Origin of the sequence: Streptomyces sp. NPDC059850, assembly GCF_042731515.1 — a bacterium.
Lineage (GTDB): Bacteria > Actinomycetota > Actinomycetes > Streptomycetales > Streptomycetaceae > Streptomyces.
Genome location: NZ_JBHWJI010000061.1, coordinates 1 through 53,138, shown reverse-complemented (window position 1 = coordinate 53,138; position 53,138 = coordinate 1). Strand labels below are relative to the sequence as shown.

The window sequence follows — 53,138 nt, the reverse complement described above, 5'->3', positions numbered from 1 at the left end:
CGGCTCCGTGGCATCGCGTCCATAGTTGTGAGCTGAAGCGTTATGAGTAGGTGCGCCGGTAGTCGTCACGTCCTGCGCTCTCCCCTCACGCCCGACCGACTCGTCCCCGAGGAACTCCACACCTTCAAGGATGCGGCATCGCGCGCGGAACCGGTACAAGCCGCCGCCACAGTCGCTGCCACGGCCGCCGCCGCGCACGCTTTCGCCCCGTCCGCCACCCGGCGGACGGGGACCGTAGCGCCCCCGCTGCGCAGCATGTGATGTTCGGATCGCCGATACGGACCCGGCCCGCTTAGCGGACCAGGCCCCAGCGGAATCCGAGGGCCACCGCATGGGCCCGGTCGGACGCGCCGAGCTTCTTGAACAGCCGCCGGGCGTGGGTCTTGACCGTGTCCTCGGAGAGGAACAGCTCACGGCCGATCTCCGCGTTGGACCGGCCGTGGCTCATGCCCTCCAGCACCTGGATCTCGCGCGCGGTGAGCGTGGGCGCGGCGCCCATCTCGGCGGAGCGCAGCCGGCGCGGGGCCAGCCGCCAGGTCGGGTCGGCGAGGGCCTGCGTCACGGTCGCGCGCAGCTCGGCGCGCGAGGCGTCCTTGTGCAGATAACCGCGGGCCCCGGCGGCCACGGCCAGCGCGACCCCGTCGAGGTCCTCGGCGACCGTGAGCATGATGATCCGGGCGCCGGGGTCGGCGGAGAGCAGCCGCCGCACGGTCTCGACTCCGCCGAGGCCGGGCATGCGCACGTCCATCAGAATCAGATCCGAGCGGTCGGCGCCCCACCGGCGGAGGACTTCCTCGCCGTTGGCCGCCGTCGTGACCCGCTCGACGCCGGGCACCGTCGCCACCGCGCGGCGCAGCGCTTCTCGGGCGAGCGGGGAGTCGTCGCAGACGAGGACGGATGTCATGGCCGCCCTCCGCAGCTGATGCGCGTCACCTTGAGCCTCCAGGCTGGTACATATCGTCACCTGAGCGATTGACAGCCCCGGATATGTGTCCGAGAGCTTTACCCATCAACCGCCTCCGCACTCTCAACGACGGTCACCCGAAAGAGTTACGGGGTTCGGCGGCCACCTTCGACACTCTACGTGAGCCCTCGGACACGGAGGCGCTTCCCCGCGCAGGTCGCGCCCTGTCACGCCTCCCCCAAAGGTCATCCCCTTCGGTGGCATTTGGCGACCTTGCTTCCAATTTGCCGGTCTGTGTGGCTAGATTCGCAATGAGTCATATTTACATCTACTTACACAGTAGGTGTACGACCCGGGACACAGCGTCCGCAGCCGATCGCTTCGAGGAGACAAGGCAATGGCAGATTTCTCCCGTCTTCCCGGTCCGAACGCCGATCTGTGGGACTGGCAGCTCCTGGCCGCGTGCCGTGGTGTCGACAGCTCGCTCTTCTTCCACCCGGAAGGGGAGCGCGGTGCCGCCCGCAGCGCGCGCGAGATGTCGGCGAAAGAGGTGTGCATGCGCTGCCCGGTACGGGCGCAGTGCGCGGCGCACGCCCTGGCCGTACGGGAGCCGTACGGGGTGTGGGGCGGGCTGACCGAGGACGAGCGCGAGGAACTGATGGGGCGGGCCCGTCATCGCACGGTCGCCTCCTCGGGAGCCCCGGGGTCCTGACCGGGCTTCCCGCTCCGCACCTCACTGCAGAAACGTTCCGCCATATTCATAACCGCCGACCTGCCCCGACGATCGGCGGGCTTTCGCGCGTCAGCGCCGCGTAGACACGCGTCAGCGCCGCGCCGCCAGCTCCAGCCGGTCCAGGGTCGCCGCCACCGCCGGTACCCGCGCCAGATCCGGCAGCGTCAGCGCCACCACCTCGCGCAGCACCGCGGGCTTGACCCGCAGGGTCGCCGTCCCCTTGGCCCGTACGGACTCCAGCGCCAGCTCCGGCAGCACCGCGACCCCGAGCCCGGCGCCCACCAGCCCGACCACCGCCGGGTAGTCGTCCGTCGCGAAGTCGATGCGCGGGGTGAAGCCCTCGGCCTCGCACACCTCGACCAGATGACGACGGCACCGAGGGCAGCCCGCGATCCACGGCTCCTCGGCCAGCTCCCCGACCCCCACCGTCCCGGCCCCGGCCAGCCGGTGATCCCGCGGGACCATGACCACCAGCCGGTCCCGCAGCAGCGGCCGCACCACCAGGTCGTCCCACCCGGCCGCCGGGTCCGCGTCCGGCGCGGCCTGCGGATACCGGAAGGCGAGCGCGATCTCGCAGTCGCCCCCGCGCAGCATCTCCACCGAACGCGGCGGCTCGGCCTCCACCAGGGAGACCCGGGTCCCCGGGTGGGCGGCGCGCATCCCGGCGAGCGCGGTCGGCACCAGCGTCGAACTGCCGCTGGGGAACGACACCAGCCGCACCCGCCCGGCCCGCAGCCCGGCGAGCGCCGCGACCTCCTCCTCCGCCGCGGTCAGCCCGGCCAGGATGCCCGCCGCGTGCCGCACCAGCGCCTCGCCCGCCTCGGTCAGCCGCATCTCCCGCCCGGTACGGACCAGCAGCGGCGTCCCCGTGGACTGCTCCAGGGCCTTCATCTGCTGGCTGACGGCGGGCTGGGTGCAGCCCAGCTCGCGGGCGGCGGCGGAGAAGGAGCCGGTGGTGGCCACCGCGCGCAGCACCCTCAGATGACGAGCCTCGATCATGCCCCCGAGCATAAGGGGCACTTGGGTGCGGACCGGAATATCGCGCCAGGGCTTTGACGGCGCCCCGGCCGGGGCGGGCCGCCCGGGGGCCCGGTGCCCGGGCGCGGAGTGATCTCCCTGCCGATAACGTGCGCGTATGACGACTGCATTGATTACCGGGACCACCGCGGGCATCGGCTCCGCCTTCGCGAGCCGACTCGCGGCGGACGGGCACAACCTGGTGCTGGTGTCCCGTGACGAGAAGCGGCTGCGGGACCAGGCCGCCGACCTCCACGACCGGCACGGGGTCGAGGCGGAGGTGCTGCGCGCCGACCTGTCCGAGGACGCCGGTATCGCCGCGGTCGAGGAGCGCTTGGGGGACCGTACGCATCCGGTCGATCTGCTCGTCAACAACGCCGGGTTCGGCAACAACGGCCGCTACCTGGAAGCGCCGCTCACCGATGAGCTGCGGATGCTGAAGCTGCACTGCGAGGCGGTACTGCGGCTGACCAGCGCCGCCGCCAAGACGATGCGGGCGCGGGGGCGCGGCGGGGTGATCAACGTCGCCTCGGTGGCGGCCTTCTTCCCGCGCGGGACGTACGGGGCGAGCAAGGCGTGGGTCGTGCAGTTCACGCAGGGCGCGGCGAAGGACCTGGCGCGGTCGGGGGTGCGGCTGATGGCGCTGTGCCCGGGACTGGTGCGGACGGAGTTCCACTCCCGGGCCGGGATCAAGCCGGAGAAGGTGCCGGACTGGATGTGGCTGGACGCGGACCGGCTGGTCGCGGCGGCCCTGAAGGACTTCGCGCGGGGGAAGACGCTGTCGATTCCGGACCCGCGGTACAAGGCGATGACGGGGCTGGCGAAGCTGGTGCCGAGGGCGGCGGTGGCGGGCGTCTCCTCGAAGGTGGGCCGGACCCCGGTCAAGGGATGACGGATCCCGGTCAGGGGATGAACGTCCGGGCGAGCGGCCCGCCGCCCGGACGACGCGAGCGCGCCGGGCGCGCCACCGCGCGGAACCGCCGGGCACGAGCGCGCAGGTCCGGGGCGCGACCCCGCGAAGTGCCGGGGCACCCGACCGCGAAACCGCCGGGCACGAACACGCGAGACGGCGGAGCGCGCCGCCGCCGGGCGCGCGAGGCCGGGGCGCGCTACCCGGGGCGCATCACCACGAGGCGCGCCACCGCGCGAAAGCTGCGGACCGCGCCACCGCGCGAGACCGGGAGCCCACTACCGCGCGACGCCGTGGGCCCCACTACCGCGCGAAGGCGCGGCCACCCCACACGGGGTGGCCGCGCCTTCGCGTGCGCTGAGCGCTAGCCGCGGGTCGCGTCAGTGCGCGTGGCCGTGGCCGTGGCCACCGGCCTCGGCCTCTTCCTCGGCGGGCTTCTCGACCACCAGGGTCTCGGTGGTGAGCAGCAGCGAGGCGATGGAGGCGGCGTTCTCCAGCGCGGAGCGGGTGACCTTGACCGGGTCGATGACGCCGGCCTTCACCAGGTCGCCGTACTCCTCGGTCGCGGCGTTGTAGCCGTGGCCCTTCTCCAGCTCGGAGACCTTCGAGGTGATGACGTAGCCCTCGAGGCCCGCGTTCTCGGCGATCCAGCGCAGCGGCTCGACGACGGCGCGGCGGACGACGGCGACACCGGTGGCCTCGTCGCCCTCCTTGCCCAGGCTGCCTTCCAGCACCTTGGCGGCGTGGACCAGAGCGGAGCCACCACCGGAGACGATGCCCTCCTCGACCGCGGCGCGGGTCGCGGAGATGGCGTCCTCCAGACGGTGCTTCTTCTCCTTCAGCTCGACCTCGGTGGCCGCGCCGACGCGGATCACGCACACGCCACCGGCCAGCTTCGCGAGGCGCTCCTGCAGCTTCTCGCGGTCCCAGTCGGAGTCCGTGGACTCGATCTCGGCCTTGATCTGGTTGATGCGACCGGCCACGTCGTCGCTGTTGCCGCCGCCGTCGACGATGGTGGTGTCGTCCTTGGTGACGGTCACGCGGCGGGCGGTGCCCAGCACGTCCAGACCGGCCTGGTCGAGCTTGAGGCCGACCTCCTCGGCGATGACGGTGGCGCCGGTGAGGGTCGCGATGTCGCCGAGCATGGCCTTGCGGCGGTCACCGAAGCCGGGGGCCTTCACGGCGACGGCGTTGAAGGTGCCGCGGATCTTGTTGACGACGAGGGTGGAGAGGGCCTCGCCCTCGACGTCCTCGGCGATGATCAGCAGCGGCTTGCTGGCGCCGGCCTGGATGACCTTCTCCAGCAGCGGCAGCAGGTCCTGGATGGAGCCGATCTTGCCCTGGTGGATCAGGATGTACGGGTCGTCGAGGACGGCCTCCATACGCTCCTGGTCGGTCACCATGTACGGCGAGAGGTAGCCCTTGTCGAAGGACATGCCCTCGGTGAAGTCCAGCTCCAGGCCGAAGGTGTTGGACTCCTCGACGGTGATGACACCGTCCTTGCCGACCTTGTCCATCGCCTCGGCGATCAGCTCGCCGACCTGCTTGTCCTGGGCGGACAGACCGGCGACGGCGGCGATGTCGGACTTGGAGTCGATCGGGCTGGCGGTGGCCAGCAGGTCCTCGGAGATGGCCTTGACGGCGGCGTCGATGCCCTTCTTCAGGGCGGCCGGGGAGGCACCGGCGGCCACATTGCGCAGGCCCTCGCGGACCAGCGCCTGGGCCAGCACGGTGGCGGTGGTGGTGCCGTCACCCGCGATGTCGTTGGTCTTGGTCGCCACCTCCTTGACGAGCTGGGCGCCAAGGTTCTCGTACGGGTCCTCGACCTCGACCTCGCGGGCGATCGTGACACCGTCGTTGGTGATGGTCGGAGCACCGAACTTCTTGTCGATGACGACGTTGCGGCCGCGGGGGCCGATCGTCACCTTGACGGTGTCCGCAAGCTTGTTGACGCCGCGCTCAAGGGCGCGACGGGCGTCCTCGTCGAACTTCAGGATCTTCGCCATGGTTGCGTATGTCCTCTCATTGCGATCCTCGGCCGCCGTACGGAGGCAGCCGCCGTCGCGTCAAAAAAACGAACCGCGCCCCGACCCCGGGTATCTGTGACACGGGCACCGGGGCGCGGCTCATAGGCAAACTTCGGTGATTACTTCTCGACGATCGCGAGGACGTCGCGAGCCGAGAGGACGAGGTACTCCTCGCCGCTGTACTTCACCTCGGTGCCGCCGTACTTGCTGTAGAGCACGACGTCGCCGACGGAGACGTCGAGCGGAAGCCGCTTGCCGTCCTCGAAACGGCCCGGGCCGACGGCCAGGACGACGCCCTCCTGGGGCTTCTCCTTGGCGGTGTCCGGGATGACCAGGCCGGAGGCCGTGGTCTGCTCGGCCTCGACGGCCTGGACCACGATGCGGTCCTCAAGCGGCTTGATGGCAACCTTGGAGCTGGCGGTCGTCACGATCCGACCTCCCCCTTCGGAGATCTCACGGGGTTAACTGTCTGAGGTGGCGACCAGGTGGATCCGTCGTCGCGGGTGCCGGACCTGCCCGTCGCTGTGTTTGGCACTCAGCGGTGCCGAGTGCCAGCCCTGACATTATGACGCGGTTAGCACTCCGTCAACCAGAGTGCCAAGCGCGGTGGCGGCGGACCGCCCGGGCGGCCCCCTGGACGCCCGCTCTCAGACGTAGTCCTCCAGCCGCGCCACGGTGAACCCCTGCGCCTGGATCTCCCGCAGCAGCGCGGTGATCATGTCGGTCATGGTGTGCCCGCCGAGCTGCTCAGGGCCGCGGAAGTGCGCGAGGACGATGTCCCCCGGCTGGAGCCCTTCGCCGGACCGGTAGACCAGCCCCTGGGCCTCCATCTCGGCGCGCCACAGCACCACGGGACCCAGCCCGCAGTCCGCCGCCGCGCGCAGGGTGGTCTCGTCGTACTCCCCATACGGCGGGCGGAAGAGGCGCGGCAGGACGCCGAGCCGGTGTCTGAGCTTCTCCTGCTGGCCGCAGATCTCCGCGACCTGGGTGCCGTAGTCCTGACCGGCCAGGCTGGGGTGGGTGAGGGTGTGGTTGCCGACGCCGCCGCCGAGCCGGTGCAGCTCGCCGAAGTAGTCGTAGCGGCCGTCGACGGCCTCGTCCGTCAGGAACTCGGTGAACGGCACCCTCAGGTCCCGTACTTGGTCGATGAAGCGCGGGTCCTTCTCCAGTCCGTCGTCGATCGTCAGGAAAACCACCCGATCGGTGGTCGCCACCCGGCGGATGACCGGCGGCAGCCCCGGCGGCTGCTCCTCGTCCGGCACCAGGGGCGGTTTGACGGCGGGCGGGCGCGGCGGCGGGTCCAGCGGCCGGTCGAGCCCCCAGCGGTGGTACGCGCCCGGGGCGATCCCCGGCGCCGGGCGCGGCGAGGCCGGGACCGAGCCGGGCGGCGGCGGTGACGGCGGAGGCGGCGCGTCGTCGGCGGCGGGGTGCGAGGGCGCGCGCACCGGAGCGGACGCGCCCTGGAGCGCGGCCTCGGGGGGCGCGGACACGGCGGGCGACCCGGCTGCGGAGCGCGGAGCGGCCGCGCCCGACGGCTGCCGCGAACCGGCCATCTCCTCACCCGCCCCGGCCGGTGGCGCGGGAGCGGCGAGAGGGCCGCAGCCGACGAGCAGGGCCGCCGTGGCGGCGAGAACCAGACACCTGGACAGACCAGCGTTGATCATCATCACAAAAGCGATCTTCATCTCTTCAGTGCACGAATGCCCCACACGCGCGTGCGGATGCGCTCCCCGGAGCGGGGAGAATGGGCCATGTGGACGTTGACGCCTTCGACTCACTGCTCGGCGACGAGGGGCAGGCGCTGCTCTCCGCGCTCCGGGACTACGACCCGGCGCGGGAGCTGGCCACCGCGACCCGGCTGCGCCGCGACCATCCGGCCGCCCTGGTCTCGGCGGCCCTGACCCAGGCGCAGCTGCGGCAGCGGGCGGTCGCCAAGTTCGGGGCCGAGGACGCCCACCGCATGTACTTCACGCCCGACGGCGTCGAGCAGGCGACCCGTACCTCCGTCGCCGACCACCGGGCCGACCGGCTGGCCGGATTCGGCGTGCGCGACGTGGCCGATCTGTGCTGCGGCATCGGCGGCGACGCGATCGCGATGGCGCGGGCCGGGCTCGCCGTGCTGGCCGTCGACCGCGATCCGCTGACCTGTGCGGTCGCCCGCGCCAACGCCGACGCGCTGGGCCTGTCGCGGCTGATCGAGGTGCGCTGCGCCGATGTCACCGAGGTCGACACCTCGTCATATGACGCGGTGTTCGTGGACCCCGCCCGGCGCGGCGGCCGGGGCCGGGTGTTCGACCCCGAGGCGTACTCCCCGCCGCTGTCCTGGGCCATCGAGGCCGCCCGTACGACTCCGCGCGCCGCCCTCAAGATCGCGCCCGGGGTGCCGCACGAGGCGGTGCCGGAGGACGCGGAGGCCGAGTGGATCTCGGACCAGGGGAACGTGAAGGAGGCCGTGCTGTGGTTCGGCACCGCGCGCCCCGGCATGCGCCGCGCCACGCTGCTGCCCTCCGGCCACTCCCTGCTCGGCTCCCAGCTCCCGGACCCCGAGCCGGGCCCGGTCGGCCGCTGGCTGTACGAACCGGACGGCGCCGTCATCCGCGCCCACCTGGTGGCGGACGTCGCGGCCCGGATCGGCGGCCGTCTCATCGACCCGACGATCGCCTACATCACCACGGACGAGCTGCGCCCGACGCCGTACGCCACCGCGTACGAGATCACCGATGTGCTGCCGTTCAACCTGAAGAAGCTCAGGGCGCTGCTGCGGGAGCGCGGGGTCGGCGTCGCGACGATCAAGAAGCGCGGCTCGGCCGTCGAGCCGGAGCAGCTGCGCAAGAAGCTGCGGCTGGAGGGCGGCAACGCCTGCACGATCCTCCTCACCCGCTCGGCGGGCGCCCCCACGATGCTCCTGGGGCACCCGGCGCCGTAGCGCTTCAGCTCTTCTCCTCCGCGTGGAGTTCGAACCAGACGCCCTTCGCGTACACCCCCGACGGATCCGCATCCGCCGTCCCCCAGGCGTCGGCGAGGGCGGCGACCAGGCCGAGCCCGCGCCCGTGGAGGCGGTCGCCCTCGGGGAGGCGCGCGGCGGTGGGGAGTTGGGCGGAGGCGTCGTAGACGAGGACGCGGTAGCGGGGCGGCTCGATCACCACACGCAGGGTCAGGGAGTCGCCCTCGGCGTGCAGAAAGGCGTTGGTGGCCAGCTCGGAGGTGCACAGCGTCGCCACGTCGACCAGGTCCTCCTGCCCCACGGCGCCCAGCACGACGGCGACGAAGTCCCGGCAGACCTTGGCGGAGGTGGCGTGCCGGTTGTTCTGGAGCGTGTAGACGTACGGGTCCTGGGAGGGAGCGGGCGGGCGACGTGGTGGCCGGTCGTCGGACTCGTAGTCGGACTCCATGGGTCAACTCCCTGCGAACGGGCCTATATCGCGCGTACCGTTACAGCGATCAACGCGCAGTAGCGGCGACGCCACCCAAGGTAGGGCAGCGGTGCAAACAACTACTACGGTCCCGTTGAATTTCGCCGACAATTACTCCTTGAGGGTTACGGAGGGCCATGCCACCCAGAAGCGTCCCGACCGCGCGTCAAGTCCGGCTCGGAACAGAACTGAGGAGGATGCGCGAGGGCGCCGGGCTCAGCATCCAGGAGGCCGCCGACCGGCTGGGCATCAACCGCACCCACATCACCAACCTGGAGCTGGCCCGCTTCGGCGTGAGCGAGGAGCGGGTGCGGACCCTCGCCGCGATCTACACCTGCCCCGACCACGGTTACGTCGACGCGCTCGTCTCCATGACCCGCGAGCGTAAGGGCGGTTGGTGGGAGGAGTACCGGGGCCATATCGCCACCGGCGGTCTCGACCTCGCCGAGTTGGAGTACTACGCGACCAGCCTGCGCGTGGTCGAGCTGATGTTTCTGCCGGGCCTGCTGCAGACCGAGGAATACGCGCGGGCCGTGCTCGACGAGGCGGTTCCTGCCTGGTCACCGCCCGAGCTGAGGCGCAGGCTGTCCCATCGCATGAAGCGCCGGGACATCCTCGACCGGGACGATCCTCCGCCGTGCACCTTCATCATCCACGAGGCCTGTCTGCGCCTGCGGTTCGGCGGACCGCAGCTCATGCGCCGACAGCTGGACAGCCTGCTGGAGGCCTCGACACGGGAGAATGTCACCGTGCGGGTCATTCCCTTCGAGGCGGGCGGGTTCCCGGTCTCCGGCGTATCGATGACCTACGCCTCGGGCCCGGTGCCACAGCTGGACACGGTGCAGCTCGACGCCGCGCACGGCCCCATGTTCCTGGACGCCGAGACCCAGCTGACCAATCACCGGGCGGTGCTGGCCCGGACGATGAAAGTGACCCTCCCCCAGAAGGAGTCACGTGACATGATCCACGGCATGGCCCAATATCTCTGAAGGCAAGGAAATGTCTGAGATCAACTGGCAGAAGTCCTCCTACTCCACGCAAGGGGACGGCAACTCCTGCATAGAGCTGGCGACCATAGGCCCTGACGCCATAGCGCTCCGCGAAAGCGACGATCCCGGCACCGTGATGACCACCACCCCGGCGAAGCTGCGGCCCCTCCTCCACGCCATCAAGGCGGGCGAGTTCGACCACCTTGCGGGGTAGCCCCTCCGTACCCGCTCCGGTCATGGCACGATCATCCCGCTGAGGGGCCGGACCGGAGGGTGGCAGGGATGGAACATGAGTGACGAGAAGCGGCTGGTATCGGATCAGGAGCTGTCCGATCTCCTTCAGGATCTGGAGGAGATGCTGCGTTACCTGGAGGAGACGGTCGCAGGTCTCGACCAGTTGGCGAAGACCCTCGGCAACGACTTCAAAGGCCCCGCGGCGACCGCGCACAAGAAGCTCCAGCGGGACGCCTACCGGGACGCGGTGCGCGTCCGGCAGATGCTGCTGCACGTCGAGGACGCGACGAAGCGGCGCGGCGAGAGCCTGGGCGAGCGGTATCTGGAGCTGCTGCACCGCTTCCAGTCGCTCCAGCGGTCGTCCGACGCCTCCGACTGATCAGCCCTCAGCGTCGTCGGGGCTGAGTTCGCGGTTGACGAGACGGTAGTAGCCGATCGCCTTGACCAGGCCCAGACCGCCCGCCACCGCGAAGACGACGGCGATCCCCATCGCCACCCCGAACGTCTCCGCGCCGAGGTCCGACATGGCCGTGGACGCCCCCAGCACCAGCCCGAGGCAGCACAGCACCAGCGACGGCAGCAGCCACAGCAGCGCGCTGCCCGACACCCGCCAGTGCGGCAGCGTCTGCGGATCGCGCCCCAGCTCCGCCCAGTCCCGCAGCCGCGCGCCGACGAACACGTCCCGCCGGATCCCCGAGACCAGGCCCAGGCTGGACGGGACGGTGGCGCCCAGCGCCAGCCCGAGGAAGATCACGCCGAGGATGTGCTCGACGATCTGCCCGGTCACCAGGAACTGGAACCCCGACACCGCCAGCGTCCACCCCAGCGCGAACACCAGCGTCAGCAACCACAGCAGCAACGCCCGGTGCGGCGCCATGTACCACCGCGCCAGCGTCCCCATGGCCCGCGCCCGGTCGGCCAGCAATCCGGCCCGGTCGGGCCACGGCCGCAGATCCGGGGCGGGCGGGGGCGGGGGCAACGCGTCGGGCGGGGTCATGGAAGGCAGTCTCTCAGCTCCGGCGGAGCCGTGAACTTCATTCCTCCCCGGCTGGCAGGAACCGCGCTCCCGCCACCACGATCCCGCCGAGGGTCACGCCCTCCAGTACTTCGCCACCGCCTGCGCGTACGCCACCCGGTGGTCGATCCCGCCGCCCCGGACCCGGAACCGGCCGCGCGCGGACTCGGTCATGGCCGCCCGGCCGAAGCGCACGCCCCGCCGCTTCCACGCCGTCCGCAGCGGAGCGTCGAGGGAGTCCGCGGGCATGTCGGACAGCGCCAGGACGACGAAGTACACCAGGACGAGCGGCAGCAGCACCAGGCACAGCAGCAGCGACGGCACCGTCCCCTCCCGCCCGTGCAGCACCGTCCCGTCGGGCAGGTGGATCTCGTTGAGGGGCCGCCACTGCTTCTTGCGCGGCGGCAGGCGCAGTTCGGCCAGCGGCTCGTGGTCGGGGGTGAGCACGGCGAGGCGCCGCTCGCCGTTCCGTACGACCACGGCGAGCGGCGCGGCCCCGGCGGGGTCGGCGGCGAGGGTGAAGCGCGGCTCGCACCCCTCGGGAAGGGGGAAGCCGTCGGGGACGCCACGGCGCACATGGAGGGGCGCGGAGCCCCGGGGGCGCAGTTCGTAGCGCTGGGAGTCGGAGGCGCGGGTGAAGGTGAGCGTCATTGGCGGGTGTCCCGTGTCGTGTCCCGGCTGGTCGCGCTACCCGACCGACTCGAAGCGCCACCGGTGGACGGCCCGGCGCACCAGGTCCGGGCCCGGCTCGGGGAGTTCGGGGAGGGCCGGGGTGTCGTACGTGCCATCCCACCACGTGATCACGAGGACCCGGTCCTCGGGGGCGCGGAAGGTCTCGCGGCGCAGCGGTGCCGGGTCGAGGGGCTGGTCGGCGGTCCAGGCGAGCAGGTCCTCGCCCCGCCCCTCGACCGCGCGGGCTTCCCACATCAGGGCGACGGTCATCTGATCTCCTCCATGGATACTCGGTTCTTCAGGACTCCGTTGGGAGGCCACTCACGTGAAGCGGGCGTATCGGTACCGCTTCTATCCGACCGATGCGCAGGCGGCTGAGCTGTCGCACCTTCGGATGCGTTCGTAAGGTCTACAACATGGCGCTCGCCGCTCGTACCGAGGCATGGACACTGCGGCAGGAACACGTGAACTACAACGCCACCTCGGCGATGCTGACCGCGTGGAAGAAGACCGAGGAACTGGCCTTCCTCAACGACGTGTCCTGTGTGCCACTCCAGCAGTGCCTGAGGCACTTGCAGGGCGCGTTCACCAACTTCTTCGCCAAGCGGGCCCGGTACCCGCGCTTCAAGTCGAAGAAGAAGTCCGGGAAGTCCGCCGAGTACACCTCCAGCGCCTTCCGCTTCCAGGCGGGGAAGCTGACGCTGGCGAAGATGGCCCAACCGCTGGAGGTCGTATGGTCGCGGCCGCTTCCTGAGGGTGCGAGACCGTCCACGGTCACGGTCACGGTCACGGTCAGCCAGGATGGTGCGGGGCGCTGGTTTGTGTCCCTGCTGGTCGAGGACCCGTCCGTAAAGCCCCTGCCGGCTACGAGTGCGGCCATCGGCGTGGACGTCGGGCTTGATCACCTGCTGACCTTCTCCACCGGAGAGAAGATCGCCAACCCCCGGCACGAGCACAAGGACCGTGCCCGCCTGGCGAAAGCCCAGCGGAAACTGTCCCGCAAGGCCAGGGGAAATGGCACCAACCGGGCCAAGACCCGGCGCAAGGTTGCCCGCATCCACGCCCGCATCCGGGACCGGCGGCGTGACTACCTGCACCAGGTGACGACTCGGCTCGTTCGTGAAAACCAAACGATCGTGATCGAGGACCTGACCGTTCGGAACATGCTGAAGAACGGCACGCTCGCCCGCGCCATCTCCGATGCCGCGTGGTCTCAGTTCCGGAGCCTGCTGGAATACAAGGCCCAGTGGTACGGCCGTGAGGTGATCGTGGTCGACCGCTGGTTCCCCTCCTCCAAGCTGTGCTCGAACTGCGGTGCCTTGCGGGAGAAGCTGCCGCTGAACGTGCGCACCTGGACGTGCGACAACTGTGGTGTCACCCATGACCGCGATGTGAACGCGGGGAAGAATCTTCTGGCCGCCGGGCTGGCGGTGTCGGCCTGTGGAGCCGGCGTAAGACCTCAACGGAGTATTCCGGGCGGGCAGTCGGCGACGAAGCAGGAAGCCCTACAGCGCGAGCCGTAGGAATCCCCCTCATTCACGAAGGGGAGGAAGTCAAGCGTAGAGGTTCTTCCGGCTCAGCTCGTGGACGTGGTCGTGGTGGTGCGCGGGCGCCGGGACGTGGGGGTCCGTCACCGGGAGGGAGGAGTCGGCCGACAGGTCCCAGGCCGAGGCGGACCGGCCGCGCGCGACCATCTCCGCGCCGAGGGCGGCGACCATCGCGCCGTTGTCCGTGCACAGCTTGGGGCGCGGCACGCGCAGCGTGATGCCCGCGTCCTCGCAGCGGCGCTCGGCCATGGCCCGCAGCCGGGAGTTGGCGGCGACGCCGCCGCCGATCATCAGGTGGTCGACGCCCTCGTCCTTGCAGGCGCGGACGGCCTTACGGGTCAGCACGTCGGCCACCGCCTCCTGGAAGGAGGCGGAGACGTCGGCGACCGGGACCTCCTCGCCCGCCGACCGCTTGGCCTCGATCCAGCGGGCGACCGCCGTCTTGAGGCCGGAGAAGGAGAAGTCGTACGCGGCGTCGCGCGGCCCGGTCAGCCCGCGCGGGAAGGCGATCGCGTCGGGATCGCCGTCGCGGGCGATGCGGTCGATGACGGGGCCGCCGGGGAAGCCGAGGTTCAGCACCCGGGCGATCTTGTCGAACGCCTCGCCCGCCGCGTCGTCGATGGTCGAGCCCAGCGGCCGTACGTCCGTGGTGATGTCGGGCGCGAGCAGCAGCGACGAGTGGCCGCCGCTGACCAGCAGCGCCATGGTCGGCTCGGGCAGCGCGCCGTGTTCGAGCTGGTCGACGCAGATGTGGGAGGCGAGGTGGTTGACGCCGTACAGCGGCTTGCCGAGGGCGTACGCGTACGCCTTGGCGGCCGAGACGCCGACGAGCAGGGCGCCCGCGAGGCCGGGACCGGCGGTGACGGCGATGCCGTCGAGGTCGGAGGCGGCGATTCCGGCGTCCTTCAGGGCGCGCTGGATGGTCGGGACCATCGCCTCCAGGTGGGCGCGGCTGGCGACCTCGGGGACGACGCCGCCGAAGCGGGCGTGTTCGTCGACGCTGGAGGCGATCGCGTCCGCGAGCAGGGTGTGGCCTCGGACGATCCCGACGCCGGTCTCGTCGCAGGAGGTCTCGATGCCGAGGACGAGCGGTTCGTCAGCCATGGGTCTTCGTTCCTTGTACGGATGTTCCTGGATCGGATGAGGGGGTGGCGACGGTGGTCGCCGGGCCGGTCAGCCGCATGACCAGGGCGTCGACGTTGCCGGGCTGGTAGTAGCCCTTGCGGATGCCGATGGGCTCGAAGCCGAAGCGCTCGTAGAGGCGCTGGGCGCGGGCGTTGTCGACGCGCACTTCGAGGAGCACCTCACGGCATTCGAAGGCGGTGGCGGCGTTCAGCAGATCGGTGAGGAGGCGGGCGCCGAGGCCGGTGCCCCAGTGGTCGCGGGCGGTGGCGATGGTCTGGACGTCGCCGGTGCGGTCGAAGACGGCCAGCCCGGCGTAGCCGACTATGCGGCCATCGGTCTCGGCGACCGTGTAGTGGCGGGTGGCGGCGCCGCCGCGGGCGTGCGCCAGCTCGGACCAGAACATCCCCTGCGACCAGGCGTCCTCGGGGAACAGGTCCTCTTCGAGCGTCAGCACCCGGTCGATGTCCCACCAGCGCATCTCGCGCAGCGCGACGCCTTCGTGAGCCGTGTCCGTCACTGGGGGGTGACCACCTTGTAGTTGGCGGGCACCTTGGCGTCGGGGCGGCGCAGATAGAGCGGCCGGTCGGGCAGCAGTTCCTCGCCGCGCGCCAGCTTCTCGGCGGCGAGCGAGGCCAGCGCGCCCGCCGACTGGTGCTCGGGCATGCCGCCGGGGACGTGCGCGAAGGCGTCCGGGTAGAGCAGCGCGCCCGCGCCGACGGCCGGGAGCCCGGCGAGCCCGGAGCGCTCGGCGAGGTCGGCGGGGTGGTCGACGGCGGGCTCGGTGACCCGGGTGCGCGGGTCGTCGTACCGCGCCCAGTACACCTCCTTGCGGCGGGCGTCGGTGGCCACCACGAAGGGGCCGGTGAGCCCGGCCGCCCCGGCGGCGTACGCGATCCCGTCCAGCGTGCACAGCCCGTGCACGGGCACGTCCAGCGCGGCCCCGAAGGTGGCCGCCGTGACCAGCCCGACCCGCAGCCCGGTGTACGGGCCCGGGCCGACGCCGACGACGATGTCGGTCACGGCCGCCAGCTTCACGCCCGCCGTCTCCAGGGTCCGGTGGACGGCGGGCAGCAGCAGTTCGCCGTGGCGCCGGGCGTCGACCTCGGCGGTCTCGGCGAGGACTTCGGCGCCGTCGTGGAGAGCGACGGTGACGGCGGGGGTGGCGGTATCAAGCGCGAGCAACAGCACGAGGACTAGCCTACGGCGCTCCGGGAGGCGGTCGCGGTGGACCGGTTGCCGTCGTCCACCGGTGCTACCGTCGGAGGAAGTGCGTACGGGCGGTAAGCACGTACTGACCACAGGAGAGGGTGGCCACCGTGCCAAGGAGCAGCACCGGGCCCGCCGTGGCCGTTCTGACCGCCGCCGCGCTGGGCGTCGTCGGCTTCCTCGGCTTCCAGGCCAAGGCCACCGCCCCCGACCACCGCACCCAGGAGCGCGGCAGCTCGCACGCGAACGACTCCAAGGGCAAGACGAAGGACAAGGCCGAGGAGCAGTCCACCGCGCTGCCCACGGGCTCCGGCACGGGCGTGCGCGTCGTCTACTCCCTGGGCAAGAGCCGGGTGTGGCTGGTCGGCGCCGACGGCAAGGCCTCCCGCACCTTCGCGGTGGGCGCCAGCTCGGCGAGCCCCGCCCCGGGTTCGTACCAGGTCACCTCCCGCAACCCGAGCGGTGTCGGCTCGGACGGGGTCCAGGTGGAGAACATCGTGGTGTTTCACCAGGACGAGGGAGTGACGTTCGGTTTCAGTGCGGCCATGGACGGGGGCATGCCCGACCCGCAGGCCAAGAAGAAGACGGGTGCGGTGCGGGAGTCCCGGGCGGACGGCGCCGCGCTGTGGGAGTTCGCGCAGCCGGGCACGAAGGTCGTCGTGCTCGCGTGATCGCTGCTCGCCTGATCGCTTAAAAGCCTCCGTGGGCTACGCCGCGTCGCGCTCCGGCTCGTCCGTGGCGCGCCGGTGCGCCTCCGTCTCGGCGGGGACCTCGGCCGGTGGTGGCGTGGAGACGGCGTTCGCCGCCGCACAAGCCGCCAGCAGATCCCTCATCGACGGTGTCCGGCCATCGCGCCGGGGGTCGTCCAGGGCTGTGGGCTCTTGGGCCGACATGGATGCCTCCTGAGGGTCCTGGGGGGCAGGAGGTTAGGTACGCCTAACCGCGCTTCCCCTACCATGTGACCACGCCCGATGCCCAGAGCGCAACATCATGCCGACGGCCTGTCGGAAACGTTTCCCGAATCTCCTCGAAGGCCTATCCCGCCAGCGACGCCAGGTCCTCGTCCGCCCAGCGCGGCCCCACGCCGGTCACGGCGACACCCCGGACGTCGCTCTCCACGGCGTCCGCCCCGACCGTCCGCTCGATGACCACGTGCAGCCGGTCCTCGGACAGCTCCTCGACCTTGCCCTCGCCCCACTCCACCGCGATCACCGAATCCGGCAGCGAGACGTCCAGGTCCAGGTCCTCCATCTCGTCCAGGCCGCCGCCCAGCCGGTAGGCGTCGACGTGGACCAGCGGCGGGCCGTCGGACAGAGAGGGGTGGACGCGGGCGATCACGAAGGTCGGGGAGGTGACCGCGCCCCGTACGCCCAGGCCCTCGCCCAGGCCCCGGGTCAGCGTGGTCTTGCCCGCGCCCAGCTCCCCGGTGAGGAGCACCAGGTCGCCGGGGCGCAGCAGTTTGGCGAGCCGGCGGCCCAGGTCCCGCATCTGCTCGGGCGAGGTGACGGTCATGCGCGTGCCTACGTCCATACCGGCGATGGTACGGGCCCCGGGAACGCGGCCCGTGCCGCCTCAGCCCCTGGCCGAACGGCGGCTCGCGCCGTCCCCCGGGACGCCCCCGGCGCCGCCCACCACCTGGGTCAGCAGCTCGGCCAGATGACCGTTGACCACCTCGGGGTGCTCCAGGATCACCAGATGGCCGCCGTCCTCGACGACGACCAGCTCCGCGCCGGGCAGCAGCTCCGCGATGGCCTCGCTGTGTTCCATCGGCGTGATCAGGTCCTTGTCCCCGGCCAGCACCAGCACCGGCACCCCGTCGAAGGACGGCAGCGCCTCCGCCTTGTCGTGGGCGATGAACGCCGGGTAGAACTCGGCGACCACATCGATCGGCGTCGCCTCGATCAGCCGCTCCGCGAACCGGGCCACCCCCGGGTCCACGTCCTTCGTCCCGAACGAATAGCGCTTGATCAGCCCCGCGAAGAGGTCCGCGGTCGCCCGGCGGCCCCGCTCCACCAGCTCCACCTGCCAGCCGAGCGCCTTGAGCAGCCCCGGCAGCACCCGCCGCACCGCGTTCATCCCGACCACCGGGAGGCCGAAGCTGACCTCGCCGAGCCGCCCCGCCGAGGTGCCGACGAAGGCCGCGCCGATCACCCGGTCCCGGATCAGCTCGGGGTACTGGGCGGCCAGCGCCATCATCGTCATACCGCCCATGGAGTGGCCGACCAGCACCAGCGGCCCCTCGGGCGCGGCCGCGTCGATCACGGCCTTCAGATCGCGGCCGAGCTGGTCGATGTCGACCGGGGTGCCCTTCGTCTGGGAGCAGCCGCGCTGGGAGCGGCCGTGGCAGCGCTGGTCCCAGTAGACGGTGCGCACCACATCGCGCAGCGCGGCCCGCTGGAAGTGCCAGGAGTCCTGGGCGAGGCAGTAGCCGTGGCTGAAGACCACGGTCACGGGAGCTACGGGCGCCCGGCGCGCGAACCGGCGCTTGCGGCGCGGCGGCGCGACCGGTTCACGTATCTCCTCGACCTCGTAGTACAGCTCCGTGCCGTCATCCGCGACCGCCCGGCCGGGGGTGCCGCGCAAGGTGCCGTACGGGCCCTCCGCGTCCAGCGCGAGGCGCGCCTTGCGCCGTACGCCGCGGCCGACCGTCAGCCGCTCCAGGGCGACGCCCATGGCCGCGCCCGCCGCGACCACGCCGATCGCCGCTCCCGCGAACCCGGCGCCCCGGCGCCAGCCCACGGCCGTGGCCCCCGCCGCGACCTTCGCCGCCGTATCCACCGTGCTGTCCTCGCCCATGGTCAGATCCCTGTGCCCCCGAGGTCACCTACATAAACGCGGGGAACCCGGGCGCTGATCCGGGTGACGATCTCATACGCGATCGACCCCACGGCCCGCGCCCAGTCCTCCGCGGTCGGCTCCCCGCGGTCGCCGGGGCCGAACAGCACCGCCTCGTCCCCCGGCTCCGCGCTGTCGCCGCCGAGGTCGACCACGAACTGATCCATGGCCACGGTGCCCGCGATGGTCCGCCACTTCCCCGCGACCAGCACCGGCCCTGTGCCCGAGGCGTGCCGCGGAATCCCGTCACCGTAGCCGAGCGGCACCAGCGCGAGGGTGGTCTCCCCCGGGGTGACGTAGCGGTGCCCGTACGAGACGCCATGGCCGCCCGGCACCCGCTTCACCGCGGCGAGCGAAGCCTTCAGCGTCATCACCGGGCGCAGCCCGAAGTCGGCGGGCACGCCCAGCTCCGGGCTCGGCGAGATCCCGTACAGGGCGATTCCGGTCCGTACCAGGTCGAAATGCGACTCGGGGAGGGTCAGGGTCGCCGGGGAGTTCGCCAGATGGCGCACCTCCGGGCGCAGCCCCGCCCGCTCCGCCTGGTCCAGCATCTCGCGGAAGACGGTCAGCTGGGCGGCGATCGACGGGTGGCCCGGCTCGTCCGCGCACGCGAAGTGCGACCACAGCCCGGTCACCCGGATCACGCCCTCCGCCTCCGCGGCCCGGGCCTCGGCGATCAGGTCGGGCCAGTCGGCGGGCGGGCAGCCGTTGCGGCCGAGCCCGGTGTCGGCCTTGAGCTGGACGCGCGCCACGCGCCCGCAGGCGCGCGCCGCCGCGACGGCCTCGCGCAGCGCCCACGCCCCGCTGGCCGACACGTCGATGTCCGCCTCGATCGCCTGCCGCCACGGCCCGCCGGGCGTCCACAGCCAGCACATCAGGCGGCCCTGGTCGCCCGCCGCGCGCAGTGCGAGGGCCTCCTCGGGCGTGGCCGTGCCCAGCCAGCCCGCGCCCGCCGCACGGGCGGCGCGCGCGCACGGGACCGCGCCGTGGCCGTAGCCGTCGGATTTGACCACGGCCATCAGCTCGGCGGTGGGCGCCGCTTCGCGCAGTGCCCTCACGTTGTCCCGCAAAGCGGTCAGATCGACCACGGCGCGGGCGCGCATCGGTGTCTCGTCCATCTCCGTCAGTGTCTCAGGGTCCGTGTCCCAAACCGATCCACGGACCGGAATGTGTGCTTCCAAGCCAGGAGTGCCCTCCGTTCGGGAGACTATGGCCATGAGGATCGCCTACAGCGTCGAGACCGTGCGGGCCGCTGAACAGGACCTGATGGCGCGGCTGCCCGAAGGAACACTCATGCGGCGCGCCGCGGCCGGGCTCGCCGCCGCCTGCGCCGACCTGCTGCACCGCGTCTACGGGGCCCGTGTCGCCCTGCTGACCGGCAGCGGCGACAACGGCGGCGACGCGCTCTACGCCGGTGCCCGGCTCGCCCGGCGCGGCGCCGGGGTCACCGCCGTGCTGCTCGCCCCCGACCGCGCCCACCCCGGGGCCTTGCGCGCCCTGCGCGCGGCGGGCGGCCGCGTGGTGGCCGCCGCCTCCGGCGAACGCGCTCTCGCCCAGGCCGATCTCGTCCTCGACGGCATCGTCGGGATCGGCGGCAAGGGCGGCCTGCGAGAGGAAGCCGAGCGGCTGCTCGCGCACGTCCGCTGCCCGATCGTCGCCGTCGACCTCCCCAGCGGCGTCGACGCCGACACGGGCGAGGTGCGGGGGGCCGCGGTGCGCGCCGACGCCACCGTCACCTTCGGTACGTACAAGCCGGGACTGCTCATCGACCCCGCCCACGAGCACGCGGGCGCCCTCCGCCTGGTCGACATCGGCCTCGCCCCGTACCTCCCGGCCGCCCCGGACGCGGAAGCCCTCCAGCACGACGACGTGGCCGCCCTCCTCCCCCGCCCCACCGCCGAGAGCGACAAGTACCGGCGCGGCGTCGTCGGCGTCGTCGCGGGCTCCGCCCGCTACCCGGGCGCCGCGGTCCTCGCCGTCGCGGGCGCCCTGCGGGGCGGCGCCGGTGCCGTACGGTACGTCGGCCCGGGCGCCGACACCGTCATCGCGCGCTTCCCCGAAACCCTCGTCCACACCGGTCCCCCGGCCAAGGCGGGCCGCGTCCAGTCCTGGGTCGTCGGCCCCGGCCTCGGCGACGGCGCCGCCGCCCGGCACTCCCTGGACGACGTCCTCGGCTCCGACATCCCCGTCCTCGTCGACGCCGACGGCCTCCACCTCCTCCCCTCCGGCGGCCTCCACGGCCGCACCACCGCCACCGTCCTCACCCCGCACGCGGGCGAGGCGGCCGCGCTGCTCGGGGTGAGCCGCGTGGAGGTCGAGTCCGGGCGGCTGGCCGCCGTACGGGCGCTGGCCGACAAGTACGGCGCCACCGTGCTGCTCAAGGGCTCCACCACCCTGATCGCCTCCCCCGGCCACCCGGTGCGCGTCAACCCCACCGGCACCGGCTGGCTCGCCACCGCGGGCAGCGGCGACGTCCTCTCCGGCCTCACCGGCTCCCTCCTCGCCACCGGCCTGTCCGCCCGCGACGCCGCCTCGGTCGGCGCCTACCTCCACGGCCTGGCCGCCCGCCGCACCACGGCCCCCGCGGGCGCGCCGATCGCGGCGTACGACGTGGCGGCGGCGGTCCCGGACGCGTGGCGGGACGTGCTGGGGTGAGGGGTGGGTGGGTGCCGGGTGCGGGGCCTCCGGGGCAGGGGCCTGGACGCGTATATTTTTGGCGCCACCACCGAAGAACGTGGAGTGGGCCGGGAGTAGGCGCCACAAATACACGTCGTCGTCCAGCCCCCCACCCCTGCGACCCCACCCCCTCCCGCCGGTGACCCAGCCCCCCCCGTTGTGGGCAATCGTTCCGCCGGGGGCACCTCCCAGCGGTAGCTGGGGGAGGAACGGGTGGGCACAACCCACCCACCGGCCCGCACCCGGCAACGAAACCCCCGCCCAGCCCGGGGCCCGGGGTGTCCCCGGTTTCGGGAAGGGGCGGGGTGGGGGAGAGCCCCCGCGCAGCGGCTACCAGCCGGTGGCTCCGCGGGGCGGGACGGGTGGGCACAACCCGGCCACCGGGCCGCACCCGGCCGCGAAACCCGACCGGGGCAGGCAGCGGCTCCCGTGCGGGGACGGGCGTCAGCTGACGTCTTTCTCGATCGCCTCGAAGATGTCCGCGTCCGTCTCCCGCTGCCAGTCGGGGAGATCGGGCCAGTCGGCGACGTAACCGGGCTTGGGGTCCTCGAAGTGCCGGTACATCTGCGCGGTCCAGCACGTCGCGACGAACCGCCCCTTCTGCTCCCGCGTAAGCCGCCCCGCGTGCCCCTCGCTCACCTCAAGAAACTGCCGCACCTGCTGGTACACCGCCCCGGCCGCCGCCCGCTCCCACTCCGGCGTCTCCTCCCAGGGCGTCACATAGCCCGCCTTGGGCTCCCCGGGAAAGTGCCGCCGCACCCCCGCGATCCACGCCTCCCGAAACACCCGCGCACCCTCGGCCTGCGACATCCCTGCCCCTTTCGTCAGTTGGCGTTCAGTGCCTTGATATCGGCGTCCACCTCGGCGACGCGCACATCGCGGGCGAGGGGGCCGAAGCCCGCACGCAGGTCCTGGAGCCTACGCGCGACATAACCGGAGGAAGATTCCCGCGCCAGGTGAAGCGCCTCGCGGGCGTAAACGACGATCTGCTCCGGATCCTTGCGCTTGGCGCCGATGGAGGCCATATTCGCGAGCACGGCTCCACGGCGCCGGAGGGCCTGGCCCTTCGCCAAGGCGCCCTGTCCTAGGGCACTCTGCAACGCCTGCTCGGCAAGGTCGAGCCGACCGAGCTGCACATACCGAGCACCCCGCTCCTCTACGAGCCGGGAGCCATCGAAACGAAGCCAACCCCTGTTTTGCGCCGGTTCTGTCACGTACACGACCTTCTCGGCCTGCTCCAAAGCGTGTTCGCACGCGGACAGATCTCCAAGTCCCGCGAACGCCTCGGCTTGTACGGCAGCGACCCAATGTCGGGTCGGCAGGGCACTGTCCCCTCGTCGGGCAACGCGCTCAGCGACCGACAGGATGTCAACTGCCTCCCGGTATCGATGCTCGTACACGTCGACGTAGGCATGCCGGACGAGTGCGCAAGCCCAGAGATCGAACGCCCCCGCCTCTTTGCTGGCGGACGCGGCGAGCGTGTACGAAGCCGCTGCGTCGGTATACCGGTTGCCGTCGAAAGCCAGCTCGCCCGCAAGCTGGAAGAGGTCCGCCGCAGCGCCGCACAAGGCCTGCCCCTCCTTGTCCGAGCGCCCGTTCAGCGCCTTGGCGAGGTCAGCGAGCTGGTCGGAGACGATGGGATAGACGGCCCCTTTGGCTCGCGCGAGCTGATACACCTGCCACAAGTGGCCGTTCATGCGGATGAAGTCGCCGGAACCTCGACGGTGCACCCCTTCAGCGAGGGCCTCCGACTCCTCGACCGGCAGACCGGCCAATGCCCCGGCAACAGCAAGTGCGCGTAGGAACTCGCGTCGAATCATGTCGTCGGTATCCCCCGAGCCGTGGTGGTCGACTGAAGACGACACTACGGGCTCCTGGAGCGTGGCTCGGGGTTTGGTAACCAAGGCGTCCAGTTCGGCAAGGCCGAGTTGCAGCGCCGCTGCGTACTGTGGGCGTAACTGGACCTGGATCTCCGTTTTCCCGCTCTCCCAACGGCTGATCGATGTGCGGTCGACACCGACGACGTGAGCAAGCCCCTCCTGGCTGTACCCCAGCGCTTTCCGCCGCTCAGCTAACCCCATGGGGCTCCCCTTCCCCGCTCTGCGGACCGCCACTCGACGTGTGCACATCCTGCACGCTTCTGCGTCACATCTGCCGCATGGATGCCGTGGAGCGCACCCGCTCGGAGCGGTTCCCTTGACGTTGTCAGCATCAAGAACCGGCGCGAGCCATCACAGGGTGCGGCCGTGATGGCGATTCGCCAGCTACCGGCCAGACGACAGAGCCGCCGGGCTGGCGGTCCACCGCCCCGGAAGAAAGACCCCGTCCATGACCATGACGAGACCCAACGCCCTCGGCGCCCCCGGCTACAGCGAAAGGATGCCGTGCGAGCCGGAGTCCGCGAGCCGCGCTCGCCGACTCGTCCGCGCAGCCCTGAACACCTGGGATCTCGGCCACCTGATCGGTGACGGGACGTTGATCATCTCCGAACTGGTCGGCAACGCCGTCCGCCACAGTGGGTCCCGCCGCCTACATGTCAGCGTCCGACTGTCCGGTCCGGATCGCGTACGCCTCGCAGTCACCGACAAAAGCCCGCATCCACCCATCTTTCAGAGCCCGGACGGCGACGACGAGTCCGGTCGTGGGCTGATGCTGGTCGATGCGAAGGCGGACCGTTGGGGCACTGAACACCACACCTCGGGAAAGATCGTCTGGGCCGAGCTCCACGCCAAGGGCAGCTCCTGATGCCCCCGCTCATCGCCCGGCCGACCGTCGTTCCGTTCGTCACCGCGTGGAGCGGCGAACACCTCGGCCCCGAATCCGACCTGACCGTCCTGCTCACGCCCGAGCCGAGGCTCGGCTACACGGCGCCCCGCGAGACGGATCGCGACACCGCAGGAGCCCTCTGGGCCCGGATGATCCACTCACCGGGTACAGGCAGGCCGATCTACGACAGCATGCACGTCGCTCGGCAGCGGATCTGCATGTACTCCATGAAGTGCCAGATCTGCGGCCAGCCAGCGAGCCGCGACAAGGACGGCTGGCTGTTCATCAACTGGCGCCGACCATGGGACCCGCCGACCTGGCCGGAGGGCTTTCTGACGGAGCAGCCGCCCTTGTGCGCGCCTCACGCCCGCATGTCCGTCGAGCAGTGCCCCCACCTCGCCAGAGGGGACTACGCGGTCCTCAGGGTCCGGACACCACGCCTGTGGGGCATCTCCGGGACCAACTACCAGCTCACGGTGGGTGGATGGCGTGCACGGGAATCGAACGTCATGGTCCCGTACGGCCACATCGGCCTCACCGCCGTCCTCGCTTCCCGGATGATCCGCGAGCTGCGCAACGTGACGGTCATCGACCTACCGAAATGAACCGCCTGAAGAGGAAGGACACGATTGTGACGACCATCGTTGCTGCCACCTCCGCCACGGACACCAAGTTCCTGTGGCTGGACCTGACCCGGAAGTGCCAGCTCTCCTGCACCCCGTGCTTCAACGCCTCAGGGCCGGACGGAACCCACGGCACGATGACGCGCGAGAATTGGTTACGTGTTCTCGCCCAGGCCGCCGCCTGCGGCGTGCGCCGCGTCCAGCTCATCGGCGGCGAGCCGACCCTGCACCCGGACAGCCTGGCCGTGGCCGAGCGCGCGCTGTCCCTGGGCCTGCGCGTCGAGGTCTACAGCAACCTGGTGCACGTAGCGGACGACTGGTGGGCACTCCTCCAGCGCGAGGGCGCTTCCCTGGCAACGTCGTACTACTCGGACCAGGCGGATGAACACAACGCGGTGACCGGCCACCCCAGCCACGCCCGCACCCTGGCGAACATCAAGAAGGCATTAGGACTCGGCGTTCCACTTCGTGTGGGGATCGTCACGACCACCGCGACACAGCGGGTCCCAGAGGCTCAGCGGGAGCTGGAAGTGCTCGGTGTGAAGCGCATCAGCATCGATCACGTGCGCCCCTTCGGGCGGGGAGCACACGGGCAGGCTCCGGACATCTCAGGGCTGTGCGGCCGGTGCGGCAGCGGCCGGGCTGCCGTCGGACCGGACGGGAGCGTGTCCCCTTGCGTATTCTCTGCCGGTTGGATGGGCGTCGGGAACGTCCGGAGCACGCCCCTGGCCACTATCCTCGGCAGCCCCGCCATGGCCGAAGTCCGCGCATCCATTCACAGCGCGGTCGCGAAGGGCGGGGACGAAGACGAGGATGGGTGCGACCCCGTGGGGGACGGAGAGTGCTCCCCCGGGTATCCGAGCAGTTCGTGCGGCCCGAGGAACTGATGGACAACGACTTGCCAGATACCGAAGCGCTGTGGGCGCTGGTACGCCCACACACCGGCGAACAGCACGGCGTGGAGCCCACTTCGCACGGGAACGGCTCTGACGTCACAGCCATGGTCACCTGCGAGAACGGGCCCGTCTTCGTCAAAGCTTGCCGCAACCGGCCGGGAGGCCGCCGCGCTTCCATCCTCCGCGAACGGCTCGTCAACCCAACCCTGCGCACCATCTCGCCGAGGCTCATGTGGCATGCCCAGGATGACGAATGGATCGCGCTCGGATTCGAGTCCGTCGAAGGGCGCTCGTCGGACTTCACACCGGGTTCTGCGGACCTTCCCCGGATCGTCGGCGCCCTGAACCGGATCAAGGATCTCCCCCTGCCCGCCGAGGCGTACGACTGGCGCGAGACCCGCTGGAACCGCTTCGCCAGCGAGAAGGACGCCGAACTCTTCGAAGGCGACGCGCTTCTCTTCACCGACGTCAACCCCCACAACTTCATGATCGGGGACGAACGGCTCTGGATCGTGGACTGGTCCTGGCCGACCCGGGGCGCCGGGTTCATCGACCCCGCATGCCTCGTCGTGCAACTCATCGCGGCCGGGCACACCGCCGAGTCCGCCGAGGAGTGGGCGGCCGGGTGCGAGGCATGGGCGAACGCGGACCCCTCCGCGATCGACGCCTTCGCCGCTGCCACCCTCCGCATGAACCGGTCGCGTGCCGACCGCTACCCAGAGGCGGCCTGGCTCGAAGCAATGGCCGCAGCCGCGCGGGCGTGGGCCGCCCATCGGGGTGGGGTGGCCGAGGTGCCGGGCCAGGTGATGGCATAAGCCTTGCCTGGACATCCAAGGCAAACCGGACGAGAGGGATGGGGTCTTGACCATCGAATCAGTGGTCGTACGGCAGCGCGTCGAGGATCTGGACGCGGCCGTGCCGTTCTACGAGAAGCTCACCGGAAGCAACGCGTCCCGTTTCTCCTTCGCCGGGGTGGCGGCCACGCTGGGGGTGGCGAACCTCGACGCTGTGGTGGAGGAAGCGGTGGCGGGAGATGCCGAGGTGGCGGCTCCGAGCGCACCGACCCCCAACGGTCACCGGGCTGTACTGCGGCACCCCCACGGCGGGGTGTACGAGTACGTCGGCCCCTGAGCTTTCAGGCGGCATCGGTAGGGTCGCGGGGTTCAGTCGGGGCTCCCGTCCTCGTCGGAGTCGGGAAGTCGTTCGCCTCTGCTCTCCGCCACCCGCAGCACGTCGCGCAGCGCCTCGCACAGCCGCTCCGAGAGGAAGCGGAGTTCTTGCGCATCCGCCTTGTGCTCGTCCAGTAGTGAGCGGGCATGGCCGAGGAGTTGCGTACCCATGGACAGTTGCAGGGCCTCGACCTGGTCAGCCCGCCGGTTGAGGGGACTGTGGTCGTTGTCCGACGACAGATAACAGGGCCTGCCCTCCGGGTCGGACCAGGGCAGCAGGCGTAGGCCGGTCAATGTCAGCTCCCATTGGCTGGGGTCTCGCGCGTACTCCACCAGTGCAGCGCTTCTTTGGGAGGCGAAGGTCGCTTACGGCCGGACGTTTGGGCGGACGTTTCGCTACGCTGAGTAGACAGTCATGTGCGTGGGGAGACGTTGATGGCGGACGGTGGCGGTGGCGTGCTCGCGGGGTTGCGCAGGGGCGCGGGATATACCCAGGTGACGTTCGTCGCAGAATTCGCCCGCGAGGCCGCCCGGTTGTGCATCGATGCCTCGGTGAGCGTCCGCCAGCTCCGGCGGTGGGAGAGCGAGTCGCCTCCGCCGTTACCGCACCCGGGTCAACAGGCCGTGCTTGAGGCGATGTTCGGCCTCCCGCTCGCCGATATGGGATTCGTTGTTCCCTCGCACCGGCGCACGTTCGCCGGAGGGATCGGCGACGATGAAGAGGTGAGACGTCGAGCATTCGTCACCGGGCCCGGGGCGATCGCCGCAGCGGCGATCCTCCCGAACCGGCATGGCCCCCGAATCGGTGCCAGTGATGTGGCGGCGTTCCGCGCGGGGCTGGTCGACCTCTACGCGGTCGATCACCGATCCGGCGGAATTCCCGCGAAGGCGCGGGCCCAGCAGCTTGAACAGCGCATTACGCGCGCCCTGAGCGGCAGCGTCTACACGAGCAGAGTCGGTCGTGACCTTCAAACGATGGTCTGCGAAATCGCCTGTCACCGGGCATGGTTCGGATACGACGGTGGACCGCCGGAAGAAGCCCGTGCTGCCTGCATGGAAGCTATGATGGCGGCGCAGCTCATCGACGATCCGCTGTTGCAGGTGCGGGCGCTCAACACGCTCTCCCTGCTCTCCGTCGACGCGGGCCGCATGTGGGAGGCGGCGTCGGCCATCGAGGGCGCTTACCGCCTCGCGCATCAGGCGGGCGCGGGGCCCACGGTGCACCTGGTGATCTCGCTCCGCGAGGCCAGCGCGGCGGGGCAGGCGGGCGATCTGCCCGGAGCACGTCGCGCGTTGAGCCGCGCCATGTCCTACCAGGGACGCACGGACACCGATCCGGACGTACCGAGGTGGGCGCGGTTCGCCGGTCCCGTTGAGGTGGACTATGCGACGGCGGCCTACCACGCCACGGAGGGTCAGCCCGCGCGAGCCGTGCCTTTCCTGCGCTCAGCGGTCGCCGGGCTCGGCGGTGGTTACACCCGTAACACCGCTTGGTACCGTGCCCGTCTCGCGCAGACACTGCTCCATGCCAGCGAGGTCGAGGAAGCGTGCCACGAGATGACGGGCGTACTCGATGCCTGCGGTGGTGTGTCTTCGGCAAGGCTGCGGAGCCGTCTACGGGACTTCGGACGTTCTGCCGTACGCGTCGACGCCCCTGCTGCGCGTGACGTGGTCGAGCGCATTCGTGAGGCGACGCGAGAGGGTGACCGCTGATGATCACTGTTGAGCGAATGGACGGCGCGGCGGCGGCGCGGGCCGAGGAGGCCTTCACCCTGGTCTACGCCGAAGCGTTCGCCGAGCCGCCGTACGACAAGACCTCAGGCTCGGTCGAGTCGAACTTCCGGCGGTTCCGTTCGCAGGTCCGTAAGGCCACCTTTCGGGGAGCCCTCGCCCGCACGGGCGACGGTGAGCCGGTCGGCATCGCGTACGGCTATCCGCTGAGCCCCCAGACCGGCTGGTGGGACCGGCTCATCGTGCCGGTGACCGACGAACTGCGCCGCGAGGACGGGCAGCGGACGTTCGGGCTGATGGAGCTGGCCGTACGCGCGCCCTGGCGCCGCATGGGCGTGGCGCGTCGACTGCACGAGGCGGTCCTTGCCGACGGCGCCGAGGAACGCGTGCTGCTCAACGCCCGGCCGGATGTCGAGGCCGCGCAGGCGGCCTACCGGTCGTGGGGCTACCGCAAGGTGGGCGAGGCGCACCCATGGGACGGCGCAGACCTGCACGACGTGATGGTCCTCGACCTGGGCTGACCCGGCGTCATCGAAGCCAGAATCCCGAGCACGTCAGCCACAGGTCGAGCAGTGCCGTGTCGCCCGTGACCTTCGCGGTGGGGGCAGGGCGGCGGTATACGAGCAGGAGCAGGTCCGTCAGGGTGGCGCGGATCTCGACGGTTGCCTTCTCGGGGGTGCCTCGGTGTACGACGGGGGCGGCGGCAGTGAGGTCGACCAGCCAGGCCGAGCCGGTGTCGGTGGCCTGCAGGCAGAGGGTGCCGAAGAGGGCCGGGGCGCCCTCGTAGGCCTCGGGGAGCGTGCTGTACGTCAGCCACTCGTCCAGGGCGTCGAGGGCGACGTCTTCGGGCACGCTGAATTCCGCGCCGACCGCCAGCGCGGCATCGGCCCGGTGGATCAGCGTCTCGTGGGTCATCCGGCGCGCCCAGAACATCGCGGTCCCGCCGGGGCCCGGGGTCCACACCGCCGTATCGGGCCCGGCGTCGCGCAGGGCGGCGGCCAGGCGTACGGCGCCCTCGCCGAGTTGGGCGCTCAGGGCGGCCGGGTCCTCGTCGGTGTGGCGGGGGACGTCGTTGACCGGGTCGTCCGGGACGGGGTCGGTCGCCCGGGTGCGTACGGCCGTCTCCGCCCACCCGTGGGCGCCGCCGAGGTGGCGCACGAGCTGGCCGAGGTTCCAGGCCGGGCAGGTCGGCACCGGGGTCGTCGGGTCGGCCCCCGTCAGATGGGCGCTCAACAGGTCGGTCTGCCGCACGATTTCGGCGTGGTAGCGGTCGAATCCCAGGAGCGTCATGGCGTCAGCGTAGGGGCCCGGCGGCTGCGGCCACCCGGGGGAGTCGTCGCCTGCCCGGTCGGGTTTCGTTGCCGGAAGCGGGCCGGTGGGTGGGTTGTGCCCACCCGCTCCTCCCCGCAGGACGATTGCCCACAACCGGGCGGGTGGCCGCTATTCGGCAGGAGGGGGCGGGGTCGCAGGGGTGGGGTCCTGGACGCTGACGTGTATTTGTGGCGCCAATCGCTAAAGGGTCACTACACGCTTCCGGGCCCGGCGCCGTAAATATACGGTCCAGGGCCCTGCCCCGGAGGCGCCGCACCCGGCACCCGCAGCAAACCCCAGGCGCACCCACCACGGGCCCGCACCCGCCCAACAGCCGGAGCGACCACGCAGGGTCCGGGGCGGAGCCCCGGCGGGGTGTGGGGGCAGAGCCCCCACCACCAACCTCAGGCCTCCGCGATCACCACCGCCGACGCCACCCCCGCGTCGTGGCTCAGCGACACGTGCCACGACCGGACGCCCAGCTCATCCGCCCGCGCCGCCACCGTGCCGCGCACCGCGAGGGACGGTCTGCCGCCCGGCTCCGTACGGACCTCCGCGTCCGTCCAGCGCAGGCCGCCCGGCGCGCCCAGGGCCTTGGCCAGGGCCTCCTTCGCGGCGAACCGGGCCGCGAGGGAGGCCGGGCCACGCCGTTCGCCGCTCGGCAGGAGCAGCTCGGCCGGGACGAACAGCCGCGACGCCATCCCGGGCGTACGCTCCAGGGCGGCCGCGAAGCGGTCGACGGCCGCCACGTCGATGCCTACCCCGACGATCACTCGACGGTGACCGACTTCGCCAGGTTGCGCGGCTGGTCGACCTCGTTGCCACGGGCCGTGGCCAGCTCGCACGCGAAGACCTGCAGCGGCACGGTGGCCACCAGCGGCTGGAGCAGCGTCGGGGTGACGGGGATCTCGATGAGGTGGTCGGCGTACGGGGCGACCGCCTCGTCGCCGCGCTCGGCGATCACGATGGTGCGGGCGCCACGGGCCCGGATCTCCTGGATGTTGGAGACGATCTTGCCGTGCAACACAGACCGCCCGCGCGGGGACGGCACGACCACGACGACTGGCACGTCCTGCTCGATCAGCGCGATCGGCCCGTGCTTCAGCTCGCCCGCCGCGAAGCCCTCGGCGTGCATGTACGCCAGTTCCTTGAGCTTGAGCGCGCCCTCCAGGGCGACCGGGAAGCCGACGTGGCGGCCGAGGAAGAGGACGGTGTTCTTCGAGGCCAGGCTGCGGGCCAGCTCCCGTACCGGCTCCATGGTCTCCAGGACCTCGTCCACCTGGGTGGCGATCTCGGACAGCTCGCGGATCACGGAGAGGATCTCGTCGCCCCACTTGGTGCCGCGCACCTGACCCAGATACAGCGCCACCAGATAGCAGGCCACGAGCTGGGTGAGGAACGCCTTGGTGGAGGCGACGGCGACCTCGGGCCCGGCGTGGGTGTAGAGGACGGCGTCGGACTCGCGCGGGATCGTGGAGCCGTTGGTGTTGCAGATGGCGAGCACCTTGGCGCCCTGCTCACGGGCGTGCCGCAGCGCCATCAGGGTGTCCATGGTCTCGCCGGACTGCGAGATGGCGATGACGAGCGTGCGCTGGTCGAGGATGGGGTCCCGATAGCGGAACTCGCTGGCCAGCTCGGTCTCGCAGGGGATGCGGGTCCAGTGCTCGATGGCGTACTTGGCGATCATCCCGGCGTGGTACGCCGTACCGCACGCCACGATGACGACCTTGCTCACCTCGCGCAGCACGGAGGCGGGGATGCGGACCTCGTCCAGGCAGAGGTTCCCGGCCAGGTCGATGCGGCCGAGGAGGGTGTCGGCGACCGCCTTCGGCTGCTCGGCGATCTCCTTGAGCATGAAGTAGTCGTAGCCGCCCTTCTCGGCGGCGGAGGCGTCCCAGTCGACGTGGTACGGGCGGACCTCGGCGGGCGCGCCGTCGAAGTCGGTGACGACGACGCCGTCCCGGCGGGCCTCGACGACCTGGTCCTGGCCCAGCTCGATGGCCTCGCGGGTGTGGGCGATGAACGCGGCCACGTCGGAGGCGAGGAACGACTCGTCCTCGCCGACGCCGACGACCAGCGGGGAGTTGCGGCGCGCGCCCACGACCACGTCGGGCGCGTCGGCGTGCACGGCGACGAGGGTGAAGGCGCCCTCCAGGCGGCGGCACACCTGGCGCATGGACTCGGCGAGGTCGCCGCAGGAGGAGAAGGACTCGGCGAGCAGGTGCGCGACGACCTCGGTGTCCGTCTCGGAGGCCAGCTCATGGCCCCGGTCGGCCAGCTCGGCGCGGAGGCCGGCGAAGTTCTCGATGATGCCGTTGTGGACGACGGACACCCGGCCCGCGTTGTCCAGGTGCGGATGGGCGTTGGCGTCGGTCGGGCCGCCGTGGGTGGCCCACCGGGTGTGGCCGATGCCGGTGCTGCCGCTGGGCAGCGGCCGGTCGGACAGCTCCTTCTCCAGGTTGGCGAGCTTGCCCGCCTTCTTGGCGGCGGCGAGCCCGCCGTCGGCCAGAACGGCGACCCCGGCCGAGTCATAGCCGCGGTACTCCAGCCGCTTGAGCCCGGCGAGGACGACATCGAGGGCGGACTGCCCTCCCACGTAACCAACGATTCCGCACATGCAGTGCAGCGTACGACCCACCGGTGCGGGGCCGGACCACCGCCCGCGCGTCGGCCCTCCCATTTACGGATATAAGGAGCGCGGCGCCGCGCGGAAGCGCACGGCCAGGGTGACCGACCCCACGCCCTGGGCCCATCCCTCCGGCGGGCCGGGGCACGACAATGAAGGGATGATCACGTCTACGGCGCGCGAGGCGCGCACCGGGCCCGTGCGCGCACCGCAGCGGCGGGGCGGCGAGGCGACCCCGTATGTGGACCTGTCCCGCGCCGAGTGGAGCGCGCTGCGGGACAAGACCCCGCTGCCGCTGAGCGCCGACGAGGTCGAGCGGCTGCGCGGCCTCGGCGACGTCATCGACCTGGACGAGGTACGGGACGTCTATCTTCCGCTGTCCCGGCTGCTCAACCTGTACGTGGCCGCCACCGGCAGCCTGCGCGGCGCGCTGAACACCTTCCTCGGCGACGCCAAGAACGGCCAGGGCCCGCAGACCGGCACCCCGTTCGTCATCGGCGTGGCGGGCAGCGTCGCGGTCGGCAAGTCGACCACGGCCCGGCTGCTGCAGGCGCTGCTGGCCCGCTGGCCGGAGCATCCACGGGTGGAGCTGGTCACCACCGACGGCTTCCTCTACCCCAACGCCGAGCTGCAGCGGCGCGGGCTGATGTCCCGTAAAGGGTTCCCCGAGTCGTACGACCGCCGCGCGCTGACCCGGTTCGTCGCCGATGTGAAGGCGGGCAAGGCGGAGGTCTCGGCTCCGGTCTACTCGCACCTGATCTACGACATCGTGCCGGGCGAACGGCTCACCGTGCACCGGCCCGACATCCTCATCGTCGAGGGGCTGAACGTGCTCCAGCCCGCGCTGCCCGGCAAGGACGGGCTGACCCGGGTCGGGCTCGCGGACTTCTTCGACTTCAGCGTGTACGTGGACGCCCGTACGGCGGACATCGAGCGCTGGTACCTCGACCGCTTCCGGAAGCTGCGCCAGACGGCGTTCCAGGACCCGTCCTCGTACTTCCGCAAGTACACCCAGGTCTCCGAGGACGAGGCGCTGGACTACGGCCGGATGATCTGGCGGACCATCAACAAGCCGAACCTCCAGCAGAATGTGCAGCCCACGCGGGGGCGCGCGACACTCGTGCTCCGCAAGGGCCCGGACCACAAGGTGCAGCGGCTCTCCCTGCGCAAGCTGTAGCGAGCTGTAAGGAGCTTCGTCGTGCTGCATCTGCGGCTGATCGTCCCGGACGACCGTACGGACGCGGTGGTGCGCCTCCTGGAGGGCACCGTGGGCACCGCCCACCTGATCGTCCTGCCCGGCGCGGCGCGCGATCCGGCCGGAGACGTGGTGCTGTGCGACGTGGCGCGCGAAGCGGGCGACGGTCTGCTGGGCGAGCTGCGGGCGCTCGGTCTCGACGAGGCCGGTTCGATCGCCGTCGACGACATCGGCCTGTCGCTGTCGACGCGGGCCGACCGGGCTGAGAAGGACGCTCCGGGGGAGGGCGCGGACGCGGTGCTGTGGGAGCACCTGGCCGACGCCACCCATGAGGAGTCCACCCTGTCGGTGACCTACCTCGCCTTTCTCGCCCTCGCGACGATGATCGCGGCGTGTGGTGTGGTGCTGGACAACGCGGTCCTGATCGTCGGCGCGATGGCCGTCGGGCCGGAGTTCGGCCCGCTGGCCGGGCTGTGCACCGCCCTGGTCCGGCGCGCCCCGCGACTGGCCATCCGCTCGGCGCTCGCGCTGATCGTCGGGTTCCTGGTGGCGATGGTGCTGACGACGGGCTTCAGCGTGCTGATGGACGCCTTCGGGCTGTTCAGCCGGGATCTGCTCGACGCGGACCGGCCGAACACGGACTTCATCTGGCAGCCGGACATGTTCTCGTTCGTGGTCGCCGTGCTGGCGGGCATCGCGGGGACGCTGTCGCTGACGTCGGCGAAGTCGGGTGCGCTGGTGGGCGTGGCGATCTCGGTGACGACGGTGCCCGCGGCGGCCAATGCGGCGGTGGCGCTGGGGTACGGGGATGTCGACCAGATGGTGGGGTCGAGCGAGCAGCTGCTGCTGAATCTGGCGGGGATCGTGCTGGCGGGGACGCTGACGCTGCTGGTGCAGCGGTGGCTGTGGGCGCGCCGGGCCTGATTCCCCACCCCGCCCCTTCCCGAAACCGGGGCTGCGCCCCGGCCCCCGCCACGGGGGCTCCGCCCCCGGACCCCCGCCGGGGCTCCGCCCCCGGACCCCGCTCCTCAAGCGCCGGAGAGGCTGGGGATGGGGGCATCTCCGCCCCGGACCCCGCTGCTCAAAGGCCGGAGGGGCTGAGGACAGGGCATCTCCACCCCAGGCCCCGCTGCTCAAAGGCCGGAGAGGCTGAGGACAGGGCATCTCCGCCCCGGACCCCGCTCCGCAAGGGGCTGGGGCGGGGGCTCGCTGCTCACGCTCCGGAGGGGCTGGGCAGGCCTCCGGCTCAGAGGCCCATTGGCCCAGAACCGACGCGGCGGCGGCCGGGGCTCTGCGACCGGCCCCGGCCGCTGGCCCACGACCGGCTCGGCGACGGGTGACAGCCGCGCACGGGCGGGGAGCCGGGGCCGTGGGGGTGTGGGGCGGGTGTCAGCCCAGGGCCGACTTCACGGCGTCGGCCAGGCGACCCGCCACCGAGCGGGCCTGGTCGATGTCGGCGGCTTCCACCATCACGCGGACCAGGGGCTCGGTGCCCGAGGAGCGGAGGAGGACGCGGCCGGTCTCGCCCAGCTCGCGTTCGGCCTCGGCCACGGCCGCGGCCAGGTCGGCGCTGCTGGTGACGCGGGACTTGTCGACGTCCGGGACGTTGATCAGCACCTGCGGCAGGCGCTCCATCACCCCGGCGAGGTCGGCCAGGGTGCGGCCGGTCGCGGCGAGGCGGGCGGCCAGCATCAGGCCGGTGAGGGTGCCGTCGCCGGTGGTGGCGTGGTCGAGGGCGATGACGTGGCCGGACTGCTCGCCGCCGAGGGCGTAGCCGTGCTCCTTCATCTCCTCCAGGACGTAGCGGTCGCCGACCGCCGTCTGGACCAGCTCGACGCCCTCGCGCCGCATGGCGAGCTTGAAGCCGAGGTTCGACATGACGGTGCCGACGACGGTGTTCCCGCGCAGCGTGCCCGCCTCGCGCATCGCGAGGGCGAGGACGGCGAGGATCTGGTCGCCGTCGACCTCGCGGCCGACCGAGTCGACGGCCAGGCAGCGGTCGGCGTCGCCGTCGTGGGCGATGCCGAGGTCGGCGCCGTGCTCGACGACAGCGGCCTGGAGCGGAGCCAGGTGGGTGGAGCCGCAGCCCGCGTTGATGTTGAGGCCGTCCGGCTCGGCGCCGATGGTCACGACCTGGGCCCCGGCGCGGGCGAAGGCCTCCGGGGAGACCCGGGAGGCGGCGCCGTGCGCGCCGTCGATGACGACCTTGAGGCCTTCGAGGCGGTTGGGGAGGACGCCGACGAGGTGGGCGACGTAGTTGTCGAAGCCCTCCGCGTAGTCGCGCACCCGGCCCACCCCGGCGCCGGTGGGCCGGTCCCACGGCTCACCGGAGGTGTGGGACCGGTAGGTGGTCTCGATACGGTCCTCCAGCTCGTCGGCGAGCTTGTGGCCGCCGCGGGCGAAGAACTTGATGCCGTTGTCGGGCATCGGGTTGTGGCTGGCGGAGAGCATCACGCCGAGGTCCGCGCCCAGCGAGCCGGTCAGATGGGCCACCGCGGGGGTGGGGAGTACGCCCACCCGCAGCACGTCCACGCCCGCGCTGGCGAGGCCCGCCACCACGGCGGCCTCCAGGAACTCCCCGGACGCGCGCGGATCCCGCCCGACCACCGCCACCGGCCGATGCCCCTCGAAGGTCCCCACCTCGGCGAGCACGTGCGCCGCCGCGACCGACAGGCCGAGCGCCATCTCAGCCGTCAGGTCGGCGTTCGCGACGCCGCGCACACCATCCGTACCGAAGAGTCGTCCCACTGGTGTCCTCCGAGATTACGAGCTGAGGGGGCAGAAGCTTGCGTGGAGATTGATAGACGCTTGCCTGTAGGTATACGCCCCCTGGTGGCGATAGCCGAACGCCCCGGAGGCACGGGTGGTGCCGCCGGGGCGTGTCGACGAGCGGCGGAAGCCGCCGAACCGCGTGGTGAAGCGGATTAACGCTTGCTGTACTGCGGCGCCTTACGGGCCTTCTTCAGACCGGCCTTCTTGCGCTCGGTGGCGCGGTCGTCACGGGTCAGGAATCCGGCCTTCTTGAGCGGGGCGCGGTTGTTGTCCACGTCCGCCTCGTTCAGCGCGCGGGCGACGCCCAGGCGCAGCGCACCGGCCTGACCGGAGACGCCGCCGCCCGAGATGCGGGCGATAACGTCGTAGCGGTCGTCCAGCTCGAGCACCTTGAAGGGCTCGTTGACTTCCTGCTGGTGCACCTTGTTGGGGAAGTACCCCTCAAGGGTGCGACCGTTGATCTTCCACTGGCCGCTGCCCGGCACGATGCGGACGCGGGCGATCGCGTTCTTGCGGCGCCCGGTGCCGGCGGCCGGCTGCGGGTCACCGAAACGGGAGGCGAGCGACTCGGAGGTGTACTCCGACTCGACCGTCTCGACGCTCTCGGTGGTGTACTCCTCGACCTCGATGGGGGTCTCGGCGGTGGTCTCGGCCACGATGCTCCTCAGCTTCTCTTCGTCTTAGGGGGTGGCCGGACTTACTGCGCGACCTGGGTGATCTCGAACGGGACCGGCTGCTGAGCACCGTGGGGGTGCTGGTCGCCCGAGTACACCTTCAGCTTGGAGAGCATCTGACGGCCCAGGGTGTTCTTGGGGATCATGCCCTTGATGGCCTTCTCGACGGCCTTCTCGGGGTTCTTGGCCAGCAGCTCGTCGTAACGGACGGAGCGCAGACCACCCGGGTAGCCCGAGTGGCGGTACGCCATCTTCTGGGTCCGCTTGTTGCCGGAGAGGTGCACCTTGTCGGCGTTGATGATGATGACGAAGTCACCCGCGTCGACATGCGGCGCGTACACCGGCTTGTGCTTCCCCCGCAGAAGGGTGGCGGCCTGGGTAGCCAGACGGCCGAGGACAACGTCGGTGGCGTCGATGACGTGCCACTGACGCTGCACGTCGCCGGGCTTGGGGCTGTACGTACGCACGGTCGTAGCCTTCGCTTCTTCAGTGAGTGTGGTCCTGACAAGGCCACCCGGACGATCACGACAGCCCTGGCCGCACATCGGTGACGCATCCGAGTGCCTGCCGCTGGTCATCGGCCCGGTGAACCGGCGTAACGGCCACTCACGTGAGAACGAGCAAGCCAATACGCATAACGAACTGGCAGAATACCGGCCCGCACCCACGGGGGTCAAAACGCCTCCCTCAGCCGTCACCCTCTCCCCGGCGGGTCCCCGGTGTCACCTGCCGGGATTAGGATGCGCGCCATGAGCTTTGGGCAAGGGGGGCCGTACGGGCCCGGGGGATCTCAGCAGCCTCAGTCGCGTCAGTCGTCGCAGACGCCGGACTGGGCCGCGATGGCAGATCACACCGCCACGCGCAGCCGTCGCCGACGATGGCTCTTCATCGGGGGCGCGGTGCTGGCGACGGCGGCGGTCGGGGCGATGGTCGCCACCGCCGTGATCAGCAGCAACGACAAGGACGGCTCCTCGGACGACTCGGCGAACCATCTGCCCTCGCAGCCCACGCTGCCGCGCGAGGCGGAGTCACCCGAGCCGTCGTTCTCCAATGTCGCGCCGCCCGCGCCGCCCAAACCGCTGGACATCATCTCCGACGCCAAGCGGGACAAGGCGCCGCTGAGCCCCAAGACGCTCTTCCCCGACGAGGAGGCCGCCAAGGAGGGCCGCTCGTACGCGAGGGGCGCGACCGCCTCCACGAAGAGCTGCGCGGCGGGCACCCAGGGCTCCCTGGGGTCGGTCCTCAGCGGCAACGGGTGCCGTGAGCTGCTGCGCGCCACCTTCTCCAGGGACGGCGTGGCGACCACCGTCGGCGTCGCTGTCTTCGACGGCCGCGCGGGCGCGGAGAAGGCGAAGAACGGGTACAAGCCGAACGTGGCGTCGCTGCCGGGCAGCGGGGTTCCGTCGTTCTGCCGCCGGACCGCGTGCCGCACCTCGGCGAACGCGATCGGGCGGTACGCGTACTTCACGATCTCCGGGTACACCTCGGGGAAGGCCGTGACGACGTCGGACACCGAGGCGCTGCAGGCCGGGCGCGATATGGCCGACTACACCTTCAGCCGCATCCTGGCCCGGGGCAACGCGCAGGCCTCGGCGGCAGCGGGCTCCGGCGGCTGACGGCGCCATGGGGGAACTGGTGGGTTTCCGGCTCGGCGACGGCACCGCGAGCGTGATCGTCGAGGTGGACGACGACGAGCCGGGGGTGCGGCTGGCCGCCGGGGGCCGGAACGGGATCCCGGACGCGAGCGCGACGTTCGACGCCGGGTTCGTCCGGGTCCGGGAGGCGGCCGCGCGGGCGCTGGCCCAGCTCAGCACGTTGCCCCAGCCGCCGTCGACGGTGGAGCTGGAGTTCGGCGTGAAGCTGAGCGCCCAGGCCGGGGCGGTGATCGCCAAGACCGGGGTGGACGGCCACCTCAAGATCAAAATGGTGTGGGAGCGCGACCCCGCCCGGCCCGCCCCGGAGGACGAGGACGAAGGCGCCTGACAGCCCTCGCCTTATGACCGGTTCGCGGCCTCCACCTTCCGGACCTGACGGTCCACGACCGCGCCGGGCACCGAGGACCGCGTGGGGTCGGTGAGGTTCACGCCGAAGACCACCGTGAGCTGGGGCCCGGAGCGCACCACCGTGAAGGCGATGACGGCCTTCTCCTTGCCGCCGTCGACCAGGCGGTACGACAGCGCCTCGTCCCCCGCGTCGGGCGCGTCGGCCACGGTCACACTGGCGACATCGGCCCGCTTCCCCGAGCCGTCGGTGGCCGCGAACCCGCCCCCGCAGGCGGACACGGCCGCCTTGAGGTCCTTCACCGTCTTCTCGGCGTCGCCGGGCCCGTACGAGGAGATCCGGACGATGCCGGAGACACCCGCGGCCCGGCCCGAGGCGGCGGCGTAGCTGCGGTAGACGGAGCCCCGGGGCGCCGGGTCGAAGCCGGTGCCCATCAGCGCGGCCAGCGGCTCGCAGCCGGGCTTCAGGGCCTTGGCCTCCTTGCCGCCGCTGAAGTCCCGCTCCGTCATGTCGCCGATCCCGTAGCCCTTGAGGTCGGCCTTGGTCAGCGCGGCACGCTCCAGGGCGGACGCGGACAGCGGCTCCGCCGCCCCGCTCTCCTCCTGGGCCACCTTCTGGTCCCCGCCGCCGTCCCCCTCACTATCGGAGCCTGAGCCGCCGCACGCGGTCAGCAGTCCCAGCGCCGTCACGGCCGCCGCCGCACTGAGCACACTCCGCGCTCCGGTTCTCATCACGCCTTCGCCCGCCCTCGGTTGACGCCCCCGCGTTCCTTCCGGCCATCCAACAACGGGGGCCGCCGCGAACCAAGGGGCCGGGAACAACCTCTGCGGGCGCGGACTCGCCATGCGGCGAGAAGTTGTGCGGCTCACACTGGATGTGGTGCATCCCATATCACCACATGCATAAGCAACTTTTCCGCCTCCAGGCTGTCTTACCGACCGATCGTTCCTCAGTTCACTCCATAACGGCATCACACCGGCGCACCACAGCACCACACACCGGAGGGGAGGGCACGTCGCGGCAGTTCGAGGGCGCCGCGCGTACATCACCATGAAGATCGCTTTTCTGCTGCACAACGCCTATGGGATCGGCGGCACCATCCGGTCGACCTTCAACCTGGCCGGGGCGCTGGCCGCCCGTCACCGCGTGGAGATCGTCTCCCTGATACGCACCATCGACACCCCGGGCCTGCCCCTCCCCAGAGCCGTCCGGGTCAGACCCCTGATCGACCAGCGCCCGGGCACCCCGCGCGAGTCGAGCGACCTGGGCAACCCGCTGCTGAAGCAGGTCAGCGCCCACGTCCCGGACGCGGAGTCCAAAGGCACCGTCAACTTCAACGCGCTCACCGACCAGCGCCTCGCCGCCTATCTGGCCGACACCGACGCCGACGTCGTCATCGCCACCCGCCCAGGCCTCGTCATCTGCCTGGCCGCCCTCGGGCAGGAGGGCCGCTATCTGCGGATCGGCCAGGAGCACCGGCTGTACGGGACCCACCGCGCCGAGATCCGCACCGCCTGCGACGCCGCCCTCGCCCGGCTCGACGCCAACACCTCCGTCTCCGAGGCCGACGCGCGGACCCACCGCGACCGGCTGCCCGGCATCCCCACCCTGCTGACCGGGCTGCCCAACTGCGTGCCCGCCACCGGCATCGAGCCCTCCGACGGCAACGCCAAGCTGGTCGTGGCCGCCGGCCGGCTCATCCCGGTCAAGCGCTACGACCTGCTGGTCCGCGCCTGGGCCACGGTCGCCACCAAGCACCCCGACTGGCGCTTGCGGATCTACGGCCGAGGCCCCCAGGCGCCCGCCCTCCGCCGCCAGATCGACGAACTCGGGCTCGCCGGACACATCACGATGATGGGCGCCCACTCCCCCATCGAGACCGAATGGGCCAAGGGCGCGATCGCCGCCGTCACCTCCCGCGAGGAGTCGTTCGGCATGACGATCGTCGAGGCGATGCACTGCGGCGTGCCCGTCGTCGCCACCGACTGCCCGCACGGGCCCGGCGAGATCATCACCAGCGGCCGGGACGGGCTGCTGGTCCCCCTCGGCGACGCCGACGGCATCGCCAAGGGCCTGCTCACCCTGATCGAGGACGAGCCGCTGCGCCGCTCCATGGGCCGGGCGGCGCGGGTCGCGGCGCAGCGGTACGCACCGGAGCGGATGGCCACCGCGTACGAGGAGCTGTTCGCCGAACTCCTCGCCCGGCGCGGCCAGTCGGCCGCCCCCGGAACCCGGCCCGCCGCCGGGGCGCCCCCGGTGTCGACGGTCAGCCGGGCCCGGTCGCTCGTACCCCGCTCCCTGCGCGCACGCTCCCTCGCGGCACCGGCGCGCACCCCGCGCCCGCTCGCCCGCGGAAACGACGGAAACGACGGAACCGGTCACGTCCACGGAGCACACCGCAAGGCCTTCAAGAGCACCGTCAAGCAGCTGATCCGCAAGCCGCTGCACCCGGTCGCCTCCTGCCGCGTCGGCGCCGACGGCACCATGACCGTGCTGGTCGAGCCCGCGGACGTGCAGGGCGCCAGCCTCACCCTGACGCTCACCCACCGCCGAGGCGGGGGCGCCCCGGTGCGGGTGCCGCTGCGACCGCCGGTCGCGCCGGGCGCGCCCTGGACCGCGACGCTGGACCGCGGCGCGATCGACCTCGCCGAGGGCCGCTGGGACCTGCATGTGGTGCGCCCCTCGGACGGGGTGCGCCGCCGGGTGATCAGCCGGTTCGCCGAGGGGCGCGGGCTGGTCGGACTTGAGCCGCTGCCCGGCTCCCCGTTCTCCTGGTGGATCCCGTACCCCACCGTCGACGGCTATCTCGCGCTGCGCGCCTGGCGCCGCCCGGCCCACGCCGAGGCCCGGGTGCTCCGCGCCGAGGCCGACGGGCTCACCGTCGAGGGCACCCTGCACGGCGCCCGCTTCGCCCCGGACGCCGCCCCGAGCGCGGTCGCCACCCCGCGCGGCGCGGCCCTCCCGTTCACCACGGGCGTCACGGCGGTGGACGCGACCCGGTTCCGCTTCACCATCCCGTACGAGCGGGTGCACGCCGCGCGCGACGGCCAGGAGGGCACGGTCCGCTGGGACCTGACCCTCCGTAAGACGTCCGACTCCACCACCGCCATCCGCATCGGCCGGGTCATCGGGGACATCCTCGACCGCCATCTGACCGACCTCCATCCGGTCACCCACGGTGTCCGCCCCGAGCTCGGCAAGTCCGGGGACCTGGCCATTACCTGTGCACCACATGTAAATTGAGTGTGCGGGCCAGCGGATTCATCGCGTTTGGCCCTGGCCACGGCGGTAACACTGAGTGATGTCAAGCCTCGAGCGAGGAAAACTCTCTGCGGAAGGCAATCCGATGTCAGTCACGCTCATCATCCTGGTGGCGGCGCTGGTGGCCATGGTGGCTCTGGTGTTCGCGCGGCCCGTGCGGCAGAGCAGCCGCGACGGCCTCCTGAGCCGGTTCGGCCCCGAGTACGACCGGACTGTCGTACGGCACGGCGGCGATGCCAAGGCGGCGCAGTGGGAGCTAAGCGAGCGGCTGCGGCGCTACGGCGACCTGTCGATACGGGCGTTGACGCCGGAGTCCCGGGAGCGGTACGCGGCCCGCTGGTCCGGCCTGCGGGAGCGGTTCGTCGAATCGCCCGCGCCCTCGGTGCGGGAGGCCGACCGGCTGCTCGGCGCGCTGGCGGCCGAGCGCGGCTATCCGGCCGAGTCCCCGGAGCAGCTGATGGAGGCGCTGTCCGTCCGGCACGCCCGGGCGGTCGACGGCTACCGGAAGCTGCACACGGAGGCGGAGCGGGCCCGCGCGGGCCATGTCCACACGGACCGGCTGCGGGAGGCGCTGCACGGCGCCCACCCCCTCTTCGAGGAGCTGGTCCGGGCGCAGCCGCACGACCGGGCGCTGCGGCGACGGCGGCAGCGCCAGCGGCACCACCGGCCCGCGGTCCTGCACTCCTCCTAGGAGCTGTCAGGACCGGATCCGGACGGCCAGCGCGAGGGTGTCGTCCGGGTGCAGGATCACGGTGTGCATATCGTCCGCGATGGCGCCGGGGATCTCCTCGATCGGGGCGTGCAGATGCTCGTACGCGGCCTCGATCAACCTCTTCTCGCCCTCCACGGGGTTCCGTCGGCTCTCGGTGAGCCCGTCGGTGTAGAGGAGCAGGAGATCGCCCGGCGCCATCTTCTCGGTCAGCAGCCGGTCGCTGCCCGGCATCGGGAAGCCGATCCCGCGCCCCCGCGCCTCCAGATAGCGCGCGCCGCCGTCGCCACGCGTCAGCAGCGCGGGCGGATGGCTGCCATTGGCCACCGTCAGCTCACCGGTGGCCGGATCGATCCGGGCCAGCAGGACGGTGGCCATCACACTGCGGTCGAACGGCAGCAGGATCTCGTCCGTGCGGGCCACGATCGACTGGAGATGGTGGCCCTCCAGCGCCAGGGTGCGCACCGCGTGGGTGACGTTGAGCGCGCCGCGCGTACTGGTCACCCCGTGCCCGAGCGCGTCCACGACGGTGATGTGGACGGTGCCGTCGGGCAGCACGAACCAGTCGTACAGGTCGCCGCCGGTGGGCGCGTCGGTGCCCGCGGGCGCGTAGTGGACGGCGAGTTCGAGGCCGTCCACCTCCAGCGGGGCCGGACGCAGCGCGTCCTCCAGCTCGCGCAGGGTCTGGCCGTGCGCCTTGCGCAACTGCGCGTCGCGCTCGTCGAGCTGGACGTAGAGGGCGAGCACCCCGCTGTTGGTCTCGGCGAGTTCGTCCTTGAGGCGGCGGTGTTCGGCGGTGAGCGCGTCCGTACGGGCCACCACGGCGCGCAGCTCCTCCTCCACCAGCGCCGCGTCGTCGGCCGGGGACCCCGCCGCCTCCACACCCGCCGCGTCCGGCGGCGCCGGGGTGGCCGGGAGCCGCCACACCACCTCCCGGCCGGTCACCGCGTCGGCGGGCAGCGGAAGCGCGGCCGCGGCCTCGGCGGACGGCAGGGCGGCGGAATCGTCTAAACCGACCGCCAGGGTCAGCAGCCCGGCCCTGTCGTCGTCATCGCACTGGAACGTCCAGCTCAGCGAGGTGTGCCCGGCCGGTTGCGCGACGGCCGGTTCCGCCACAGCCGGTTGCGCGATGGCCGGTTCCGCGACGGCCGCGACGGACAGCACCAGCCGTCCGCGCACGCTGGGCTCCAGGCCGTGGTCGCGGGCGATGCGGCGCACGGCCCGGCTGAGCCCGTCCGCCGTGTCGCAGCCGATGGTCCGGGTGGTCATGGGCGCCTCTGTGGGGGCCGGGCCGTGAGAACCGTGGCGTCGTCGCGGTTGCGGCGATGGCCATGGGCGAGTGCGGCGGACAGCAGGGGTGGCGGGAGTCGGAGCAGAAAAGGGGACGGATCGCGCGCCCATCCGGCGTCGATGCCGTCGCTGTGGAGCACCGCGGTCGCGCCCGGCGGCAGCGGGAAGCGGTGCACGTGCGGGACGGGCATCGACCAGCCGACCACACCGGGCTGGCCGGTCAGCCGCGACTGGACGCCCTGGTGGGTCAGGGCCAGCACACGGACGTTGCCGATCCCGCAGTACTCGGCGTGGTCCGCGTGGAGCCGCACCAGCCCGGCCGCGGCCCCCCGCGTGTGCCGCAGGGCGCGGTGCATACCGGTCAGCAGCTCGCCCAGCGGCCGCCCGGGGTCGGCGTGGAAGATCCGCAGCGCGAGACCGGCCGCCTCCGCGGCCTGCGTCCCGTGGCCCAGCCCGTCGAGGACGGCGGCGGTACGGGTCTCGCCCGTGTCGGCGACGGCGCACGCGTCGCCGCAGTCCTCCTCCCCCTCGATGGCCAGGCACACCGAACCCACGCCCTGGAGTCCGGCGCCCCGGTCGCCGGGCGGGGTGAGCCGGGCGCAGGCCCAGGTCCCGACCTCGGCACCGGCCCGCGTATCGCTGCGGATGAGGAAGTGGCTGGCCAGACGGCTCACCGCGCCGAGCCCCACCCCGAGGGTCCCGGAGGTGGTGTACCCGTCCGCGAGGCAGCGCTCCAGTTCGACCATGCCGGGGCCCCGGTCGGCGGCCAGGATCTCCACGCCCGCGCCGAGCGGCACGGGCTGGATGTAGAGGATGCCGTCGCTGGCGTGCTTGTCGAGGTTGGTGGCCAGCTCCGAGGCGACCACGGCCGCCTGGTCGGGCAGCGCGCCGGGCAGCCCGCAGGCCCGCGCCGTGCGCCGGGCCGTCTCGGCCGCCAGGTGGACCGCGCTGTGATGGTCGATCCGTACCTGGGCGGTGGGGGTCACCGTCGTACGGATCACCGGACCGTCCACCGGGTGGCGACCACCACCGTGCCCTGCCCGGCGCCGGTGTGCACCGTGAACTCGTCCATCAGCCGGCGGGCGCCGCCCAGCCCGTGGCCGAGCCCCGCGCCGGTCGTGAAGCCGTCGGTGAGCGCCGTCTCCAGGTCCGCGATGCCCGGCCCGTCGTCCTTGACGGTCAGCCGCAGCCCCCGCCCGGCGGGTCCGCGCACCTGCTCGATCGTCAGGGTGCCGCCTCCGCCGTGGACATAGGCGTTACGGGCCAGCTCGCTCGCCGCCGTGACCACCCGGGTCTGGTCGACGATCCCGAACCCGACCTCGACGGTGGCCGCGCGCACCGCGTGCCGCACCGCGAGCAGGTCCTCCTCGGTACGGACCTGATGGGTCACGGGCGCGCCCGTCCCGCCGTCGCCCGCGCGGTGCGCCGGGCCCGGCCGGGAAGCGACGGTGGACTCACCCTGCGGCGCCACGTCGGGACCCTCCCAGGGAATCCTGGGCCTGACGCCACCCCAGTGCGGCCAGGCCCTGTTCCGGGTTGAGCGCGGTCTCCACACCGACCAGTTCGATCCCCAGCTCGACCAGGGTGATCGCCACCGGCGGCCGCATGCCCGCCACGATCACCCGGGCCCCCAGCAGCCGGGACACCGTGGTCAGCTCCATCAGGGTGCGCGCCACGAAGGAATCGATGATCTCCAGCCGGGAGATGTCGATGAGCACGCCCCGCGCGCCCTCGGCGGAGATGCGGGCCGTCAGCTCCTCGGTGAAGGCGATGGCCGCGCGGTCGTCCAGCTCGTTGAGCAGTCCGGTGACCAGGACGTCGCCCAGCCGAAGAATCGGAACGCCCATCGGGCGGTGTTCGGTCACCGGCTCTCCCCCGCGTCCCCCGGGCCGGGGCCGTCGATCAGCTTGATCGCGGCGGCCAGCGCATCGGCCAGCGTCGCCCGCGTGAGGATGGTGGACAGATCGATGCCGAGCTGGGCGATGGTCTGCGCGATGGACGGCCGGATGCCGCTGATCACACAGTCCGCGCCCATCAGCCGCACCGCGTTGACGGTCTGCATCAGGTGCTGGGCGACGGCGGTGTCCACCGTCGAGACACCCGTGATGTCGATGATCGCGACCAGGGCCTCATGGTCCTGTATCGCCTGGAGCAGGTTCTCCATCACGATCTGGGTGCGCGCGGTGTCCAGCGTGCCGATCAGCGGCACCGCCAGCACCTGCTTCCACAGCCGCACCACCGGTGTGGACAGCTCCATCAGCTGCTGGCTCTGCCGCCGGATGATCTCCTCGCGGCCCTCCACATACGTCTCGAAGGACAGCGCCCCGGCCACGTCGAGCAGCCGGTTGATGAAGACCGCCGTGGCGAACAGCTCCTCGGCGTCCCGGGTCTCCCGCTGGACGGCCTTCAGCAGCGCCTCCTTGAGCGCCAGCACGGCGAGCGAGGTGGCGGTCGGGGTCGCCCCGGACCTGGCCCGGCGCAGCGACAGCCCGACGACCGCCTGGTGCAGCCCCGGGTGGGAGGTGACGACCCGGTCCACCGGGGCGTCGCTCTCCAGCCCCGGGACCAGCGCGTCGATCAACGAGTCGGCCTCCTCGCGGAGTTCGGCCTCGCTGATGTCGGTGCCGAGCAGTGCCTGCTCCAGCTGGAGCGTGACCCAGCGGTCGGCGATCTCCTCGTCACGCTCCTGCAGAGCCCTCGTCAGCCGTTCACGTACGGCGGCCTCACTGGTACTCACGCGGCTTACGTCCCTTCCCGGTCGGCCACCCGGACTCTGCGGCAAATGTTATCGATCTCCTGTGCTCCGGCTCCAGACACAGATGCGTGCAATCGCCTACCCGTCGTCCGCGATCACATACCCACCGCCGGGGTCAGCAGCACCCCGCGGCCGGCAGCGACCGCTTGTTGCGGGCCTCCTTGTTCCGGGCCGCGAGCAGTTCGTCGGCCGGATAGCCGACCTCTTCGAGGGTCAGGCCGTGGGGGCGTACGACGTGCACCGCCGAATCCCGCACCCCCGCCGCCAGCACCTTCCCGGGCCAGTCCACCGGGCGGTGGCCGTCGCCGGTGAACAGCAGCGCGCCGACCAGGGAGCGGACCATGTTGTGGCAGAAGGCGTCGGCCCGCACCGTCGCCGTGATCACACCGTCCGCACCGCGCTCCCAGCTCAGCTTCTGCAGGGTGCGGATGGTGGTGGCGCCGTCCCGCCGCTTGCAGTACGCGGCGAAGTCGTGCTCGCCGAGCAGCGGCGCCGAGGCCTCGTTCATGGCGTCCACGTCGAGCGGCCAGTCGTGCCACAGCACATGGCCGCGCAGCAGCGGATCGACCCCGCCCGGATGGTCCACCACCCGGTAGGCGTACCGCCGCCAGATCGCCGAGAAGCGCGCGTTGAAACCGGGCGGCGCCTCCGCCACCCGCCAGACCCGTACGTCGTGCGGCAGCCGCCCCGCGAGGCGGCGCAGCAGCTTGTCCCGGTGCTCGGCCCAGACGTCCTCCGGCAGGTCGACGTGGGACACCTGCCCACGGGCGTGCACCCCGGCGTCGGTGCGGCCCGCCACGGTCAGCTCGTACGTCTGCGACGACCGGGTCACCGTGCGCAGGGCGCTCTCCAGCTCGCCCTGGACGGTGCGCCGCTCGCGCTGCTTGGCCCAGCCCGAGAAGTCCTTGCCGTCGTAGGACAGATCCAGCCGGATCCGTACGAAACCGGGCGCCGCCTCGTCACTCACGCAACCGTTCCTCTCCACAACGCGGAACGGGCCCGCACCCAGGATCTGGGAGCGGGCCCGTCCGTACGACAAGTCGTTCAGACGCTTCAGGCGTCAGGCTCACCCCCGCTGACGCGGGGAAGGCCTCAGGCGTCCTTGGACTCCTCGGTGGCCTCGGCCGGGGCCTCGGGGGCCTCGTCCTTCTTGAGGTCCGCGACAGCCTGGTCGCCAGCGGCGTCCTTCGCGGTGCGCTTGGTGGCGGCCTCGGCCTCGCCGACCGCCTCCTGCTGCACGGTCAGGGCCTCGACCAGCTCGATGACCGCCATCGGGGCGTTGTCGCCACGACGGTTGCCGATCTTGGTGATGCGGGTGTAGCCACCCGGCCGGTTCTCGTAGCGCGGCGCGATCTCGGTGAAGAGAGTGTGCACGACGCTCTTGTCCCGGACGGTCTGGAGCACCAGGCGACGGTTGTGAATGTCACCCTTCTTCGCCTTGGTGACCAGCTTCTCCGCGACCGGACGCAGGCGGCGGGCCTTCGCCTCGGTGGTGGTGATCCGGCCGTGCTCGAACAGCTGAGTGGCGAGGTTCGCCAGCAGGAGCCGCTCGTGCGCAGCGCTGCCGCCCAGACGGGCGCCCTTGGCGGGCTTCGGCATGTTGTCTCTCCTAGATGTCTGCACCGGCCGTATCAGGTACCGGTGTCAGTTACCGACGAGCGTGTGCCCGCCGGAAGATCAGTACTGCTCGGTCTCCACGAAACCGGCGTCCGCGTCGTCGTCCGCGCCAAAGGCGTCGGCGGCGGCGGTCGGGTCGAATCCGGGCGGGCTGTCCTTGAGCGCGAGGCCCATACCGGCCAGCTTCGCCTTGACCTCGTCGATCGACTTGGCGCCGAAGTTGCGGATGTCGAGCAGGTCCGCCTCGGAGCGCGCGACCAGCTCACCCACGGAGTGGATGCCCTCGCGCTTGAGGCAGTTGTACGAGCGGACCGTGAGCTCCAGCTCCTCGATCGGCAGCGCCAGATCGGCGGCCAGAGCGGCGTCCGTCGGGGACGGGCCCATGTCGATGCCCTCGGCGTCCACGTTCAGCTCGCGGGCCAGGCCGAACAGCTCGACCAGGGTCTTACCGGCCGACGCCATGGCGTCGCGCGGGCGCATGGCCTGCTTGGTCTCGACGTCGACGATCAGCTTGTCGAAGTCGGTGCGCTGCTCGACACGGGTCGCCTCGACCTTGTAGGTGACCTTGAGGACCGGCGAGTAGATCGAGTCGACCGGAATCCGGCCGATCTCCTGGCCGACCTGCTTGTTCTGGACGGCGGAGACATAGCCGCGACCGCGCTCGACGGTCAGCTCCATCTCCAGCTTGCCCTTGCCGTTCAGCGTGGCGAGGACCAGGTCCGGGTTGTGCACCTCGACACCGGCCGGCGGGGCGATGTCGGCGGCGGTGACCAGACCCGGGCCCTGCTTGCGCAGGTACATCACGACCGGCTCGTCGTGCTCCGAGGAGACGACCAGCTGCTTGATGTTGAGGATCAGGTCGGTGACGTCCTCCTTGACGCCCGGCACGGTGGTGAACTCGTGCAGGACCCCGTCGATCCGGATGGACGTGACCGCCGCACCGGGAATCGAGGACAGGAGCGTACGCCGCAGGGAGTTTCCGAGGGTGTAGCCGAAGCCCGGCTCCAGCGGCTCGATCACGAACCGGGAGCGGAACTCGTCGACAACCTCTTCGGTCAACGAGGGACGCTGAGCGATCAGCATGGGGTTTTCCTCCAGTCTCCGGCGCCCGCTATTTGACGCCGAACCCTTCAATGGTACGGGCGGTACGTGCCAAACGGCGCCGTACCGCCCGTCTCGTCCCTGCTACTCCTACTTGGAGTAGAGCTCGACGATCAGCTGCTCCTGCACCTGGGTGTCGATCACCGGGCGCTCGGGCAGCGAGTGCACGAGGATGCGCAGCTTGGACGGAATGGCCTCCAGCCACGCCGGCACGGTGCGCTCGCCCGCCTCGGCCACGGCCACCTGGAAGGGGGTCATGGTCCGGGACTTCTGACGAACCTCGATGATGTCGTTCACGGCGACGCGGGCCGACGGGATGTCGGTCTTGACGCCGTTCACGGTGAAGTGGCCGTGACGCACCAGCTGGCGGGCGTGGTCCCGGGACTTGGCGAAGCCCGCCCGGTAGACCACGTTGTCCAGCCGCGTCTCGAGGATGCGAAGAAGGTTCTCACCGGTCTTGCCGGTCTTCTTGTTCGCCTCCGCGTAGTAGCCACGGAACTGCTTCTCAAGGACGCCGTAAATGCGGGTCGCCTTCTGCTTCTCTCGGAGCTGCAGGAGGTACTCGCTGTCCTTGGTGCGCCCGCGACCGTGCTCACCCGGGGGGTAAGGACGGATCTCAATCGGGCACTTTGCGCTCTCGCACTTGCTCCCCTTGAGGAAGAGCTTCTGCTTTTCCCGACGGCAACGCTTGCAGTCGGCCCCGGTGTAACGCGCCATTTTCTAGTTGTCTCCTACTTCAGCAGCGAGGTCAGACGCGCCGGCGCTTGGGCGGGCGGCATCCGTTGTGCGGAGTCGGAGTGACGTCCTGGATCGAGCCCACCTCCAGGCCGGTGGCCTGGAGCGAGCGGATCGCGGTCTCACGGCCGGAGCCCGGACCCTTGACGAACACGTCGACCTTGCGCATGCCGTGCTCCTGCGCGCGGCGGGCGGCCGACTCGGCGGCCATCTGCGCGGCGAACGGAGTGGACTTGCGCGAGCCCTTGAAGCCGACGTGGCCGGCCGAGGCCCAAGAAATCACGTTCCCGGTCGGGTCCGTGATCGAAACGATGGTGTTGTTGAACGTGCTCTTGATGTGAGCGTGCCCGTGGGCGACGTTCTTCTTTTCCTTGCGGCGCACCTTCTTGGCGCCGGCCGTCCTGCTCTTCGGAGGCATTCCTGAATTCTCCCGTGGAGGTGGTCGGTCCTACAGCTCGGACCGCTTGGCAGCGTCCGGTGCGGACTACTTCTTGCCCGGCTTCTTCTTACCGGCGATCGCGCGACGCGGGCCCTTGCGGGTCCGGGCGTTGGTGCTGGTGCGCTGGCCGTGGACCGGCAGGCCGCGACGGTGCCGCAGGCCCTGGTAGCAGCCGATCTCCACCTTGCGGCGGATGTCGGCCTGAATCTCACGACGGAGGTCACCCTCGGTCTTGATGTTGTTGTCCACGTACTCGCGGATCTTGACCAGGTCCTCTTCGGCCAGGTCGCGAACGCGGGTGTCCGGGTTCACACCGGTGTTGGCGAGCGTCTGCTGGGCAAGGGTGCGACCGATGCCGAAGACGTAGGTGAGGGCGACCTCGACGCGCTTTTCGCGCGGGAGATCAACGCCTGCAAGGCGTGCCATGAATCTGGCTCCATTGGTTGTCGGAGGTCTTCCACAGCACCTGTCCCGGCCGGTCGGGCCGGGTCCCCGGCCTCCGACCGGGGGTGTCGCCCCCGCGTATGCGGGAACGGGTGACTGCGTATGTACGTACAGCTATACGTCGCGCGAAGATTGCTGCGAGAAATGCAGGTCTACGGCCGCGTGCGTCAGCCCTGGCGCTGCTTGTGGCGCAGGTTGTCGCAGATGACCATGACCCGCCCGTGGCGGCGGATCACCTTGCACTTGTCGCAGATCTTCTTGACGCTCGGCTTGACCTTCATGGGTGAGGTTCTCCGGGTCGTGAGATCTACTTGTAGCGGTAGACGATCCGTCCGCGCGTGAGGTCGTACGGAGACAGCTCCACGACAACCCGGTCATCGGGCAGGATGCGGATGTAGTGCATGCGCATCTTGCCGCTGATGTGCGCGAGGACCTTGTGACCGTTCTGCAGTTCCACCTTGAACATCGCGTTCGGCAGAGACTCGATCACGGTGCCCTCGATTTCGATGGCGCCTTGCTTCTTGGCCATGTCCTGCTTTCGGGATCGGCTACCTTGATCGGCTCGCGACATGCGGGAGGGCATGCGTGAGCCGACATGTCAGTCTACGTCAGGGCATCCCGAAACACGAATCCGGGTCAGCATGCCCGGATTCCGTGGGTTTTATGCCAATGAAGATCACGTGAGGGGCCGGTTCAGGCCGTCGGGCCCCGCTCAGGCCAGCGGGTCGGGCGCGGTCTCGACGCCCAGCTCGGCCAGCTTCGCCTTGCCGCCGTCGACCGCGGTCAGCACCAGCGGGCCCTCCTCGGTCAGCGCGACCGAGTGCTCCCAGTGGCTGGACCAGGTGCCGTCGTCCGTCTTGACGGTCCAGTCGTCGGCGAGGACGTGCGTCTTCGCGGTGCCGAGGCTGACCATCGGCTCGATCGCGATGCAGAAGCCGGGCACCAGCTTCGGGCCCTTGCCGCGCTTGCGGGAGACATAGTTCAGCAGATGCGGGTCCATGTGCATCTGGCTGCCGATGCCGTGGCCGCCGTAGTCCTCGACGATCCCGTACTTACCGGAGGCCGGACGCGGCTGGCGGCGGATGTAGCCCTCGATCGCCCTGGAGATGTCGATCAGCCGGTTGCCCTTGCGGACCGCGGCGATCCCGGCCCACATCGACTCCTCGGTGACCCGGCTCAGCTCGTGCAGCTCCGGGGCGTGGCCCTCGCCGACGAAGACGGTGAAGGCCGCGTCCCCGTGCCAGCCGTCGATGATCGCGCCCGCGTCGATGGAGAGCAGGTCGCCGTCCTTGAGCACGGTCTCCCGGTCCGGGATGCCGTGCACGACGATGTCGTTCACGGAGGTGCAGATGGTCGCGGGGAAGCCGCCGTAGCCCAGGAAGTTCGACTTGGCGCCGTGGTCGGCGATCACCTTGCGGGCGACGTCGTCCAGGTCCTTGGTGGAGGCGCCGGGCACGGCGGCCGCCCGCGTCGCCTCGTGGATGGCGGCGACGACCAGCCCCGCCTCACGCATCTTCGCGATCTGCTCGGCCGTCTTGATCTCCACCATGGGGTGCCTTCCGGGATCAGTCTCTGGTGCCGCGGTCGTCCTGCCGTGACGTATCTGCTCAACAGTACGGCCGTGGGTGCGCCGTGGGGGCCCACCCCCCCGCAGACCGGAGGCCGGCGCCGGAGGCCCCCGGGGCGGGGCGGCGCGCCCAACCCGCGGGGGGGGCGGCGG

General features: G+C 71.4%; 61 protein-coding genes and 1 pseudogene. 22 read left to right on the top strand and 40 right to left on the bottom strand.

What is annotated here, in order from left to right; genetic code table 11:
• Positions 1 to 292: 292 nt before the first annotated feature.
• Positions 293 to 904, bottom strand: a complete 612-nt coding sequence (locus ACFV9T_RS35360; RefSeq protein ID WP_003948568.1) for a response regulator transcription factor — start codon at positions 902 to 904, stop codon at positions 293 to 295.
• Between the two features lie 397 nt (positions 905 to 1,301).
• Here ACFV9T_RS35360 and ACFV9T_RS35355 point away from each other — a divergent pair, with 397 nt between their 5' ends.
• Positions 1,302 to 1,616, top strand: a complete 315-nt coding sequence (locus ACFV9T_RS35355; protein WP_055557379.1) for a WhiB family transcriptional regulator — start codon at positions 1,302 to 1,304, stop codon at positions 1,614 to 1,616.
• Between the two features lie 111 nt (positions 1,617 to 1,727).
• Here ACFV9T_RS35355 and ACFV9T_RS35350 read toward each other — a convergent pair whose 3' ends face one another.
• Positions 1,728 to 2,636 (bottom strand): LysR family transcriptional regulator, encoded by a 909-nt coding sequence (locus tag ACFV9T_RS35350; RefSeq protein WP_385446611.1) that lies wholly within the window; start codon positions 2,634 to 2,636, stop codon positions 1,728 to 1,730.
• A gap of 136 nt (positions 2,637 to 2,772) precedes the next feature.
• Here ACFV9T_RS35350 and ACFV9T_RS35345 point away from each other — a divergent pair, with 136 nt between their 5' ends.
• The gene (locus ACFV9T_RS35345) at positions 2,773 to 3,546 is read left to right on the top strand and encodes an SDR family NAD(P)-dependent oxidoreductase (RefSeq protein WP_385446610.1); all 774 of its coding nucleotides are present in this window, start codon (positions 2,773 to 2,775) and stop codon (positions 3,544 to 3,546) included.
• A 398-nt stretch (positions 3,547 to 3,944) separates the two neighbouring features.
• On the opposite strand, the gene groL is transcribed toward ACFV9T_RS35345, so the two are convergent.
• From groL to ACFV9T_RS35330, 3 genes are all read right to left on the bottom strand, one after another.
• Positions 3,945 to 5,570, bottom strand: a complete 1,626-nt coding sequence (gene groL / locus ACFV9T_RS35340; protein ID WP_385446609.1) for a chaperonin GroEL — start codon at positions 5,568 to 5,570, stop codon at positions 3,945 to 3,947.
• 140 nt (positions 5,571 to 5,710) lie between these two features.
• Entirely contained in the window at positions 5,711 to 6,019 is a 309-nt protein-coding gene (groES, locus tag ACFV9T_RS35335) for a co-chaperone GroES (protein WP_009715799.1), read from the bottom strand.
• 219 nt (positions 6,020 to 6,238) lie between these two features.
• Positions 6,239 to 7,276, bottom strand: coding sequence for a polysaccharide deacetylase family protein (locus ACFV9T_RS35330; protein ID WP_385446608.1), 1,038 nt, complete (start codon positions 7,274 to 7,276; stop codon positions 6,239 to 6,241).
• Positions 7,277 to 7,335: 59 nt separating this feature from the next.
• On the opposite strand from ACFV9T_RS35330, the gene ACFV9T_RS35325 reads away from it, so the two are divergent.
• Positions 7,336 to 8,517 carry a methyltransferase domain-containing protein gene (locus ACFV9T_RS35325; RefSeq protein ID WP_385446607.1) on the top strand — a complete coding sequence of 394 codons (1,182 nt, stop codon included), beginning with the start codon at positions 7,336 to 7,338 and terminating at the stop codon, positions 8,515 to 8,517.
• 4 nt (positions 8,518 to 8,521) lie between these two features.
• Here ACFV9T_RS35325 and ACFV9T_RS35320 read toward each other — a convergent pair whose 3' ends face one another.
• A complete protein-coding gene (locus ACFV9T_RS35320) occupies positions 8,522 to 8,983 on the bottom strand; it encodes an ATP-binding protein (protein ID WP_385446606.1) in 462 nt (153 codons plus the stop codon).
• A 158-nt stretch (positions 8,984 to 9,141) separates the two neighbouring features.
• Here ACFV9T_RS35320 and ACFV9T_RS35315 point away from each other — a divergent pair, with 158 nt between their 5' ends.
• The 3 genes from ACFV9T_RS35315 to ACFV9T_RS35305 all read left to right on the top strand — a co-directional run bounded on the left by ACFV9T_RS35315 (position 9,142) and on the right by ACFV9T_RS35305 (position 10,606).
• On the top strand, positions 9,142 to 9,993 hold the full coding sequence (locus ACFV9T_RS35315) for a Scr1 family TA system antitoxin-like transcriptional regulator (protein ID WP_385446605.1): 852 nt from the start codon (positions 9,142 to 9,144) through the stop codon (positions 9,991 to 9,993).
• Positions 9,994 to 10,003: 10 nt separating this feature from the next.
• Positions 10,004 to 10,207, top strand: coding sequence for a DUF397 domain-containing protein (locus ACFV9T_RS35310; RefSeq protein WP_385446604.1), 204 nt, complete (start codon positions 10,004 to 10,006; stop codon positions 10,205 to 10,207).
• A 75-nt stretch (positions 10,208 to 10,282) separates the two neighbouring features.
• Positions 10,283 to 10,606: a hypothetical protein gene (locus ACFV9T_RS35305; RefSeq protein WP_385446603.1), complete on the top strand. Its 324-nt coding sequence runs from the start codon at positions 10,283 to 10,285 to the stop codon at positions 10,604 to 10,606.
• Here the strand turns inward: ACFV9T_RS35305 and ACFV9T_RS35300 are convergent, their stop codons facing one another.
• From ACFV9T_RS35300 to ACFV9T_RS35290, 3 genes are all read right to left on the bottom strand, one after another.
• Positions 10,607 to 11,224: a hypothetical protein gene (locus tag ACFV9T_RS35300; RefSeq protein ID WP_385446602.1), complete on the bottom strand. Its 618-nt coding sequence runs from the start codon at positions 11,222 to 11,224 to the stop codon at positions 10,607 to 10,609. It abuts the gene before it with no gap.
• A 93-nt stretch (positions 11,225 to 11,317) separates the two neighbouring features.
• Positions 11,318 to 11,893, bottom strand: a complete 576-nt coding sequence (locus tag ACFV9T_RS35295) for a hypothetical protein (RefSeq protein ID WP_385446601.1) — start codon at positions 11,891 to 11,893, stop codon at positions 11,318 to 11,320.
• Between the two features lie 36 nt (positions 11,894 to 11,929).
• On the bottom strand, positions 11,930 to 12,184 hold the full coding sequence (locus ACFV9T_RS35290) for a hypothetical protein (RefSeq protein ID WP_385446600.1): 255 nt from the start codon (positions 12,182 to 12,184) through the stop codon (positions 11,930 to 11,932).
• A 55-nt stretch (positions 12,185 to 12,239) separates the two neighbouring features.
• Between ACFV9T_RS35290 and ACFV9T_RS35285 the strand changes: the two are divergent.
• Positions 12,240 to 13,437 (top strand): annotated as a pseudogene (locus tag ACFV9T_RS35285) (RNA-guided endonuclease InsQ/TnpB family protein).
• Between the two features lie 30 nt (positions 13,438 to 13,467).
• On the opposite strand, the gene tsaD reads toward ACFV9T_RS35285, so the two are convergent.
• The 3 genes from tsaD to tsaB are packed head-to-tail and all read right to left on the bottom strand — an operon-like array spanning position 13,468 to position 15,774.
• Positions 13,468 to 14,565 carry a tRNA (adenosine(37)-N6)-threonylcarbamoyltransferase complex transferase subunit TsaD gene (tsaD, locus tag ACFV9T_RS35280; RefSeq protein WP_385446599.1) on the bottom strand — a complete coding sequence of 366 codons (1,098 nt, stop codon included), beginning with the start codon at positions 14,563 to 14,565 and terminating at the stop codon, positions 13,468 to 13,470.
• Positions 14,558 to 15,064: a ribosomal protein S18-alanine N-acetyltransferase gene (gene rimI, locus ACFV9T_RS35275; RefSeq protein WP_385446615.1), complete on the bottom strand. Its 507-nt coding sequence runs from the start codon at positions 15,062 to 15,064 to the stop codon at positions 14,558 to 14,560. The genes tsaD and rimI overlap by 8 nt, the downstream gene beginning before the upstream one ends.
• Positions 15,065 to 15,099: 35 nt before the next feature.
• The gene (tsaB, locus tag ACFV9T_RS35270; RefSeq protein ID WP_385446598.1) at positions 15,100 to 15,774 is read right to left on the bottom strand and encodes a tRNA (adenosine(37)-N6)-threonylcarbamoyltransferase complex dimerization subunit type 1 TsaB; all 675 of its coding nucleotides are present in this window, start codon (positions 15,772 to 15,774) and stop codon (positions 15,100 to 15,102) included.
• 128 nt (positions 15,775 to 15,902) lie between these two features.
• Here tsaB and ACFV9T_RS35265 point away from each other — a divergent pair, with 128 nt between their 5' ends.
• Positions 15,903 to 16,463, top strand: coding sequence for a hypothetical protein (locus ACFV9T_RS35265; RefSeq protein ID WP_385446597.1), 561 nt, complete (start codon positions 15,903 to 15,905; stop codon positions 16,461 to 16,463).
• 36 nt (positions 16,464 to 16,499) lie between these two features.
• On the opposite strand, the gene ACFV9T_RS35260 is transcribed toward ACFV9T_RS35265, so the two are convergent.
• From ACFV9T_RS35260 to alr, 4 genes are all read right to left on the bottom strand, one after another.
• Positions 16,500 to 16,685: a hypothetical protein gene (locus ACFV9T_RS35260; RefSeq protein ID WP_385446596.1), complete on the bottom strand. Its 186-nt coding sequence runs from the start codon at positions 16,683 to 16,685 to the stop codon at positions 16,500 to 16,502.
• A 142-nt stretch (positions 16,686 to 16,827) separates the two neighbouring features.
• Positions 16,828 to 17,322 (bottom strand): tRNA (adenosine(37)-N6)-threonylcarbamoyltransferase complex ATPase subunit type 1 TsaE, encoded by a 495-nt coding sequence (gene tsaE / locus ACFV9T_RS35255; protein WP_385446595.1) that lies wholly within the window; start codon positions 17,320 to 17,322, stop codon positions 16,828 to 16,830.
• Positions 17,323 to 17,364: 42 nt separating this feature from the next.
• Positions 17,365 to 18,588 (bottom strand): alpha/beta fold hydrolase, encoded by a 1,224-nt coding sequence (locus ACFV9T_RS35250; RefSeq protein ID WP_385446594.1) that lies wholly within the window; start codon positions 18,586 to 18,588, stop codon positions 17,365 to 17,367.
• A gap of 2 nt (positions 18,589 to 18,590) precedes the next feature.
• Positions 18,591 to 19,745, bottom strand: a complete 1,155-nt coding sequence (gene alr, locus ACFV9T_RS35245) for an alanine racemase (protein ID WP_385446593.1) — start codon at positions 19,743 to 19,745, stop codon at positions 18,591 to 18,593.
• Between the two features lie 97 nt (positions 19,746 to 19,842).
• Here alr and ACFV9T_RS35240 point away from each other — a divergent pair, with 97 nt between their 5' ends.
• Positions 19,843 to 21,282 (top strand): NAD(P)H-hydrate dehydratase, encoded by a 1,440-nt coding sequence (locus ACFV9T_RS35240; RefSeq protein WP_385446592.1) that lies wholly within the window; start codon positions 19,843 to 19,845, stop codon positions 21,280 to 21,282.
• A gap of 465 nt (positions 21,283 to 21,747) precedes the next feature.
• Here the strand turns inward: ACFV9T_RS35240 and ACFV9T_RS35235 are convergent, their stop codons facing one another.
• Together ACFV9T_RS35235 and ACFV9T_RS35230 are read right to left on the bottom strand one after the other, a co-directional pair.
• On the bottom strand, positions 21,748 to 22,113 hold the full coding sequence (locus ACFV9T_RS35235) for a hypothetical protein (RefSeq protein WP_385446591.1): 366 nt from the start codon (positions 22,111 to 22,113) through the stop codon (positions 21,748 to 21,750).
• A gap of 14 nt (positions 22,114 to 22,127) precedes the next feature.
• Entirely contained in the window at positions 22,128 to 23,384 is a 1,257-nt protein-coding gene (locus ACFV9T_RS35230) for a helix-turn-helix transcriptional regulator (protein WP_385446590.1), read from the bottom strand.
• Positions 23,385 to 23,631: 247 nt separating this feature from the next.
• Between ACFV9T_RS35230 and ACFV9T_RS35225 the strand changes: the two genes are divergently transcribed.
• The 5 genes from ACFV9T_RS35225 to ACFV9T_RS35205 are packed head-to-tail and all read left to right on the top strand — an operon-like array spanning position 23,632 to position 26,719.
• Positions 23,632 to 24,048: an ATP-binding protein gene (locus ACFV9T_RS35225; protein ID WP_385446589.1), complete on the top strand. Its 417-nt coding sequence runs from the start codon at positions 23,632 to 23,634 to the stop codon at positions 24,046 to 24,048.
• Positions 24,048 to 24,674, top strand: a complete 627-nt coding sequence (locus ACFV9T_RS35220) for a hypothetical protein (protein WP_385446588.1) — start codon at positions 24,048 to 24,050, stop codon at positions 24,672 to 24,674. The genes ACFV9T_RS35225 and ACFV9T_RS35220 overlap by 1 nt, the downstream gene beginning before the upstream one ends.
• Positions 24,671 to 25,579, top strand: a complete 909-nt coding sequence (locus tag ACFV9T_RS35215) for a radical SAM protein (protein ID WP_385446587.1) — start codon at positions 24,671 to 24,673, stop codon at positions 25,577 to 25,579. The genes ACFV9T_RS35220 and ACFV9T_RS35215 overlap by 4 nt, the downstream gene beginning before the upstream one ends.
• Complete coding sequence (locus tag ACFV9T_RS35210) at positions 25,534 to 26,403, top strand: phosphotransferase (protein WP_385446586.1); 870 nt, start codon at positions 25,534 to 25,536, stop codon at positions 26,401 to 26,403. The genes ACFV9T_RS35215 and ACFV9T_RS35210 overlap by 46 nt, the downstream gene beginning before the upstream one ends.
• Positions 26,404 to 26,449: 46 nt before the next feature.
• Positions 26,450 to 26,719 carry a VOC family protein gene (locus ACFV9T_RS35205; protein WP_385446585.1) on the top strand — a complete coding sequence of 90 codons (270 nt, stop codon included), beginning with the start codon at positions 26,450 to 26,452 and terminating at the stop codon, positions 26,717 to 26,719.
• Positions 26,720 to 26,751: 32 nt separating this feature from the next.
• Here ACFV9T_RS35205 and ACFV9T_RS35200 read toward each other — a convergent pair whose 3' ends face one another.
• A complete protein-coding gene (locus ACFV9T_RS35200) occupies positions 26,752 to 27,093 on the bottom strand; it encodes a hypothetical protein (protein ID WP_385446614.1) in 342 nt (113 codons plus the stop codon).
• Positions 27,094 to 27,192: 99 nt separating this feature from the next.
• Here ACFV9T_RS35200 and ACFV9T_RS35195 point away from each other — a divergent pair, with 99 nt between their 5' ends.
• Both ACFV9T_RS35195 and ACFV9T_RS35190 read left to right on the top strand, forming a co-directional pair.
• Positions 27,193 to 28,470, top strand: a complete 1,278-nt coding sequence (locus ACFV9T_RS35195; RefSeq protein ID WP_385446584.1) for a hypothetical protein — start codon at positions 27,193 to 27,195, stop codon at positions 28,468 to 28,470.
• The gene (locus tag ACFV9T_RS35190; RefSeq protein ID WP_385446583.1) at positions 28,470 to 29,009 is read left to right on the top strand and encodes a GNAT family N-acetyltransferase; all 540 of its coding nucleotides are present in this window, start codon (positions 28,470 to 28,472) and stop codon (positions 29,007 to 29,009) included. Before ACFV9T_RS35195 ends, ACFV9T_RS35190 begins: the two co-directional genes overlap by 1 nt.
• 7 nt (positions 29,010 to 29,016) lie before the next feature.
• Here the strand turns inward: ACFV9T_RS35190 and ACFV9T_RS35185 are convergent, their stop codons facing one another.
• From ACFV9T_RS35185 to glmS, 3 genes are all read right to left on the bottom strand, one after another.
• Positions 29,017 to 29,778 (bottom strand): maleylpyruvate isomerase family mycothiol-dependent enzyme, encoded by a 762-nt coding sequence (locus ACFV9T_RS35185; RefSeq protein ID WP_385446582.1) that lies wholly within the window; start codon positions 29,776 to 29,778, stop codon positions 29,017 to 29,019.
• A gap of 425 nt (positions 29,779 to 30,203) precedes the next feature.
• The gene (locus ACFV9T_RS35180) at positions 30,204 to 30,572 is read right to left on the bottom strand and encodes a holo-ACP synthase (RefSeq protein WP_385446581.1); all 369 of its coding nucleotides are present in this window, start codon (positions 30,570 to 30,572) and stop codon (positions 30,204 to 30,206) included.
• On the bottom strand, positions 30,569 to 32,416 hold the full coding sequence (glmS, locus tag ACFV9T_RS35175; protein ID WP_385446580.1) for a glutamine--fructose-6-phosphate transaminase (isomerizing): 1,848 nt from the start codon (positions 32,414 to 32,416) through the stop codon (positions 30,569 to 30,571). Before glmS ends, ACFV9T_RS35180 begins: the two co-directional genes overlap by 4 nt.
• A 169-nt stretch (positions 32,417 to 32,585) precedes the next feature.
• On the opposite strand from glmS, the gene coaA reads away from it, so the two are divergent.
• Complete coding sequence (gene coaA / locus ACFV9T_RS35170; RefSeq protein WP_385446579.1) at positions 32,586 to 33,602, top strand: type I pantothenate kinase; 1,017 nt, start codon at positions 32,586 to 32,588, stop codon at positions 33,600 to 33,602.
• Between the two features lie 21 nt (positions 33,603 to 33,623).
• Entirely contained in the window at positions 33,624 to 34,544 is a 921-nt protein-coding gene (locus ACFV9T_RS35165; protein WP_385446578.1) for a DUF389 domain-containing protein, read from the top strand.
• A gap of 465 nt (positions 34,545 to 35,009) precedes the next feature.
• On the opposite strand, the gene glmM is transcribed toward ACFV9T_RS35165, so the two are convergent.
• The 3 genes from glmM to rplM all read right to left on the bottom strand — a co-directional run bounded on the left by glmM (position 35,010) and on the right by rplM (position 37,533).
• Positions 35,010 to 36,368, bottom strand: coding sequence for a phosphoglucosamine mutase (gene glmM / locus ACFV9T_RS35160; protein ID WP_385446577.1), 1,359 nt, complete (start codon positions 36,366 to 36,368; stop codon positions 35,010 to 35,012).
• Between the two features lie 176 nt (positions 36,369 to 36,544).
• Positions 36,545 to 37,048: a 30S ribosomal protein S9 gene (rpsI, locus tag ACFV9T_RS35155; RefSeq protein WP_385446576.1), complete on the bottom strand. Its 504-nt coding sequence runs from the start codon at positions 37,046 to 37,048 to the stop codon at positions 36,545 to 36,547.
• Positions 37,049 to 37,089: 41 nt separating this feature from the next.
• Entirely contained in the window at positions 37,090 to 37,533 is a 444-nt protein-coding gene (gene rplM / locus ACFV9T_RS35150; RefSeq protein WP_385446575.1) for a 50S ribosomal protein L13, read from the bottom strand.
• A gap of 273 nt (positions 37,534 to 37,806) precedes the next feature.
• Between rplM and ACFV9T_RS35145 the strand changes: the two genes are divergently transcribed.
• Together ACFV9T_RS35145 and ACFV9T_RS35140 are read left to right on the top strand one after the other, a co-directional pair.
• On the top strand, positions 37,807 to 38,682 hold the full coding sequence (locus ACFV9T_RS35145) for a hypothetical protein (protein ID WP_385446574.1): 876 nt from the start codon (positions 37,807 to 37,809) through the stop codon (positions 38,680 to 38,682).
• A 7-nt stretch (positions 38,683 to 38,689) separates the two neighbouring features.
• Positions 38,690 to 39,049, top strand: a complete 360-nt coding sequence (locus ACFV9T_RS35140) for a CU044_2847 family protein (protein ID WP_385446573.1) — start codon at positions 38,690 to 38,692, stop codon at positions 39,047 to 39,049.
• Between the two features lie 11 nt (positions 39,050 to 39,060).
• Here the strand turns inward: ACFV9T_RS35140 and ACFV9T_RS35135 are convergent, their stop codons facing one another.
• Positions 39,061 to 39,798 carry a hypothetical protein gene (locus ACFV9T_RS35135; protein ID WP_385446572.1) on the bottom strand — a complete coding sequence of 246 codons (738 nt, stop codon included), beginning with the start codon at positions 39,796 to 39,798 and terminating at the stop codon, positions 39,061 to 39,063.
• Positions 39,799 to 40,117: 319 nt separating this feature from the next.
• On the opposite strand from ACFV9T_RS35135, the gene ACFV9T_RS35130 reads away from it, so the two are divergent.
• Entirely contained in the window at positions 40,118 to 42,310 is a 2,193-nt protein-coding gene (locus tag ACFV9T_RS35130; protein WP_385446571.1) for a glycosyltransferase, read from the top strand.
• Positions 42,311 to 42,413: 103 nt separating this feature from the next.
• Positions 42,414 to 43,019 carry a hypothetical protein gene (locus tag ACFV9T_RS35125; RefSeq protein ID WP_385446570.1) on the top strand — a complete coding sequence of 202 codons (606 nt, stop codon included), beginning with the start codon at positions 42,414 to 42,416 and terminating at the stop codon, positions 43,017 to 43,019.
• 6 nt (positions 43,020 to 43,025) lie between these two features.
• On the opposite strand, the gene ACFV9T_RS35120 is transcribed toward ACFV9T_RS35125, so the two are convergent.
• From ACFV9T_RS35120 to map, 14 genes are all read right to left on the bottom strand, one after another.
• Entirely contained in the window at positions 43,026 to 44,306 is a 1,281-nt protein-coding gene (locus ACFV9T_RS35120; RefSeq protein WP_385446569.1) for a PP2C family protein-serine/threonine phosphatase, read from the bottom strand.
• Positions 44,303 to 45,340: a SpoIIE family protein phosphatase gene (locus tag ACFV9T_RS35115; protein WP_385446568.1), complete on the bottom strand. Its 1,038-nt coding sequence runs from the start codon at positions 45,338 to 45,340 to the stop codon at positions 44,303 to 44,305. Before ACFV9T_RS35115 ends, ACFV9T_RS35120 begins: the two co-directional genes overlap by 4 nt.
• Positions 45,325 to 45,798 (bottom strand): ATP-binding protein, encoded by a 474-nt coding sequence (locus ACFV9T_RS35110; protein WP_385446567.1) that lies wholly within the window; start codon positions 45,796 to 45,798, stop codon positions 45,325 to 45,327. Before ACFV9T_RS35110 ends, ACFV9T_RS35115 begins: the two co-directional genes overlap by 16 nt.
• Positions 45,782 to 46,174, bottom strand: a complete 393-nt coding sequence (locus ACFV9T_RS35105) for an STAS domain-containing protein (protein WP_385446613.1) — start codon at positions 46,172 to 46,174, stop codon at positions 45,782 to 45,784. Before ACFV9T_RS35105 ends, ACFV9T_RS35110 begins: the two co-directional genes overlap by 17 nt.
• Positions 46,175 to 46,188: 14 nt before the next feature.
• Positions 46,189 to 47,064, bottom strand: a complete 876-nt coding sequence (locus ACFV9T_RS35100; RefSeq protein ID WP_385446566.1) for an STAS domain-containing protein — start codon at positions 47,062 to 47,064, stop codon at positions 46,189 to 46,191.
• A 133-nt stretch (positions 47,065 to 47,197) separates the two neighbouring features.
• Complete coding sequence (gene truA, locus ACFV9T_RS35095; RefSeq protein WP_385446565.1) at positions 47,198 to 48,049, bottom strand: tRNA pseudouridine(38-40) synthase TruA; 852 nt, start codon at positions 48,047 to 48,049, stop codon at positions 47,198 to 47,200.
• A 125-nt stretch (positions 48,050 to 48,174) separates the two neighbouring features.
• Complete coding sequence (rplQ, locus tag ACFV9T_RS35090) at positions 48,175 to 48,681, bottom strand: 50S ribosomal protein L17 (RefSeq protein ID WP_385446564.1); 507 nt, start codon at positions 48,679 to 48,681, stop codon at positions 48,175 to 48,177.
• Between the two features lie 78 nt (positions 48,682 to 48,759).
• Complete coding sequence (locus ACFV9T_RS35085; protein ID WP_009715858.1) at positions 48,760 to 49,782, bottom strand: DNA-directed RNA polymerase subunit alpha; 1,023 nt, start codon at positions 49,780 to 49,782, stop codon at positions 48,760 to 48,762.
• A gap of 108 nt (positions 49,783 to 49,890) precedes the next feature.
• Positions 49,891 to 50,517 (bottom strand): 30S ribosomal protein S4, encoded by a 627-nt coding sequence (gene rpsD / locus ACFV9T_RS35080; RefSeq protein WP_385446563.1) that lies wholly within the window; start codon positions 50,515 to 50,517, stop codon positions 49,891 to 49,893.
• A gap of 31 nt (positions 50,518 to 50,548) precedes the next feature.
• The gene (gene rpsK / locus ACFV9T_RS35075) at positions 50,549 to 50,953 is read right to left on the bottom strand and encodes a 30S ribosomal protein S11 (RefSeq protein WP_009715860.1); all 405 of its coding nucleotides are present in this window, start codon (positions 50,951 to 50,953) and stop codon (positions 50,549 to 50,551) included.
• A gap of 66 nt (positions 50,954 to 51,019) precedes the next feature.
• Positions 51,020 to 51,400 (bottom strand): 30S ribosomal protein S13, encoded by a 381-nt coding sequence (gene rpsM, locus ACFV9T_RS35070; protein ID WP_009715861.1) that lies wholly within the window; start codon positions 51,398 to 51,400, stop codon positions 51,020 to 51,022.
• Between the two features lie 185 nt (positions 51,401 to 51,585).
• On the bottom strand, positions 51,586 to 51,699 hold the full coding sequence (gene rpmJ / locus ACFV9T_RS35065) for a 50S ribosomal protein L36 (RefSeq protein WP_003956441.1): 114 nt from the start codon (positions 51,697 to 51,699) through the stop codon (positions 51,586 to 51,588).
• 26 nt (positions 51,700 to 51,725) lie between these two features.
• Positions 51,726 to 51,947 (bottom strand): translation initiation factor IF-1, encoded by a 222-nt coding sequence (gene infA, locus ACFV9T_RS35060; protein WP_003956442.1) that lies wholly within the window; start codon positions 51,945 to 51,947, stop codon positions 51,726 to 51,728.
• Positions 51,948 to 52,130: 183 nt separating this feature from the next.
• Positions 52,131 to 52,967: a type I methionyl aminopeptidase gene (gene map / locus ACFV9T_RS35055; protein ID WP_385446562.1), complete on the bottom strand. Its 837-nt coding sequence runs from the start codon at positions 52,965 to 52,967 to the stop codon at positions 52,131 to 52,133.
• Positions 52,968 to 53,138: the final 171 nt, after the last annotated feature.

Bases quoted from the DNA above. Each gene is read 5' to 3' on its own strand.
- ACFV9T_RS35360 (WP_003948568.1), bottom strand. From the start codon at position 904: ATGACATCCGTCCTCGTCTGCGACGACTCCCCGCTCGCCCGAGAAGCG.
- ACFV9T_RS35355 (WP_055557379.1), top strand. From the start codon at position 1,302: ATGGCAGATTTCTCCCGTCTTCCCGGTCCGAACGCCGATCTGTGGGAC.
- ACFV9T_RS35350 (WP_385446611.1), bottom strand. From the start codon at position 2,636: ATGATCGAGGCTCGTCATCTGAGGGTGCTGCGCGCGGTGGCCACCACC.
- ACFV9T_RS35345 (WP_385446610.1), top strand. From the start codon at position 2,773: ATGACGACTGCATTGATTACCGGGACCACCGCGGGCATCGGCTCCGCC.
- groL (WP_385446609.1), bottom strand. From the start codon at position 5,570: ATGGCGAAGATCCTGAAGTTCGACGAGGACGCCCGTCGCGCCCTTGAG.
- ACFV9T_RS35330 (WP_385446608.1), bottom strand. From the start codon at position 7,276: ATGAAGATCGCTTTTGTGATGATGATCAACGCTGGTCTGTCCAGGTGT.
- ACFV9T_RS35325 (WP_385446607.1), top strand. From the start codon at position 7,336: ATGGGCCATGTGGACGTTGACGCCTTCGACTCACTGCTCGGCGACGAG.
- ACFV9T_RS35320 (WP_385446606.1), bottom strand. From the start codon at position 8,983: ATGGAGTCCGACTACGAGTCCGACGACCGGCCACCACGTCGCCCGCCC.
- ACFV9T_RS35315 (WP_385446605.1), top strand. From the start codon at position 9,142: ATGCCACCCAGAAGCGTCCCGACCGCGCGTCAAGTCCGGCTCGGAACA.
- ACFV9T_RS35310 (WP_385446604.1), top strand. From the start codon at position 10,004: ATGTCTGAGATCAACTGGCAGAAGTCCTCCTACTCCACGCAAGGGGAC.
- ACFV9T_RS35305 (WP_385446603.1), top strand. From the start codon at position 10,283: ATGAGTGACGAGAAGCGGCTGGTATCGGATCAGGAGCTGTCCGATCTC.
- ACFV9T_RS35300 (WP_385446602.1), bottom strand. From the start codon at position 11,224: ATGACCCCGCCCGACGCGTTGCCCCCGCCCCCGCCCGCCCCGGATCTG.
- ACFV9T_RS35295 (WP_385446601.1), bottom strand. From the start codon at position 11,893: ATGACGCTCACCTTCACCCGCGCCTCCGACTCCCAGCGCTACGAACTG.
- ACFV9T_RS35290 (WP_385446600.1), bottom strand. From the start codon at position 12,184: ATGACCGTCGCCCTGATGTGGGAAGCCCGCGCGGTCGAGGGGCGGGGC.
- tsaD (WP_385446599.1), bottom strand. From the start codon at position 14,565: ATGGCTGACGAACCGCTCGTCCTCGGCATCGAGACCTCCTGCGACGAG.
- rimI (WP_385446615.1), bottom strand. From the start codon at position 15,064: ATGCGCTGGTGGGACATCGACCGGGTGCTGACGCTCGAAGAGGACCTG.
- ACFV9T_RS35260 (WP_385446596.1), bottom strand. From the start codon at position 16,685: ATGTCGGCCCAAGAGCCCACAGCCCTGGACGACCCCCGGCGCGATGGC.
- tsaE (WP_385446595.1), bottom strand. From the start codon at position 17,322: ATGGACGTAGGCACGCGCATGACCGTCACCTCGCCCGAGCAGATGCGG.
- ACFV9T_RS35250 (WP_385446594.1), bottom strand. From the start codon at position 18,588: ATGGGCGAGGACAGCACGGTGGATACGGCGGCGAAGGTCGCGGCGGGG.
- alr (WP_385446593.1), bottom strand. From the start codon at position 19,745: ATGGACGAGACACCGATGCGCGCCCGCGCCGTGGTCGATCTGACCGCT.
- ACFV9T_RS35240 (WP_385446592.1), top strand. From the start codon at position 19,843: ATGAGGATCGCCTACAGCGTCGAGACCGTGCGGGCCGCTGAACAGGAC.
- ACFV9T_RS35235 (WP_385446591.1), bottom strand. From the start codon at position 22,113: ATGTCGCAGGCCGAGGGTGCGCGGGTGTTTCGGGAGGCGTGGATCGCG.
- ACFV9T_RS35230 (WP_385446590.1), bottom strand. From the start codon at position 23,384: ATGGGGTTAGCTGAGCGGCGGAAAGCGCTGGGGTACAGCCAGGAGGGG.
- ACFV9T_RS35225 (WP_385446589.1), top strand. From the start codon at position 23,632: ATGACCATGACGAGACCCAACGCCCTCGGCGCCCCCGGCTACAGCGAA.
- ACFV9T_RS35220 (WP_385446588.1), top strand. From the start codon at position 24,048: ATGCCCCCGCTCATCGCCCGGCCGACCGTCGTTCCGTTCGTCACCGCG.
- ACFV9T_RS35215 (WP_385446587.1), top strand. From the start codon at position 24,671: ATGAACCGCCTGAAGAGGAAGGACACGATTGTGACGACCATCGTTGCT.
- ACFV9T_RS35195 (WP_385446584.1), top strand. From the start codon at position 27,193: ATGGCGGACGGTGGCGGTGGCGTGCTCGCGGGGTTGCGCAGGGGCGCG.
- ACFV9T_RS35190 (WP_385446583.1), top strand. From the start codon at position 28,470: ATGATCACTGTTGAGCGAATGGACGGCGCGGCGGCGGCGCGGGCCGAG.
- ACFV9T_RS35185 (WP_385446582.1), bottom strand. From the start codon at position 29,778: ATGACGCTCCTGGGATTCGACCGCTACCACGCCGAAATCGTGCGGCAG.
- glmS (WP_385446580.1), bottom strand. From the start codon at position 32,416: ATGTGCGGAATCGTTGGTTACGTGGGAGGGCAGTCCGCCCTCGATGTC.
- coaA (WP_385446579.1), top strand. From the start codon at position 32,586: ATGATCACGTCTACGGCGCGCGAGGCGCGCACCGGGCCCGTGCGCGCA.
- ACFV9T_RS35145 (WP_385446574.1), top strand. From the start codon at position 37,807: ATGCGCGCCATGAGCTTTGGGCAAGGGGGGCCGTACGGGCCCGGGGGA.
- ACFV9T_RS35140 (WP_385446573.1), top strand. From the start codon at position 38,690: ATGGGGGAACTGGTGGGTTTCCGGCTCGGCGACGGCACCGCGAGCGTG.
- ACFV9T_RS35135 (WP_385446572.1), bottom strand. From the start codon at position 39,798: ATGAGAACCGGAGCGCGGAGTGTGCTCAGTGCGGCGGCGGCCGTGACG.
- ACFV9T_RS35130 (WP_385446571.1), top strand. From the start codon at position 40,118: ATGAAGATCGCTTTTCTGCTGCACAACGCCTATGGGATCGGCGGCACC.
- ACFV9T_RS35125 (WP_385446570.1), top strand. From the start codon at position 42,414: ATGTCAGTCACGCTCATCATCCTGGTGGCGGCGCTGGTGGCCATGGTG.
- ACFV9T_RS35120 (WP_385446569.1), bottom strand. From the start codon at position 44,306: ATGACCACCCGGACCATCGGCTGCGACACGGCGGACGGGCTCAGCCGG.
- ACFV9T_RS35105 (WP_385446613.1), bottom strand. From the start codon at position 46,174: ATGGGCGTTCCGATTCTTCGGCTGGGCGACGTCCTGGTCACCGGACTG.
- rplQ (WP_385446564.1), bottom strand. From the start codon at position 48,681: ATGCCGAAGCCCGCCAAGGGCGCCCGTCTGGGCGGCAGCGCTGCGCAC.
- ACFV9T_RS35085 (WP_009715858.1), bottom strand. From the start codon at position 49,782: ATGCTGATCGCTCAGCGTCCCTCGTTGACCGAAGAGGTTGTCGACGAG.
- rpsD (WP_385446563.1), bottom strand. From the start codon at position 50,517: ATGGCGCGTTACACCGGGGCCGACTGCAAGCGTTGCCGTCGGGAAAAG.
- rpsK (WP_009715860.1), bottom strand. From the start codon at position 50,953: ATGCCTCCGAAGAGCAGGACGGCCGGCGCCAAGAAGGTGCGCCGCAAG.
- rpsM (WP_009715861.1), bottom strand. From the start codon at position 51,400: ATGGCACGCCTTGCAGGCGTTGATCTCCCGCGCGAAAAGCGCGTCGAG.
- rpmJ (WP_003956441.1), bottom strand. From the start codon at position 51,699: ATGAAGGTCAAGCCGAGCGTCAAGAAGATCTGCGACAAGTGCAAGGTG.
- infA (WP_003956442.1), bottom strand. From the start codon at position 51,947: ATGGCCAAGAAGCAAGGCGCCATCGAAATCGAGGGCACCGTGATCGAG.
- map (WP_385446562.1), bottom strand. From the start codon at position 52,967: ATGGTGGAGATCAAGACGGCCGAGCAGATCGCGAAGATGCGTGAGGCG.